Raw genomic sequence first — 45,266 nt, 5'->3', positions numbered from 1 at the left:
GACACCGGCGGCGTCGGTGGTGGTGACGATGTTCAGCACACCCTCGGGCAGGCCGGCCTCGGTGAGGATGGCGGCGAGGGCGAGGCTGGTCAGGGGCGTCTGCGGGGCGGGCTTGAGGACGATGGTGCAGCCGGCGGCGATGGCGGGGCCGATCTTGCGGGTGCCCATCGCCAGGGGGAAGTTCCACGGGGTGATCAGCAGGCAGGGGCCGACCGGCTGACGGGTGACCAGGAGACGGTTCCTGCCGTCCGGCGCGGTCATCAGGCCGCCGTCGACACGGACGGCCTCCTCGGAGAACCAGCGGAAGAACTCCGCTCCGTAGGCGACCTCGGCACGCGCCTCGGCCAGGGGCTTGCCCATCTCCAGCGTCATCAGCAGCGCGAGGTCCTCGGTGCGCGCGATGATCAGGTCGTAGGCGCGGCGCAGGATCTCGCTGCGCACCCGGGGCGCGGTGGCGGCCCAGGCCGGCTGGGCGGCGACCGCGGCCTCGACGGCGCGCTGTCCGTCGGCCGGTGAGGCGTCGGCGACCCGGCAGAGCTCTTCGCCGGTGGCCGGGTTGTCGACCGGCAGGGTCCGGCCGGACTCCGCGTCCTGCCAGCCACCACCGATGAACAGCTGCTTGGGAACATCACGGACGACAGTCATCGTGGGTATCTCCTCGTCTGCGTGGAAGTGCTGCCGACCGGTCAGCGGATGCGGTCCAGCGTCTTGTAGTAGGCGCCCGCGAAGGGCAGGAACCAGGCGGTGCCGTTGTAGAGGGGGATGCGGGGCGGGGCGATGTCACGGACGGGGCTGACCTCGGGGTGGCCGTCCATCACCTCGGCCATGACCTGACCCATGTGCGTGGCCATCTGCACGCCGTGGCCCGCGTACCCCATGGAGTAGTAGACGCCGTCCTCGGTCTGCCCCGCGTGGACGATGCGGTCCATGGCGAAGCCGACGGAGCCGCCCCACACGTACTCGATCTTCGTCCGGGAGAGTTGCGGGAAGATCTCGCACATCTCACGGAACAGGACGGCACCGCTCTTCTTGTCCGAGGTGGGGTCGGACGGTGCGAAGCGGGCGCGGCCGCCGAACAGCAGCCGGTTGTCCGGGGTGAGCCGGAAGTAGTGGCAGACCTTGTTGGAGTCGACGATGAGTCGGGCCTTGGGGATGATGTCCCGGGCGAGTGCCTCGCCGAGCGGCTCGGTGACGATGATGAAGCTGCCCACGCTGACCTGCTGGCGCCGCAGCCAGGGGAAGTTCTTGTCGGTGTAGGCGTCCGTGGCCATCATGACCTGCCCGGCACGGATGACACCGCGCTCGGTGCTGACCTCGAAACGGCCGGCTGCGGTGCGCCGCACGCCGATGGCCGCGTTGCGCTCGTGGATCTCCACACCGGTGCGCTCGCACGCCTCGGCCATGCCGCGCACGAAGCGACCGACGTGCAGGGCGGCGCTGAACGGGTCCAGCAGACCGCCGTGGTAGGCGTCGGATCCGATCTCGGAGCGCAGCTCGGACTTGCCGACCAGTGTGGTCTCGTGCCCGAAGTAGTTGGCCAGGTCGCGCTGCTGGGCCTTCTTGCTCTCGAAGTGCGCGGGGCGGGACGCGACACCCAGGCGTCCGACGCGACGGAACTGGCAGTCGATGGACTCCTCGCCCACGAGCCGCTCGACGGTGTCCACGGCCTCGCCGTAGGAGTTGTAGATCTCGCGGGCCCGCTCCAGTCCGTACCGGCGGATGGCCTGGCGCACGCCGATGGTGAAGCCCAGGTTCGCCATGCCGCCGTTGCGGGCGGAGGCCCCGGAGCCGATCTGGCCCTTCTCGACCAGGGTGACGCGAGCGCCCTTGCGCGCGGAGTGCAGAGCGGTGGACAGACCCGTCAGGCCGGCACCGACGACCACCAGGTCGGTGTCCTCCGTCAACGGCTTGCCGGAACGGTCGGGAAACGCCCCGGCGGTTTCTATCCAGTAGGGAATCGTCTTCATGTCGGGTCCTTAGCGGGGAGTTTCGAAGGGGGGCGCGGCCGGGCACCACCAGGGGCCCGGCCGACGGCGCTGTCAGCGCTGTGACGGTCGGATCGACGTCGAACTGGAGGGCGTTGAAGACCGGGACCGGCAGGGTGCGGACGTAGGGTGCGGAAGTTACGTCAGTCCCAGCCGCTTCTACAGGACCCTTTCGAGGAACGCCTGGGTTCGTTTCTCGCGGGGGTTGCCGAGGACTTCGCGTGCGTCGCCGCGTTCGACTGCGATGCCTTCGTCCATGAACAGCACCTCGTCGGCGACCTCGCGGGCGAAGCCCATCTCGTGGGTGACGAGCAGCATGGTCATTCCGTTGCCGGCGAGGTCGCGCATGACGGCGAGTACTTCGCCCACGCGTTCCGGGTCCAGGGCGCTGGTGGGTTCGTCGAACAGCATGATGGTCGGTTCCATCGCCAGCGCGCGGGCGATGGCCACGCGTTGCTGCTGGCCGCCGGAGAGCTGGGCGGGGTACTTGTGGCCGCACCCCTCGAGGCCGACCTTGGCCAGCAGTTCTCGCGCCTGCTCGCGGCTGGCCTCACGGTTCTTCTTCTTCACCAGCACCGGTCCGGACATGACATTGCTCTCGGCGGTCATGTTGGGGAACAGGTTGAACTGCTGGAAGACCATGCCGATGCGGGTGCGCTGCTGAGCCAGCCGCTTGGGGCGCACGGCGTGGTAGGCGTCGTCCTTCTCGACGTAGCCGAAGTCCTCCCCGTTGACCTTGAGGACTCCGCGGTCGATGGTCTCCAGGCCGTTGATACAGCGCAGCAGTGTCGATTTGCCGGATCCGCTCGGGCCGATGATGCAGGAGATCTCTCCGGCCGCGACGGTCAGGTCGATGTCACGCAGGACCTGGTGACGTCCGTAGCTCTTGCACAGTTTGCGTGCGACGATCGTTCCGTCGGCGTTCACAGCAGGGACTCCCTCGTGGCGGGTACGGGCTGGCCCGCCCCCGGCTCGGCCGAGGTCGCGGCCGGGGTCAGCCGTGCCCGGGTCGAGCGGGAGAAACGGCGCTCGATCATGGACTGCGGCACGCTCAGCACCAGCGTCATGATCAGGTACCAGAGGCTGGCCACGATCAGCAGCGGAATGGTCTGGTAGTTGCGGGCGTAGATCGACTGTGCGCTGTTCAGCAGGTCGGCGACGCCGAGCACGCTCACCAGCGAGGTCTCCTTGAGCATGCCGATCACCTGGTTGCCGGTGGCCGGAACGACCGACGGCATGGTCTGCGGGATGATCACGCGCCGGAGCTTGGTGAATCCCGACATGCCCAGGGACTCCGCGGCCTCGTGCTGTCCGCGAGGAACCGAGGCGAACCCGCCGCGGATGATCTCGGACATGTACGCGGCCTGGTTCAGCGTCAGCCCCACCACGGCCGCGGTCAACGGAGTCATGATCGCGTTCACGTTCACCGGCGTGGAGATGTCGGTGAACGGGATACCGATCGAGATGTGCGGGTACAGCGCCGCGATGTTGAACCAGAAGATCAGCTGCACGAGCACCGGGGTGCCGCGGAAGAAGGCGATGTAGAGCTGGGCCAGCCCGGAAACGGGCCGCTGATGCGACATCCGCATCACCGCCAGGACCAGCCCGAGCAGGGTGCTCAGCGCCATGCTGACCGCGGTGAGAACCAGCGTGATCAGCAGACCGTTGAGAATCGATTGCGTGGTGAAGTAGCTGAACACCACCGGCCAGCGATAGTTCTCGTTCGTCACCGCGGTCCACACCAGACCGGCGACGATCGCGATCGCGACGGCCCAGGTGACATAGTCACGCGGACGCTTCGGCGTGATCCGCTTCTTTTCTTCGGCCAGCAGTTGTGACACCGGTCGGCTCCTGGTCTTCGTACCGATCAGATCCGTGGACATGTCAGTCCTGCGGGACGGCCATGGCCGCGGTCTTGATCCCGAGGTCCTTCATACCCCAGCGGCCCAGCGCCTGGGTGTACTTGGGGTCGTCGATGATCGACTGGATGGCAGCCTTCACCGCGGGGGTCAGCGCAGAGTCCTTCTTCAGCGCGACGGCCACGGGCTTGGTGGCCACCAGGGGCTTGAGGACATCGAACGTCTTGGGCTGCTGCCGGGCCGCCCACTCGAGCGAGATGAAGTCGTACATCACCGCGTCGATCCGCTTGGAGACCAGCTGGGTCAGAGCGTCGTTCACGCTGGGCAGGGTCACCGCGTCGATGGCCGGCTTGCCCTTGCTCGTACAGTCCTGCTTGGACAGCTGGGGCAGCCACTGCAGCTCCGCGGTGCTGCCGGAGGTGACGGCGACGCGGTGCCCGCACAGCGTGTGGGTGCCCAGCTTCTGCGGGTTCCCGTAAGGGACGGACACTCCGGTCCCGGAGTTGACGTAGTCGACCATGTCGAGCACCTTCAGCCGGTCCTTCGTGGCGCCCATGGTGGAGGCGGTGAAGTCGTACCGGTCGGCCTGCAGGCCGGTGATGATGGTGTCGAACTTGACGTTGTTGATCTGCAGCTTCAGGCCGAGCTTGGCAGCGATCAGCCGGGACATGTCCGGGTTGAAGCCGATCGGGGTCTTGTTGTCCGACGCCATGAACGTGGTGGGCGGGTAGGCCAGGTCCATGGCCACCGAGAGCGTGCCCTTGTCCTTCACCGCCGCGGGCAGCAGCTTCACCGCCTTCGCATCCGGCTTCACGCCCACCGAGATGTCGTCGGTGTGCTCGGCCGACGCGCCGGCACCCCCACCCTGCGTCGTGCCCTTCGCCCCCACGTTCTGCCCGGTGCCGCTCGCCCCGCACGCGGCGAGCGCGAGGGCCAGGGCCGTCGTGACGATCGGGATGCTCAGGTGCCTGTTGACCTGCATCGCGGCGGCCACGGCGCCTGCGGTGCGGAGTACGGTTCTGCGGCCTGTCCGGTTGCTTTCCATGGCGGTGCCTCCTGAAGAACGCTGGGGATACGGGGAATCCGTGATGCGGGGACGACGTGGGGATCTCACGGGGGGGGTGGGACGTCGTCAGCCGACGGCCGGAAACGCGCGGGGCTCATGGGCGGCCACGCGAGACCGGGCGCCTGTCGGAAAGAAAGGTGCTGAGTGAGCGGGTATGCGTCGCGCGTCAGATGCCCAGCGTCTGGTTGAGCTCGTCCAGGGACTTGACGGTCACGTAGTCGTAGCCGTGCGTGACGGGGTCGTAGCCGCGGTCCAGGAGGATGAGGTTGCGGAAGCCCATGTCGTGCATCGGCATCAGGTCGTAGCGGGTGTGCGAGGAGACGTGCACGAAGTCCTCGGGGGACGCGTCGAGCTGGTCGAGCATGTCCTCGAAGGCGGCGTAGCGGGGCTTGTAGTAGCCGGCCTGCTCCGCGGTGAAGACGGCGTGGAAGTCCGCGCCGAGGCGGGGCACGCTCTCCTCCAGGAAGGAGTCGTCCGCGTTGGACAGGATGACCAGCTTGTAGTTCTCGCCCATCTTCTTCAGCGGCTCCGGAACGTCCGCGTGCGGGCCCCAGCTGCGCACGCCGTCCGCGAACCGCTTGCCGGCGTCCGGGGCGGCCTTGATGCCCCACTTGCGGCAGACCCTCTCGAAGGAGTCCTGAAGCACCTGCTCGTAGGGGTAGTACTCGCCGCGGACCTGGTCGTAGCGGTAGCCGCGGAACTCCCGGACGAACTGGTCCCACTGCTCGGCGGGAATCTGGTCGCCGACGAGTTCACGCGTGATGGGGGTGATCGGGTACTCGATCAGCGTGCCGTAGCAGTCGAAGGAGACGTACTTCGGGCGGAACTGGAACGAGGGAATGGGCATGGAAGCGCTCCACTTTCTTGGTTCGGGGAACTGGTTACGGGCCACAGCGCTTCAGGCGGCGCCGACTCCTGCCGGCGCGAGGAAGCCGACGGGATGGTCGGTGGCACCGTCGAGGGCCAGGTCTGCGGCGATCTCCCCCATGGCGGGCGACAGCTTGAAGCCGCTGCCGGAGAAGCCGGCCATGACGATGATGTCGTCCTCGCCGGGAAGGCGGCCCACGAGCGGGTTGCCGGAGTCGGTGTAGCCCTCCATGTAGACCGACAGCCGGATGGGGTCGGGGTTCAGGTCGGGCATCAGCTCGCCGATGAGCTCGCGGAAGGTGGCGAGTTCCTCCGGGCGGACCGTGCGGTCGAGTCGTTCGGGGTCGGGCACCGGCAGATAGCGGGCGAAGGAGAGGCCCAGCTTGACGGAGATGCCGTCGGGCGAGGGGAGCCCGTAGCAGTCGTGCGGTGTGCTGCGGACGAAGGCCGGGGCGCCGCCCGCGAACCAGTCGTGGCGGGTGGGGATGTGCCAGGAGCTGATCAGCCGGCGGATGTCGACGGCCCGCGGCAGGTCCGGGAGCAGGGTGTTGACCCAGGGGCCGACGGTGACCACCGCTGTGTCCACGTGGTCCGTGCCGTGGTCGGTGACGATGTGCACCCCGCCACCCGCCGCCGGGGCGATCTCCCGTACCGGTGTGTAGCGGTGCAGTCGGGCGCCCAGCTGCTCGGCGCGGGCGGCGGCGGCCTGGATCGACGCCTCGGGCCTGATGATGCAGCCCATCCGGTCGAGCACGGCGGTGTGCCCGTCCGGGAGGCGGTGCTGCGGGTAGCGTCGGGCGAGTTCCTCCCGGTCCAGCACCTCGTGGTCCAGCTGATGGGTGGTGCTGGCGGAGACGAGGAGGCGCATGGAGGGAGAGCCGGTCTCGCCCATCACCAGACATCCGCTGCGACGGCGCAGCGAGCAGCCGGTCTCGCGCTGGAGCCGGTCCCACATCCGGTCGGCGAGCCGCAGCAGCGGGACATAGCCCGGGTCACCGAGGTGCACGGCGCGGAAGATGCGGCTCTCTCCCCCGGCCGCGCCGCGGTCGTGTCCCGGCGCGTACCGGTCGTAGCCGATGACCTCGGCTCCGCGGGCGGCCAGCCGCCACATGGCCTGGCTGCCCATGCTGCCGGCGCCGATGACGGCGACGCGCTTGGGGGTGCGGCGCATGAGGTCGCTCCTTTCGCCGGGGTGGCATCGATGGCAGTGGTTGCCCCAGCACCGAGCGGACACCGTGCGGACTCTTGCGGTCCGTGTCCCACTGGGGATGGCGTTCACTTTCGACCCGGGCGAACACACAGGTCAACCCACACTGTGTTCCACCTCGCGGGCTTCTCGAGACGGTCTGTCACGGCGGACGTCCACGCCTCGGAAAGTGCTCGCCCTCCTCTTGTCACGGTGGGTGGCCGGTGCGAGGGTGACCCCCGATCCCCCGGAAGAAAGCACCGCCTATGCCGCCCAGACACCCTGTAAGCGGGCACTTCCCCACCATCGCGGAGGTTCTTCGGCTGCCCGTGCTCGCCGAGGGGATGCCGCGCGTCCTGGCCGGCGAGTCACAGCTGAACCGTGCGGTGCGCTGGGTGCACGTCACCGAGCTGCTCAATCCGGCCGACTTCCTCGAGGGCGGGGAGCTGGTGCTGACGACCGGCATGCCGCACCCGGAGGACCCCTCCAAGCTGCGGGACTACGTCGATCAGCTCGCCGACGTCGGCGCGGCCGGCCTGATCGTGGAGCTCGGTTACCGCTACCGGAAGGTGCCGGAGGAACTGGTGGGAGCCTCCCGTGCCCGCCAGATGCCGCTGATCGAGCTGGCCCGCGGTGTCCGTTTCATCGACGTCACGCAGACGGTGCACGCGCTCATCCTGGACGCCCAGGGCGCGCTGCTGCGCCGCGGCAGGGACATCCAGGACATTTTCACGGCCCTGACGCTGCGGGGCGCGAGTCCCGAGGAGCTGGTGCACACCACCGCGGAGCTCACCGGAGTCCCGGTGGTGCTGGAGGATCTCACCCACCGCGCCCTGATGTGCGAGCTGCTCGGCCGGCCGTACGAGCCGGTCGTGTCGGCCTGGGCCCGGCGCTCCCGGGCCGCGCCGACCCCGGAGAAGCTCGCGCCGAGCGGCCCTGAGGGGTGGCTGATCGCCCCGGTTCAGGATCACCACGGGCCCTGGGGGCGGCTGGTCCTGCTGGACAGCCGGCTGAACACGGAGCCCGACCCGGAGCATGTCCTGGTCCTGGAGCGCGCCGCGGTGGCGCTGACCATGGCGCGTCTGGCCGGGCCGGCCTGGTGGGAGCGCCGGGCCCACCGCTCCGTGCTGCGGGACCTGTACGAACGGCGGTTCCGCTCCCCCGCCGACGCCCGCGCCCGCGCCGAGGCGCTGGGCTTGCCGGCCTTCGGCCACCGCCTCTTCGCCGTGGTCATCCGCCACACCCGGCGCGTCGGCGAGGGGGAACAGCTCGACGAACGGATCGCGAAGGCCCTCGTCCAGACGGGCGTCCGCGCCCTGGTCGGGCAGACGGCGCCGGGCCGCATCGGCGTTCTCCTCGCACTGGCGCAGGCCAGCGCCTGGCAGCCGGTCGCCGAGCGGATCGGCCGTCTCGCCCGCGAGGAACTCGGCGAGGGGGCCGTCGTCGCCGTCGGCCCGGGAGTGACCGACCTGTCCGGGATCGCCCGGTCGTGGCAGGAAGCCGAGCAGACGGCCGAGGCCATCACGCCGGCGTCCCCGGAACGGTGGTTCTACGTCCCCGCCGATGTGGAGCTCCCGGAACTCCTCGGCGTCCTGCGCGAGGACACCCGCCTCCAGCGGTACGCGGAACGGCAGCTGACCCGTCTCATCGAGCACGACGACCGCAACGGCGGCGATCTGCTGCCCGCGCTGCGGGCCTATCTGACGGCCGCCGGGAACAAGTCGGTCGCGGCGAAGCTGGCCGGCATGTCGCGACAGGCCTACTACCAGCGCCTCCACACCATCGAACGGCTTTTGGGCTGCGACCTGGAATCCGGCCTGCAGCGCACGTCCCTGCACGTCGCGGTGCTGGTCCTGGACGCGGGCGCGGGCGCTGTGCCGGGCAGCTGACGGGCGCGTCGGCCGGCGACCGGGGGTAGCCGTCCGGACGTTCGTCGTGTGCGGCCCCGAGTCTCACCGGTCCGTGAGAACCAGCCGGCACGTCTCGCCCGGTTCCACCCCGACCGCCCGGTCGGGCAGCTCGACGTCGATCGGCGGGAGGCCGGACTGCGGTATGGCGATCTCCAACCGCCCACTCGTCAGCCGCAGCCGTATGCCCCAGTGGCCCTGGTAGCGGATGGAGAAGCCGTACGAGGACAGCTCCGGCAGCGGCACGGGGTCCAGCCACAGTGACCCCGCACGGGTCTCCAGACCGGGCAGTCCGCGCTGGACCAGGTCGAGGGTGCCGGCCATGGCGCCCAGGTGGATGCCCTCGCCGGTGGTGCCGCCCTGCAGGTCGGCGATGTCGCCGCGCAGGGCCTCCTGGCAGTACCGCCATGCCTCGGCGCGTCGGCATCGCGCCAGGACCCAGCCGTGGACCAGCCCGCTGAGGGTGGAGCCGTGGCTGGTGCGGGCCAGGTAGTGGTCGACGGTGCGCCGCCAGGTCCCCTCGTCCAGCCGGTGGCCCAGCCGGCCGAAGAGGCGCTGGAGTTCGGACGGCGAGAAGAGGTAGCCGAGCATCAGCACGTCGGCCTGCTTGGACGCCCTGTAGCGGTTGACGCTGTCGCCCTCGGCCTCCAGGATCCGGTCCAGGCGCCGGATGTCGCCGAAGCGTTCGCGGTAGTCGTCCCAGTCGAGTTCGGCGAGGTCGCCGTACCCCTCGAACTGGCTGATGACCCCGTCATGGAACGGCACGTGGAGCGTACGCGAGACCTCCTGCCAGCGGTCGGGTTCACCGTCGTCCAGGGCGATGCGTTCGACGAGTTCGCGGCAGCGCGGTGCGGGCAGGATGCGCAGCACGTCCAGGGCGCGGGCGAGGACCCAGGCCGCCGTGACGTTGGTGTACGCGTTGTCGTCCAGGCCCGGCCGCTCGGCACCCGGGTAGGCGTCGTGGTACTCGTCGGGTCCGACGACGCCCCGGATGCGGTGCCGCCCCAGGTTCTCGTCCCACGTGGCCGAGTCGGCCCAGAAGCGCGCCACTTGCAGCAGCATCTCGGCGCCCTTGGTGTGCAGGAACTCCGCGTCGCCACTGGCCTCGCAGTACTGCCACACGTTGTACGCGATCGCCGAACCGACGTGGTGCTGAAGGTGGGTGTGGTCGGGCAGCCAGCGGCCCGAGCGGGGATTGAGATGCAGCCGCTGGGTCTCCTCCCGACCGTCGCTGCCGCTCTGCCAGGGGTAGAGGGCGCCCCGGCGGCCGACGGCCCGTGCCGCGGCGCGGGCCCGGTCCAGGCGCCGGTGGCGGTAGTGGAGCAGGGCGCGGGACACCTCGGGGAAGTGCAGGTTCAGATACGGCAGGACGAACAGCTCGTCCCAGAAGACATGGCCGCGGTAGGCCTCGCCGTGGAGCCCGCGGGCCGGTACGCCCACGTCCAGGTCGGCGGTGTGGGGCGAGAGGGTCTGGAGGACGTGGAAGAGGTGCAGGTGCAGGATGGCCCCGGCTTCCCCGGGGACGTCGATCTCGGCCCGGCGCCACAGCTGGTCCCAGGCCGTGCGGTGTGATGCCAGCAGTCCGTCGACGTCCGGGGCCGCGCCCACCCGGTCCACGGCTGCCTGCAACGGGTCGCTGATCGCCGGATCGCGCGAGGTGTGCAGGGCGATGGTCTTGTCGACGGTGACGGTACGGCCGGGGGCGAGGGACAGCGTGGCACGCTGGACGGCGCGCGAGGGTTCGTGCCCGTCCGTGATCTGCCCCCGGGCCGTCAGCCGGGCGGCCATGCCGATCCGGATGGCCGAGGTGCGGGTGCGGCAACGCAGCCAGACCGTGCCGGGTACGGCCGTGCCGGTGTGCACGTCGGTCAGGTGGTGGCCGTCGAGGTCGCGGTAGCGCGGCACCCCGGCGTTGACGACCGCCCCGTCGAGCGCGGCCTCGATCTCCAGCTCGCCGGTGAAGTTCTCGGCGGTGAAGTCGGTGCGCAGCGCCGCGAGGTGCGGATCTCCCATGTGCACCAGCCGTCGCTGCCGCAGGGACAGCACCCGCCCGTCTCCGAGGGCGTACCGGGTGCTGCGCTCCAGCAGTCCGGAACCCAGGAGGAGGGCCTGGCGGTGGTCGAGGACGGTCGCCGAGTCGGGTGTGAGCCACTGCCCGCCCGCCGCACGGGCGCGCAGCGGCAGCCAGTCGGGGAGGTTGACCAGGTCCTCGTTCTCGACGCGGCGTCCCGCGACCTCGGAGGTGAGGCGGTTGTAGCAGCCCGCCGCGTAGGTGCCCGGGTAGTGCACATCGTCCGCCGTGCACTCGGGCAGCGCCCCGCGCGTGGCGAAGTAGCCGTTGCCCAGTGTGCACAGCGACTCCCGCAGCCGTTCCTCCGCGGGGCGGTACCCCTCGTAGGCCCAGGACCGGTCCGTCACGGGAGCTGCTCCCGCCCCACCTGTTGCGGCACGACGGCCACCGGGCATGCGGCGTGGTGCAGCAGCGTGTGGGCGACCATGCCGAGCTGGAGCCCGAAGTGCCCCTGGCGGCGTCGTGCTCCGACGACCACCAGGTCGGCCGCGGCCGAGCGGTGCACGAGCACCTTGCGGGCCGGGCCCTCGACCGCGGTGCGGTGCACCCGGACCCCGGGGTGGTCGGCCATGGCGGCTCCGAGCAGATCGTCGAGTTCGGTGCGGGCCCGCTCCTCGTGGTCCCGGTCGGGCGTTTCGGCGGCTTCGTGTGCGGCGCGGCGCCAGGCCCGGACCACGTCCAGGACGCCTCCGCGGGCCTCGATCTCACGGAGGGCGAAGCGCACCGCTTCCTCTCCGGTGGCCGGGCTCCCGGCGCCGAGCAGGATCCGCCGGTGGGTGCCCGCCAGGCCTGCCCGGTCGCCGCGGACCACGATGACCGGGCAGTGGGCGCGGGCCGCGACGGCCAGGCCTACGGAGCCGAGCAGCAGTCCCTTCAGCCCGCCCCGGCCCCGCGAACCGGTGATCAGGGCGGTGGCGTTGTTGCCCTCGCGCAGGAGGGCGTCCGTCGCGTCGGCGAGCAGGACGTCGGTGGACACCTTCACATCGGGGTTGCGCCGTCCGGCGCGTTCCGCGGCGGAGGCGACGATGTGGTCGGCCGGGACCCGCCCGGCGGGGCGGTCCGGGCCGATCGAGGGGGTAGGCCCCTCGTACCTCTCCCACAGGGAGCCGTGGACCAGCCGCAGGGGAAGCCCGTGGCGGGCCGCCTCGTCCACCGCCCAGTCGACCGCGGGCAGACTGCCCTCGGATCCGTCGACCCCCACGACCAGGGGAAGTTCCATCGTCATCGTTCCCACCGCCTCGTGCACGGCACGGTGCACCACCCACTCTCACCGTCCCACCCGGGGCGGCCGGACGCGAGGGGCGACAGGTCCCCCGGCCGGGGCCGTTCGGCCCGTGGTGCGCCGCAGGGGCCGGGCCCAGGCTGAAGTCAGCAGCCGACGGTCTTGAAGGGAGCCGAGCGACGACCTCCACCACCAACCTGGCCGCGGGCCTCACAGCCGGGCAAAGGAGCGGCTGATGCGGGTCGCCCGCGAGGTGTCCTTCGAGTCGGGCACCCGCCTCTTCGAGGAAGGGCTGCGCGCAGACCGGTTCTGGATCGTGCGCACCGGGACGGTCGTGCTCGATCTGCACATCCCGGGCCGGCGGGCGGCCGCGGTCGAGACCCTGGGGCACGGCGAGCTGGTCGGCTGGTCCTGGTATTTCCCGCCGTACGTGTGGCATCTGGGCGCGGAGGCGGCCAGCCCGGTGCGCGCCCACGAGTTCGACGCGGAGGCCGTACGGGCGATGTGCGCCGGCGCCCCCGAGTTCAGCCGTGCGATCGCGGACTGGGTCGGACGGGTGGTCGCCCACCGGCTGCACGCGTCGCGGATCCGGCTGCTCGACCTGTACGCCCCCTACGGCAGCGGCAGCGCGCTGTGAGCAGCCGGGGCGAGGACGCGCTCAGACCACGGTGATACAGCGCGCTGTGAGCGGCCAGGGTGTGTACGCGCTCAGAGAACGGTGATGCGGCGGCCGGTGACGGTGACGGGCTCGATGCGCAGCCACAGGTCGCGCGGGCCTCCCGCCCAGGGGGCGCTGTACGCCTGCTCTTCGAGACGGGCGACGTCGTCCGGATCCGTCACGGTCGTCGCGGGTCCCCGCACCAGCACGCTCCAGCCCTCACTGAACGCCTCGTCGATACGGTCGGCCTCGAAGGCGACCCGGTGGCCGTCCGCCTGTGCCGGGGCCGTTCCGGGCGCGGTGCGGAAGACGATGCCCCCGTCGACGACGCTGTAGTTGACCGGTACGACGACCGGCCCGGAGTCCGCGGGCACGGCGAGGCGTCCCACCCCGTGGGTGGAGAGCAGGGAGCGGCACTCCGCTTCGGGCAGCTCCGTGAAGCGGGGTGTCCGGGCGGCCCGGCCGAGGCCGGGGGGCAGCTCGGTGTCGCCACCGGTCAGATGCCACACCGTGGTCTTGAGCGCCCCCGCCAGCCGGAGGAGGGTGCCCGCGCCCGGGTCGGCGGGCGGTCGCTCCTCCAGGTACTGCAGGTAGGCCGGCGACATGCCGGCCCGTGCTGCCGTCTCCTGCCGGCTCAGGCCGATTTCGGTACGCCGCTGGGTGATCCGCCGCCCGAGGTCACCCATCGGGCGTCCTTCGACGGCATGCGACGAGGCCCGTTCGGTCATGACGCGTCACCTCTCTCCTTCGTCCGTCAGGCCGCTCGGTAGGGGACGACTTCCTCGTGCGGCTCCTCGCCCAGCACGACCTTGAGCGCCCCGGTGTCGGCGGCCCGGGCGAAGACGTCGTACGCCTCCTCCATGTGGGTCATCGGGAAGGTGTGCGTGACCAGTTGCCCGGTGGGCAGGCGGCCGGCTGACGCCATCCGGAGCAGGGTGGGGGTGGAGTACGTGTCCACCAGCCCCGTGGTGATGGTGACGTTCTTGATCCACAGGTCCTCCAGATGGAGGGTCGCGGGTCTGCCGTGCACGCCGACATTGGCGACGTGACCGCCGGGCCGCACCATGCGCGTGCAGAGTTCGAAGGCCTCCGGGGCGCCGACCGCCTCGACGACCACGTCCGCGCCCAGTCCGTCGGTGAGGTCCGCGACCAGCTGTTCGGGGGCCTCCCGGGCGTCCGCCACGGCGTCCGCGCCCAGGTGCTTCGCCGCTTCCAGCCGCGCTGCGGCGAGGTCCACCGCGACGATGCGCTCCGGAGCGAACAGCCGGGCCGTCACGACGGCGGCGAGCCCGATCGGGCCGGCGCCGACGACGGCGACGGTGTCCCCGGGCCGTACGTGCCCGTTGAGCACGCCGACCTCGTAGGAGGTGGGGAAGATGTCGGCCAGCAGCACGGCGTCCTTGCCGTCCAAGGTGCTGGACAGCGGGTGCACGGAGAGGTCCGCGTACGGCACGCGGACGTACTCGGCCTGGGTGCCGTCGATCAGATGGCCCAGGATCCAGCCACCGCCGCCCCGGCACTGGCCGTACGTGCCCTCACGGCAGGACCGGCAGCGGCCGCAGGCGGTGATGCAGGAGACCAGTACCCGGTCGCCCGGCCGCACCGTGCGGACGTCGGCGCCGACGTCGACGATCTCACCGACCGCCTCGTGCCCGAGCACGGTTCCCGGCCGGACCTCGGGCACGTCGCCTTTGAGGATATGCAGGTCCGTTCCGCAGATGGTGACGGCGTCGACGCGCACGATGGCGTCGGTCGCCTCCTGGACACCCGGGTCCGGGACGTCCTCCCAGGCGGACTGTCCGGGACCGTGGAAGACGTAGCCCTTCATGGCGGTACCCCCTGACTGGCGCGGGTGATGTATCCGGTTTGCTCCGCAGTTCCAGCTTGGCGCGGATCGGCGGGACGCGCTTGGGCCGGACGGCCTCCGCCCGCCGGCCCGTCGGGTGCCTGCGGGGGCGTGCGGACGGAACGTCGCACCGTGCGAGTCCGTCCGGCCCGGGCGGACAGGGGCCGATCGGCCCTACCGCGGGCCCCGCCCGGCAGGCTTTGCTCGGACGCGGTTCCGCACCCGGCACAGGACTCCCAGCCCCGCGGCACGGCAGGGCCGGCTGCGTCTGGTCGCCGGCGGCACTCTGCTTCCGCGCGTGCTGTGGCACTCCGGTCTGGCCGTGCAGGACGTTGATGAGGTTGTCTGTCTGGAGGAAGACCGGGTTGACGATCTGGCCGATGATCGCGGGGACGAGGGCGAGGTCGCGCAGCCGGGCCAGGGGGATCCGGCCGCAAGCAGCGCGGTGCGCCTCTGCTTCGGTTCCGCGGCCTTGGCGGCTGTGTCCGCGAAGACGGTTTCAGGCATTGAGGTCCACTGCTTCCGTCGCGGCCACGAGGTCGTGGTCGTGCCAGCCGCGGGCTATCCCTGTCGTGACCCGACCCTGGAACATCACCAGGATCCGGTCACACATGAGCAGGTCGTCGAGTTCGTCGGAGGCGATGAGCACTCCGGTGCCGGTCCGGGCGGTCTCCTCGACCTTGCCGAGGAGGAATTCCTTGGAGCGGAGGAGGAATTCCTTGGAGCGCACGTCCACGCCCGCGGTCGGGTTGATCAGGACCAGCAGCCGCGGGTCGTCGGCCAGGGCGCGGGCCATGACGACCTTCTGCTGGTTGCCTCCGGACAGGGAGGAGACGGGCAGATCGGGGCCCGGCGTCTTGATCGCCAGCTTCTCGGTCATGTTGTCGGCGAGCCGGTCGCGTCGGTCACGCTGAGGAGGCCGTTCCTGCCGAGCCGGTGGGGCACGGACAGGGTGGCGTTGTGGGCGATCGACATGTCGGGGACGAAGCCCCTGGTGGTGCCGGTCCTGGGGGACGAACCCGGCGCCGGCGGCGAGCGCGGCGTCGGACCGCGCGTAGTCGACGCCCAGCGGCTTGCCGCTCGACGAGGCGGTGGTGCCGGAGCCGCTGCTGCAGGCGCTGAGCAGCGTCAGTGCGCAGACGACGGAGGCGGGGGGCCTAGTGCGGTTCCGAGTCTCATGGGTACTCCCTCGCTCTGGTCCCGGAGCGGGGTTGTTACGCCGATGCGACGGCTGTGTGGTCGGCGGAGAGATGGGCTGTTTATAGAGCGGGGGAAGTGAGGTTGTCCAGTGGGTGCGGCAAAAGTGCTGGAGATGACCGCTGGATGATCTCGCCGGGGGCGCCGTCGGGCTTCCTGGGCGGTGGATCTCCATCCCATCGATGATGCGCACTCGTGATCCGCTGACGGCTTGCCTGTGGACTGCCCGTGTGGTGGCGCACCCTGTGTCGGGGTCCCTAGACATTCCATGTTTGCCGCCACTGCAATGCGTTGATAGCGCCTATATATGGACAAAGGCTTGTGCCGATACGGGTTTTCATCCCTGCACACCCGTTGACATCAGTGCGTCACATGGTCGAACTTCATGCGTAACCTCCGACGCTCCAGAACCGTCGGCGTCCCGCGTCTCCCCCGTCCCCCTTGCCTCTACCTCAGGGATGTCCTCATGTCGCGTTCGCTCAACAGACGCCAGCTCCTGTCCGCCGCCACCTGTGTGGCGGCGGCAGCCATAGCCGGGGGTGGCCTGGGCGCCGGCGTCGCCCAGGCGGCACCGGGCACCTACACGCCCGACTGGAACTCGGTCGATCAGCACCCGCCGGCTCCGGAGTGGTTCCAGGACGCGAAGTTCGGGATCTACTTCCACTGGGGCGTCTTCAGCGTTCCCGCCTTCGGCAACGAGTGGTATCCGCGGACCATGTATCACCCGGGCGACAGCGTCAACCAGCACCACATCGCGACCTACGGCCAGCCCTCGGCATGGCCGTACCACAACTTCATCAACGGGGCGAAGGACCTGGCGGGCAACTTCGTGCAGTTCGCGCCCAAGCTGAAGTCGGCCGGCGGGAACTTCGACCCCAACGAGTGGGCGCAGCTGTTCGTCGACGCGGGCGCGAGGTTCGCCGGCCCGGTCGCCGAGCACCACGACGGCTATTCCATGTGGAACAGCCAGGTCAACGAGTGGAACTCGGTCGCCAAGGGCCCGAAGCTCAACCTGCTGCAACTGTTCACCACGGCGATCCGGGCCAAGGGCCTCAAGCTGCTGGTCGCCATGCACCACGCGTACCACTACAACGGCTTCTACGAGTTCGCCCCCGCCCAGACCGACCCCAGCCTCAAGAAGCTCTACGGCCAGCTCGGTGCGGCCGCGGAGAACCAGCTCTGGTACGACAAGCTCAAGGAAGTCATCGACCTCGCGCAACCGGACATCCTGTGGCAGGACTTCAAACTGGACGCGGTCGACGAGACGCAGCGCCTGAACTTCCTGTCGTACTACTACAACCAGGCCAATGCCTGGGGCCGTGAGGTCGTCGCCACCTACAAGGACGGCTTCAACGGCAAGGGCGAGGTCTTCGACTACGAGCGCGGCGGGCCGGGCGACCTCACCAGCCCGTACTGGCTGACCGACGACAGCATCTCCAGCTCCAGCTGGTGCTACACGCAGGGCATCGGCTACTACAGCAGCCAGCAGATGCTGCACTCGTTCCTCGACCGGGTCAGCAAGAACGGCAACGTACTGCTGAACATCGCGCCGATGGCCGACGGCACCATCCCCCAGGCGCAGAAGGACATCCTTCTCGGCATGGGCGACTACCTGAAGCGCTTCGGCGAGTCGGTGTACTCGACCCGCGCCTGGACCGTGTACGGCGAAGGCCCGACGAAGATGGGCGGCGGCGCCTTCACCACTCCGACGGCCGGCACCGCGCAGGACATCCGCTTCACCCGCAACAAGGCGGGCAACGTCCTGTACGCCACCGTCCTGGGCTGGCCCGGCAGCTCAGTGACGATCAAGACGCTCGGCTCGGACCGCATCAACCTCTCCTCGCTGACCTCGGTGAAGCTGCTCGGCTCCACCGCCGGCACCTACATCGACCTGCCCGCACCCACGCAGACTTCCTCCGGCCTGACGGTCGCCCTGCCGTCCTCGGCGCCGTACAGCGCGGGCGCCTACGTCCTGAAGCTGGCCTTCTCCGGCACCATCCCCGGCATGCTGCCGCTCGTCGGCGCCGCCGCCTTCACGGACGTCAACTACACGGGCGGCTCGGCTCCGTTGCCCGTCGGCGACTACACCGCGGCGGACCTGAGCGCGGCCGGACTGGGCACCCGCACCATCTCCAGCCTGCGTCCCGCCTCCGGTTACCAGGTGATCGGCTACTCCGGCGACAACTTCACCGGCACCGCCTGGACCTTCACCGCCGACAACCCGGACCTCAGGGTCACCGGCAACAACGACCAGATCACCTCGCTCAGGGTCCAGTTCAACCCGTCGAGGTACTTCCGGATCACCAACGTCACCGACGGTCTCGCCCTGGACAGCGGCGGCAACGTCGCCTCCGGATCCAACCTCAAGCAGTGGAGCTGGGACTCCAGCAACAACCTCCAGTGGCAGGCGGTCGACGTGGGCGGCGGCTACTACAAGCTGGTCAACCGCACCAACGGCATGGTCGCCGACGGCTGGGGCAACACCGCCGACGGCTCCCCGGCCCAGCAGGCGCCCTGGAACGGCGGCCCCAACCAGCAGTGGAAGATCACCCCCCGGGGCGGCAGCAGCTACACGATCGCCAACCGCACCACCGGCCTGGTCCTCGACGGCGGCGGCAACGTCACCTCGGGCTCGGTCACCAAGCAGTGGACCTACGGCACCAGCACCAACCTGCAGTGGACCTTCACGGCGCTGTGACTCCCGCAGCGCCATGACCCACGGCCGCGGCGGGCGCGCTCTCGGGCCTGCCCGCCGCCTTCACCGCCTCACACCCGAACATCAGAGCCACCCGGCCGGGAGTACACCCATGTCGTCAGGGAGAAGACTGTCCCGTCGTACCCTGCTGAGCGCCGCGGGCGCCGCTGTGGTCGCGACAAGATCAGGAACGTCAACAGCGGCAAGCTGATGGAGGTGGCCCGACCTCTCCCGGGCGGACGGCGGGAACGTCTCCATCCGGGGGGACGCCAACGCCCCGCAACAGCACTGGGCGATCACGCCATTCTGCCTCACCAACCGGCTGAGCGGACTGTCCCTCAACGTAGACGGGGGCTCGACCGCCGACGGCGCCAACATCAACCAGTCCACCTACCGCCGCGCGCCCGAGGAGCAGTGGCAGATCATCGCCGTGTGACGGTCCCGACGACGGGCGACGTCATCACCGACGCCCGTCGTCGGCCGGCTTTGGCCATGAAGCCCGGGACGGTCTCGCCGTCCTGGTCGACGCCGAGGCCGAAGGTTCCCATGGACCCGTCGATGTCGCATGCAGGCGGTGCAGTAGCGGTGCGGACGGACGAGTTGTCCGCGGTGGCCCTGCACCGACCACAGGGGCCAGTGACTGGTCCGGGGCATCCAGCCGAGGCGCTTCTGCGCGCGCACCCTCTTGGCGCACGCTTGGCAGTTCTTCGGGATCTGCCCGTGGGCGGCGATCATCCGCTCGTACGCGGCCCGGGTGTCGGGCATCCAGAAGTCGGCGAGGTCGCCCCCGAGCCCGGAGCCCCAGTTGGGCTTGCCCTTGTGTGTGAGGGGCAGCATGCCCGGCGTACCGGAGGCCTCCAGGGCGAGCGGCGGCAGCGCCGCGGTGTCGGCGTCGGAAGGCCACATCCCACCGGTCAGGCCGGCCACGACGCGCGCGGCAGCCGAGGCCGCGTCCGGGCGGGTCAGGTACGGGAAGCGGCTTGACGGGATCGCATGGTCCGTCGCCGCACCCCGGAACGCCGCCTTCCATCCGGGCACCGACGGCTCGTACGACGGTCCCGCGACATCTACCCCCTACTGCGCCATCCCCGGCGTGGTCGACCCGGACATGGACCGCGGTGAGCGGCCCTTCGCCTGGTTCACCGGCGCATTCCCGTAGGCCGCACTCCCGGCGGTGGCCGGATCTGCCAGGCGTGCTCCTTCCCCGACGAGCGGCCCGACTACTGCTCGTCCTGCCAGCAGCCGGCTGTCCACCTGCCGGGACGCCGCTGTCCACGCTGCACGCCAAGGTGACCAGCCTGCTCTCACCCAACGGAACCGCCCTCGATGCGTCCCTGCAGCCGCTCGCTGCGGTCCTCACCGACGCTCTAACCCCTGCCCCGTCCTGGCCTGGCTGCGCCGAAGCCCCGCCGCGCGCCTTCTGGGCCAAACTGGTATCGGCGCCCGACGAGCTCAACCACGCGGCTGAAGCGTTTGCCGGACCGTGTCCTCGCGTTCGACGAGTTCGGGCCGCTCGGCGTCCGGCCTACCGCCGGGTCGTGCTGGGCCGAGCAGGGTCGGCCCGAGCGGCATCCCGCGACCTACCACCGCACCCACCGGGTGCGCTACTTCCACGGCTGCTACTCGATCGGCGGCGACACTCTCTGGGGCGTCAACCGCCGCAGGAAGGGCGCCGCGAACACCCTGTCCGCGCTGAAGTCGAGTCGGGCCGCCCGCCCGGACGGCGCCTCGATCTACGTGATCCTGGACAACCTGTCCGCCCACAAGGGCGCCGACATCCGTCGTTGGGTGAAGAAGAACAAGGTCAACATGGGCTTCACCCGATGTACGCGTCCTGGGCGAACCCGATCGAGGCTCACTTTGGACCGCTGCGGCAGTTCATCGTCGTCAACTCCAACCACCGCAACCACACCGCCCAGACGCGGGCCTTGCACGCCTACCTGAGGTGGCGCAACGCCAACGCCCCCCATCCCGACGTCCTCGCCGCTCAACGTCGTGAACGTGCCCGGATCCGCAGCGAGAAGGGCATCCGGTGGGGCGGACGACCGGTTGCCACTGCGGCCTGACCCACAACGCGGCTTGCCACGCCGCCCCAATCAGGACTCGTCGTTCGACAGACCATCCGGGATGATCTCCGCGCCGCTACACGGTCACGCCAGGCTGGTTTTGTTCACGAGTTTCGACAGCAGTCGTTCAGCACTCGGGGAGGCACTCAAGTAGCACGGTGTTCGATGTTCACGAAAACCGGCAGCACTTCCGCTCCAGTGGCAGGTCACAGGCCCTGCCGGCTTTACCGGGCCCGGATGCGCGACTACTCCCGCCAGTCGGCTGTGGCTGCGGCGCGCTCCTGCCACTGCCTCACACCCGGGCCGTTCGGCTCCCACCGGTCGCAGAACCGCCGCAGTGCCTCGCACCGGGTCACCATGGCGGCCCTGCGGATCGGCCAGGACGGCACCAACCCGCCATAGGCCCGGAAGAAGTGACCGAGCGCACGGCGGTGCTCGGGATGGTGCGTGCGCACGATCCACTCGCACCACGCCAGATCCTCGACCGGATCCCCGAGGTGGGCGAACTCCCAGTCGACCACTGCGGTGACCTCGAAGGTCTCGGGATCTAGCAGCACGTTGTTGGGGCCGAAGTCGCCGTGCACAAGCACCTTGTCCGTCCTGCGCGCGTCTTCCGGCAGCACGCTCGGCGCGATTCCGTGGATACGGCGCAGCAACTCCCCACAACTCGTCAAGACAGCTTCTGGTTGACCGGCGTCCAGGAGTTCCTGGCCGGGCGCACCGGCCACGAAGCCAAGAGTGAGCGTGGTCGCGGTCGTTTCCTGCACCGGCGGCACGGGCAACCGGCCCTGCAACCGGGTCAGCCATGCGTACTCACGGCGGAGCCTGAGGCCAGCATCAGGGCCCTCGTAGGTCTTCTCCACGACACTACTGTCGCCGACAGTGTGGTTGGTGTAGCCGTGCTTCAGCGGGCGCATCTGCTGATCATCAGACATGGGCGGCTCTCCCTGCTACCCCACCCACGTTTCGCCCGCGCGCAGTCCGCCGGCATCGGTCGGTGCTGTCGAAACCCGTGCACATTTCGATTCGCAGCCCGGACTTGTCCGCCTCCCATACCAGTGAACAACTGCTGTCCGTTCTTGTGGACATAGCCACCAGGCCGAACCATGGCAGGCACTCCGGCAACCCTTCCATCTTCACGGGGACCAGTTGGTGTTGTTGCCACTGTTCAGCAGTGAGGCGGAGCCTGCGCAGCACGGCGAAGACGCCCTCACCAGCGCGTGTACCGAAACCCACCACTCCCGGGCCCGGCCGCCCGCCCGGCTCCAAGAACCGCCGGTCGGCGCCATGCCACGACGTGGGACGCGTCCTGGCCACAGGCGAGGCTCGTCCTCGCCCCGCCCGCCACAAGAAGGGCGCCAAGCCCCGCCGAACGCAATAGACGAGCAGCCCAACGCATCGTGCTGCCACGATGCACCCCATGGATCTTGAGAACCCCGACAAACTGGTGATACGCCACGCGGATGCCTCGGACTGGCCCGCATTGGCCAGCATCGACTCCATCGCGGCATCGGGCGACGATGCGCGGCGCGCGAGTATCCGACGCTGGTGTGAACAAGGCTCCGTCCTCCTGGCCGAGGACGCATCCGGGCTGCTGGGCTACAGCGTGCTGGAATACACCTTCTTCGAACAGGGCTTCATCACCATGCTGATGGTGGCGCCCACCGCCCGCCGACAAGGCGTGGCCGCACGTCTCCTCAAGGACACCGAGGCCGCATGCACCAGCCCGAAGCTGTTCACCTCGACCAACGTCTCCAACCACCCCATGCACCTGCTACTGCAGCGCTTCGGCTGGAGCCCGGTCGGCCTCCTCCACGGCCTGGACGAAGGCGATCCCGAACTCTTCTACCTCTGCCCAGGTGCCCAACCACCCGGCCTGGTCGAGGCCGAAGGTTAAGCGACAAGCTAAGTGGTCTGCGTCGTAAATCCTTCGGGGGTTGATCGTGCTGCCGCTGCGGCGGAGGGTTCTTGCTGGTGATCGGCGGTGTGCCGGTCGAGCCTGGCCAGCAGATCGTCCAGGTCGCAGTTGGTGAACTTCCACTGGAACGGCTGTGCCGCGGCGTTGTAGCGGTCTTCGAAGGCTCGGAGTCGGTTCTCGACCTCGTTGAGGTCGGTGAAGTCGTTGGGTGATGCGACCTTGCTCTGCACGACTGAGAAGAAGATCTCCACTTGGTTTACCCAGGAGGCGTGCACCGGGGTGTGTACCAGCACCGCGTTGGGAAACGCCGCGGCCAGCCGGTCCGCTGCTGCCTTGCCGCGGTGGGAGGAGCCGTTGTCCACGACCCAGAACACCCGCTTCGCGCTGGCGTAGGGCTCCTGGGCCATGACCTGGGCGACCAAGTTCATGAACGGGTCGATGCCGGTGCGGGGTTCGCACCGGCCGAACACCTTGGCTCGGTGGACGCCGTAGGCGGCCAGGTAGGCCAGTGCGCCACCCCGGTGGTAGGTGTGGTTTACGGGCATGGCGCGGGCCTGCCCGGGGGCGAGGATGGGGTAGCAGCGGCAGCAGGCCTGGATGGAGGTCTTCTCGTCCGCGCTGGTGACGTACTCGTCGTCGCCGAGGGGTCGGCCCTGCCAGGTGCGGGCGTACAGGTCCAGCACTCGCTCGGCCTTGGGCCGGAACTCGGGGTCGGTGATGCAGATCCAGGACTGGTACTGCCAGGGCTTGAGTGCGTCGCCCCTGAGCCAGCGGCGCACGGTGGAGGCGGAGACGGGGCCGGTGATGCCGCGTGCGGCGAGTTCGGTGGCGAGTTCTGGGCACGACCAGCGCGCCAGAGGCACCCCGGTCTCGGCGGGCAGGCGGCAGGCCAGCACTTTGGCCTCGGCCACCTGCAGTGCTGTGTACGACGGTGGCCGGCCCGACCGCTCGCGGTCGCTCCGACGTGGAGGCGAAACTGGCCGACGGCGAACGGGTCAAGCTGATGCGGCTGCGCTATACCGGCGCCGTCGGCAGATGGGCTTTCGCCCGCTACTACGCCAGCAGCGACCGCTACGGCCGCAACGAGGGCCTGCCCGAAGACCTGGTCGAAGAACTGCTACGAGCCGTCGGTGCGCAGAGGCAAGGGTGAGGTACTGATGGCCGAGGCGGATCTCCGCGCCGCGGTCGCCGCTGGCGACGTCCGAGAAGACATCGTGAATGGTGAGCCGAGTTTGGCGAAGGCCCAGCCGGTCTCGTCATCCAACCGTATGAGACAGCGCCTCGTCGGGACGGCTGTCAGTTTCTCGTTCTTGCTGCTCTCCCCTGCCGCAAGGTGTTCACCTTGCCCGTTCGAATCGAGCGGTGCTCTGCCGCACCGGTGCGCTGGGTGCGGTACCTGTGGGTGACGCTCGGTTAGGTGGGCCGAGTGTCGCCGTCCACCCGTTCGAGACCCTCCAGACAGGCTGTGGCCTCGGGAAACGACCGGTTCGCCACGCTCTTGCACAACAGTTGGTTGCCTACGCTGAGTTGCAGGGGCATCCGCTCCTGTGAAAGACACTCGAGGCTGAGGAGCACTGACTTGAGCGACCTCCTCCTGCTCGCGGGCGGATCGGTGACGATGACCCACCACGTCACCGGCACCTACTTCATGTGCAACGACTGGCACGACGGTGTCGGCAACCACACCCAGACCTGGGCACAAGACCCATTCGCCAAGGACAACAACTCGCACCGGTGGTTCCTGCGGCAGAACGCCGATGGCACCGTGCGCATCGAGTCGTACGCCAACCACCGCTGCCTCACCGCAGGGGCCAACCCGCCCGACATCGTGACACTTCGAGAACGCACCGACAGCCTCAACCAGCACTGGCGCCTGGTCTCCCACGCAGAGCGCGGCAACGACTTCTACATGGTCTCGGTCGTGCACCCACGCTACGCCCTGGCCATCGCCGACCACCTTCAGGGCAACGACCGGCTGGTAGGCCTGACCCGCATGTGGGGCGGGCCGAACCTCTCCCAGCTGTGGCGGATCTACCCCTCCTCAGAGGACCAGGGATGACTCCGAACGAGCACGCTCGCCACCCCACAGCGGGGAGTGCTGCCTGAAGCGTGCCGGGCCATCAGCGGGTGGCCGCCAAGCGTCAGCCGCGACGGCGATGCAACGGCGGTCACCCGCGGCTGGCGGCGCCGGCATCGCTCTGCAGTCCTGTCAGGGCCCGCAATCCGCTTCTGCTCGACGTCTCATGGCCGCCACGCTCACCGCCGGCGCCCTCGTCTCGGAGGTCGCCCTGCCGGCGTCCGCCGCCGACCACGCCCGCCCCGAGCGGCCCAAGGTGAAGATCTCGGACGTCCAGTACGACTCCCCCGGCCGGAACGGCCGCTCCGACCGCTCCCTGAACCGCGAGTGGGTGGAAATCACCAACACCGGCCGCCGCAGCGTCAACCTCGACGGCTGGACCCTCCAGGACGAAGACGGCCGCACCTACACCTTCGACGACTACCGCCTCGAGGGTCGCGCCACCGTGCGCATCTACACCGGCCACGGCCGCGACACCGACAGCGACCTGTACCAGGACCGCAGCCACTACATGTGGGAAACAACCGCTCCGACACCGCCACCCTCCGCAACGACCACGGACGCTTCATCGACAACGAGTCCTGGGACCACCACCGCCACGGAAGCGGCCACCACCACGGCGGTCGCCACCACCGCTGACCAGCATTGCCGTCCACCGTCTCGCGTGGCACGCTCCCTCCGGGGACGCCGGACGGCGAGGATGGCGAGTCATGACGATCGTGTTCCGGGTGCCCGCCGGTGGTGCGGAGCGGGTGGGGTTCGCCTACTCGCCGGCGATGGAAGCCGTACTGAGCCTTCATGTGCTGGTGGAGCCCAAGCACCACCCCGTCCAACACGGCTGGGTACGCGCGATGCGCAAGCTGTCGCCGGCGCTGAAGCGGGAGATCGAGGCGTTCTCATACGCGGTGCGCTCGTACTTTCCCGAGTTCCTCTTTCCGCGGCCGACCGGTGGGCTGGCGGACTTCGCCAGCGAGTTGGCCGGCCTGCGTACGGCGGACCCGGAGCTGGTCCGGCTGGAGTTCGCTATCCCGCTGCTGTCGCCGTGGCCGGGCGGCGGCGAGGGCAGGGATCCTCACGCGCTGCGGGAACCGGAGGTACGCGCCCTGCTGCGGGAGCGTGTCGCACGCGAAAGCGATGAAGCGATGGCCGCGATGCTCCTGGACGACCCCCTCGCGCTCCTCGAAAGGTTCCTGAGCATGCTGGAACGCTACTGGCGGGAGGCGTTCGAGGAGGAATGGGCGCGGATCGAACCGGAACTGGCCGCCGGGGTGAGCGAGGCCGGGCACCAGATCGAACAGCGCGGACTGTACGGCATGCTCCGCGGCCTGTGGCCGGAGGTGCGCAGCGACCGACAGGCCGAACGCTTCTGGCTGGAGCGCCCGCACGACCACGAGGTCGCCATCGGCCCGGACGACACCCTGCTGCTCGCCCCCAGCGCCTATGTGTGGCCGCACGTACGGGTCAACTGCGACGGCCCCTGGCCCCTCGGGCTCGTCTTTCCCGTCTCGTCGATCGCCCGGGAAGCCCGCCCCAGGATTCCTCCCGCGCAGCTCGTCGGCATGCTCCGCGCGCTCGCCGACGACACCCGCCTGCGCGCCCTCCGGCTGATCGCCGAACGGCCGCGCAGCACCCAGGAGTTGGCCCCGCTCGTCGGCGTCAGCGAGGCCGCGCTGTCCAAGCACCTGCGCGTCCTGGCGGACGCGGGCCTGCTCGAGCGCCGCCGTGAGGGCTACTACGTCCTGTACCGGCTCCTGCCCGGGCAGGTGGCGAATCTCGCTCCCAGCCTGGAGAGCTTTCTGCACGCCACTGACCCCATTGATTAGCCATCTGCCTAATAAGTGGATCAGGTGTGCGAGGGGATCCGACAGTGGCGGCATGTCACTGCTCAGGGACCGCGATTTCCTGCTTCTCTTCGTCGGCCAGGCCGTCTCACGTTTCGGCGACGGCCTGTACTCCGCCGCGACCGCCTGGCTGGCCTGGTCGCTGACGAAGGACCCGTCGGCCGTCGCCGTGGTCAGCGTGTCCGCGTTCGCGCCCGCGTTCCTGGCCACGTTCGTGTCCGCCTCGTACGCCGACCGTTACGACCGCCGCAAGCTGATGATCGCCACCGATCTGGCCCGGGTCGCCGTGGTGGCGGTGGCCGCGGTGTTGCTGTCCCTCGGCCTGCTGAACCTGCCCCTGCTCGTGGTGACAACGGCGCTGCTGGCCCTGATCGGCGCCCCGTTCGCCCCGGCCCGCAACGCCATTGTCACGCAGATCGTCCCGGCCGACCGTTTGCAACAGGCCAACGGGCTGCTGCAAGTCGCCTTCCGGGCCGCCTTCTTCGTCGGCCCGCTCATGCTCGCGCCGCTGCTGGCCTACGGCTCCATGCGGGCGGCGCTGGTGGTCAACGGCCTGACCTTCCTCGGTTCGGCGGCCGCCGTGGCCGCCATCCGCGTGACCCGCCCCGTCCTGGCCGCCGACCAGGCGGGCCTGTGGGCCGATCTCGCCGCCGGGCTCAGGGCCGTTCGGGCCGCTCCCGACGTGCTGGTGGTCATCGTGACCTTCGTGCTCGCCCTCGCTCTGACCAGTGGCTTCCTGACGGTGGGGCTGGTCGCCGTCGTGGGGCAAGGTGGCCGCTACGGCCTGCTGCTGGGCGTCGCCGGGGTCGCGGAAGTGGCGGGGGCGCTCCTGTTGGCCGGCCTGCGGATGCGCAGGCTCGCCCTGGCGGCGGTGCTGGCCTGGGCCCTGCTCGGAATCTTCCGTGCGCCGCTCGGAATCGTCACCTCCACTGCCGGGGCCACAGTGCTCCTGATCGCCACCGGGCTGGCCTCGGCCCTCACCGACATCCCGCTGATCGCACTGGTGCAGCAACGCATACCGAGCCACCATCTGGCGAAGGCGTTGGGCCTGTGGGAGGCCGGTGTGGCAGGAGCCCTGGCCGTTTCCCCCTTCGTGGCCTCGACCGCCATCGCACTCACCGGAGTCAAGGACGCCTTCCTCCTCTCGGGCGCGGCCCTCGTCGTTCTGGCCATGACTGCCGCGCTCACCCTGGCCCGCGCAGACAGAGCACAGCGGCCCGGGCAGTTGCGCATCGGCGTCCCGTCTGGTTCCGAGGCCGAACAACCGGCAGTCGCGCCGGAGTCCGCCCGGTGACTGACCCCCTGCTGTCGTCCAGCCGGCCCCGATTCCGGACGGCCCGCCGTGAGCGAGACTCGCCGCACCAGTCGTGAGCCGTTCGCGCCGCTCGCGCTGAACCAGACTTCCGCGCCGCCGCCTCTTCCTGTGCATGCGAAGGCAGTGCCGCCGTGCGACTTCGCGACATCCCGCACGATGGCCAGGCCTAGGCCGAGGCCAGAGCCCGCCCGACCTCCTGGCAGACCCACACACCCCCTGCCGTCAGCAGTTTTCGGATCACGGTGCTGGGGACAGGGACCGGCCTGGGTCTGACGATCGCGGCCGGCCAGACACACCTCCTGGGCGCCCGCCTGACCGTCACCGCCCGGCCAAGCGGCTGGCGACACCGTGCTGGTCGCCGCCTACGGTCAGCGCACCAGCATGGCCATGGACACCCTCGCGTCCTACCTCCAGGCCCGGCAGCAGCGCAGCCCGGCGGCCGGCCCGAGGGATGGGGACCGGCACGAAGTCGCCGGGATGCTCGGCGGGGCCGCTTCCCCCCGAGGACGACCAGGACGCGCAACGGTGGTTCTCGTGGGGCCAGGGGGATGCGGAAGGAGAGCGGCTGGCTGAGGCCGATGAGCAGCGGCTGTTCACCGTGGCCTGCCTGCACGGGCTGCGCACTCGCCTGTGTGATGACGTCGACTCCCTGGACGACCATCTCCCGCCGCACATCGCGAAGCTGGCGCGCAAGGTCGCCGAAGTGCTGGAGGAAACCGCGGCTGGTGCTTTGACCGGGAAGGTTCACCGAGTTGGCGACTGGAACGGTGGACGAGCGGTGAGTCTGTGCGGTGAGCAGACTGACCGTCCAGGAGGGGCAGGAGTGCCGCAAATCGTGCGCCGGGGAGGCACGTCACGGTGGCCGAGGCCGACCGGAGCGACCTCGCAGCCCACCTGTGCATCGTCCGGCCGCTCCGCCCCGACCACCGCACCGGCACCCACCCAAAGGCGGTCTCGGACCGGGCGGTGTGGCGGTGCACGCCCAGGGCCCCCTGCGAGCGAACCGGTGTGCTGACGGCCGCCCGGCGGATCCGTACGGGCCTCAGGACATGGTGCCTCGGCACACCGTTCCCGTGGCTGGGGTGCGGCCCGTGCGGAGGTACTGGTTGACGGCCTCCGTGACGCAGCGGTTCTGCGGGTATGTGCCGTGGCCCTCCTCCTCGGCCGTCAGGAGCACGCCGACACCGTCGCCCAGGGCGCGGGCCATGTTGCGGGCGCCGGGATACGGGGTGGTCGGGTCGCCGGTGCCGCCGACCACCAGGACGGGGGCCGCGCCGTGGGCGTTCACCTGAGGCGTGACGCGCTCGCCGTCGAACGGCCAGTCGTAACAGAAGTAGACGCCGGTGGACCAGGCCGCGCCGAAGACGGGCGAGGCGGCCTTGACGCGGGTCTCGTCCCGGTCGAGGCGTTCCAAGTCGGGGCGCAGGCTGGAGTCCGCGCAGGTGATCGCGGTCTGGGCGACGCGGCTGCTGTCGGGCGGGGTCGCCGCGCGGTCGGCGGAACCCATGTCGGCCGCGCCGTTGCTCAGCGGAGCGCCGTCGTTGTGGTCGATCAGCGCGGTGAGGGCCTTGGCGAGCGGCGACCAGCCGTCCGTGCCGAGGACGAGATGGTCGCTGACGCTGTGCGCGAGGTCGTCGGCGTCCAGGTTCCTTCCGCCGCCGGCCGGGGCGGGCTTTTTCTCCAGGCGGTGGGCCAGGCGCGCCATGCGTCGCGCGGCCTCCTCGGGCCCGTCGCCGGTCGGGCAGTGGCGGATACGGGCCGCGCAGTGCGCAGCGAACCGGTCGAACGCCGCCTGGACCGCCTTGACCTGCGACACCTGCTCCTCGCTGAGGTCCTCGGTCGGATCGACGGGCGCTTCGAGGACGAGCCGCCCGACGTGCGACGGGTACAGGTGGGCGTAGACCGCGCCGAGCGCCGTTCCGTACGAGACCCCGAAGTAGTGCAGCCGCTCGTCGCCGAGGAGGTAGCGCATCAGGTCGAGGTCGCGCGCGGTGTGCGAGGTGCCGATGTACGGGAGGAGCGCCCCGGAGTGCTCGGCGCAGGCGTCGGCCCCGTCGTAGCCGGTGTCGTCCGCGGTCTTTCCGCAGCGCACGGGGATGGTCGCGCCAACGCCACGCGGGTCGAAGGAGACCAGGTCGTAGCGGTCGAGGAGCGGCTCGTACTGGTTGAGCCGTTCGGGCAATCCGCTCACGCCGGACACGCCGGGGCCACCGAAGTTGAGGACGAGCGAGCCGATGCGCCGGGCGTTCGGGCCGGTGGCCTTGCGGCGGATCAGTGCAACGTCGATCGTCCTGCCATCTGGTTCTCGGTAGTCGAGGGGGGTCTTCATGACGGCGCAGTCGTAGCCAGTGCGCGCGGTGGGCGGCGAGGTGCAGCGGGACCAGTTCAGGTGCTGGCCGGTGGTGAGCGCGGTGGGCAGACCGGCGGGCGGGTTGTTCGCGGTGAACTCCGTACGCGGCTCCGCACTCCGGCCGGGAGCGTCGTGCTGGAGCCAGGCGCCGATGGCCCCGATCGCGACGAGGACGACCCCGGCGATGATCAGCGCGCCGACCGAGAGGCCCGGTCTGCGGCTTCGTATCAGATGTGCGTCACTCATCGAAATCCCCGCGCTCCCGCCCCTGGACGCCCGCCCCGTGCTCGCATGTCGTGATCGTCCGATCGTCGAATGAGTGCAGAGTACAAGCCGTCCACGACAGCAGCTCAGCTCGTAACGTCACGGATGCCCAACCTGGTGAACCTATACGGCCACAGCGCACGCCACTACGTAACACCGGACGCGCCCCCCGTCGTTGAGCAGCACGACTCCAAATGCCGGGCCCCGGGGCGTCTTCTCTCTCCCCCCCGGGGCCCGTGGTGTGGCGGGATCAGGTCAGGCCGGAGGCGCGATCCGCTCGTCGAGGACCAGGGTGCGGCCGGGCTTGCTGACTGATCCTGGTTCCAGGTTTCGAGCCAGCTGCTGATGGGGGCGTGGAGCGGGCCGCAGGCGGAGCGGTTCGGGTCGAGGTCCATGAGGGTCTTGTAGGGGTTTCGGCTGTAGGCCCCATCCCAGAGCCTTTCGAGGATGGCGACCAGGTTGTCGCCGGAGACTTCGACAGTCTGCATCCCGTTTTCGTGCTTGGTGATGCGCCCAGGAGTGAGGTTGGGATTCTTGATGAAGGCCACCGTCTTCTTCCTGGGGCCCGGCACGTCCGAGCCCTCCTGGGCAACGCTGGTGAGCCACTCCGGCGACCACGTACCGAAGGCCCGTCGGGCGAGGAACGTCCAGGTGTCTTCGTGGCAGGTCAGGGATACGTACGAGATGGTCGCGGCCGTTCGCAGCACGCCCAGGTGGGCTCGGTAGATGTAGCGGTACGTTTCATCCGCGCGAGCCTTCTCCTCCGCGCTGTGCGCTCTTCCTTCTCCGCCTGCTTCTCCAGCTCCGCTGCTTCCCTCGCCTTGGACTCCTCCCGGTCTTCCTCTCTCCAGCGCTTTTCCTGCTCCCACCGATCAGCCGCGATGGCCCTCTTCTGTTCCTGGTTCGCCTTCCACTGCTCCGCCAGAACCTTGAACACCCGCCGCCCTCCCAAGCGTTGTGACACTCGATGATCCCGTCTGGCGTCCTCTTGGAGGCGCTGGTTGAGGAAAGTCCCCAGGTGGGTTCCGGCCACATCATCAACAGATAGCCGATCTCCGCACGTCGCCATCGACGAGCGCGCTTATCCACCGCGTTCTCGACAGGGCCCTGGAGCACCTCTCGCTCCGGCAGACGGGCCTTCCTCTGCCTTGGCATTGGCATTGGGTCGGTGTGTTGCCCGCGTCAGGTGGCGCATGGCGGCTTGGTCCGGATAGAGGTGAGGTCACGCACGTGGCGGATGAGCAGTGTTCTGGGGAAGGGGATGACGCCGAGGTCGGGGTGGTGACGTTCGACGATGTAGTCGGCGACGCAACTGGCGAAGTCCTCGGTGAGGATGGGCGCGGCGGTTCGGTCGCCCAGCAATTCATCCGGAGTGAAGCGGTGTAGGGCTGGCTGGCGGCTCCAGTGCTCAGCGTCGTGGAACTCGCCGCATTGAAGCGCCGCGTCGAGCTAGGCTCCTGCGGCCGCCCGTATGGCACCCCCTGCACCCACGAACGCGCCTGCATCCGCTGCCCGATGCTGAGCATCAACCCGAAAATGCTGCCCCGGCTGGCCGAACTGGAGGAAGACCTCCTCGCCCGCCGCAAACGCGCTGTCGCCGAGGACCGGCGGGGTGAGATCGACGGACTCGACCTCACCCTCACCTTCCTGCAGCGCGGTCTGCGGGAAGGCCTGTCGATCACATCCACGCCCCCGTCAGAGGACATCAGCAAGGCGGTCTACCTGGTTCGGGTCGAGGCCGTAGCAGTAGAGCATGACCTCGTCGGCGCCGAGGTCGGCTAAGCCGGTGATCGCATCGCGGATCTCGGTCGGCGTGGTGAGCATTCCGGCTACCATCCGGTCGGCCATTCCGGTGAAGGTGTAGTACGCGTGCATGTTGGCCTGGGCGTCGTGGACCACGCCTTCAGAGCCGAGCGCGACGTTGACCTGCGCGACAATGCGCGGTTCGCCGTCGCGTTCGTACTCCTTCCAGAACCTTCGGGCAGTGTCGAACAGGCCGCCTGCCCAGGAGAGCGCCGCGGCGGCGATGAAGCCGTCACCCCAGCGCGCGACGCGTTCGATTGCGGCGGGCTTGAAGCCGCCAAAAAGCACCTCGGGGCCACCGAGCCGGGCGGGCGCAGGACCGATCGGGCCGATGTCGTCGCCATACGGCTCGCCGGACCACAGGCGGCGCATTACCGCCATCTGCTCGTCGAGGCGTCGGCCTCGGGTGCGTTGGTCGATGCCCGTGACCTGGTGGTCGTCGTCCCGGCCGCCGATGCCCAGGCCGAGGACCAGGCGACCACCGGTCATCCGATCCAAGGTGGCGGCCTGCTTGGCGAGGAGGGCGGTGTCGCGCAGCGGGGCGAGCAGCACCTCGGTCTGGACGCGGATGCGGGAGGTGGCGCCCGCGAGGATGGCGAGCGCGACCAGCGGCTCGGGGTTGTTGTAGACGAGCCGGTCGAGCAGGCCGAGCGTGCTGAAGGGCCCTGCGTCGGCGCGCTGGGCCCAGGTGAGCAGGGTGGCAGGGTCGCCAATGGGCAGGCCGATACCGACGTTCATGAAGGAGACCTCCGAAGGGAAGGGTCGACAAAGACTGCTGCCGCCCCTCCGGCACCTCAGCGAGGTGGGACGCTCCCGCTCTGCGGCGTGCTTCTGGGGAACGTCTCGTCGAAGTGATTTCACCCTAGGGCGAGCCGGTTTGGTGGGACAAGCCAATTTTTGCGCGGGAGTACCGAGGGCGTAGTACTCGCGCTTGCGGATCGATCCGGCGAATATCGGTAAGTTCGGATATTCAAGGCTGCGGAATAGCGCTGGTCTCAGGGCCACGGAGGACGTCTGGGCGCTCTCGAAGCGGTGGCCGTCCGCGTGTGGGCGACTGCTACCTCGGTTGCGGGTGCCGAGTCGAAGTGGGCCAAGATGATCCAATGAGCCAAGAAACAGACGGTGTAGCCGAAGCGGTCCCAGATCAGTTGAAGCGGGGAAGCTTCCGGTTGGCGGCCTACGCCGTGTGCACCGAGGACGGGCGGGTGCTGCTCGCCCATCACGCGTCGAACAACTGGACTCTTCCGGGCGGTAGGGTCGAGCACGCGGAGGATCCGTTCGACACGGTGATCCGGGAAGTTGCTGAGGAGACCGGCTGCTCCGCGGTGGTCGAGCGCCTGTTGGGCGTGGACTCCAGGGTGATCCCCGCAGCCGTCGCGCGTGCGGGAATCGAGCACCAGAATGTCGGCATCTTCTACCAGGTGCGTATCACTGGCGGTCAGCTCCGGCCTGAGCCGAACGGCGAAACCGTTGAGTCGGTCTGGACCCCGATCCCCGACGTTGCTCGCCTCCGCCGATCATCGCTGGTCGATATCGGCCTCGCCCTGGTGCGGACGGTTCCGGCAACCGGCCACGTCGCTCCTGTCCCAGTTGGCGGCCTGATCCAGCACTGAAGCGCCCCCGACGTCTTTATGGCCCGCTCGGCTGTCGTCTGACCCGAGGGGCGTCCGCACTCGGTGCAGGGTTCCAGCTTGCGCGACCACGTCCGGCAGCGAGGTGAGTCGGTCCCAGCGACGAGGCAAGCCCGGGCCGCGGCGAGCGCGTTCGCTGGTCGTTTTCCGCCGGGTGGGGCAGCCGTTGAAACATCACGCTGGTGGAACCCGAGCTGGTGGTTGAAGTCGGCGTCGACGTCGCCCGCGACGCCTCGGGCCGGTGGCGCCACCCCGCTCGCCTGCACCGCGCCCGCCCTGACCTCTCGCCCTCCGAGGTCCCCCGCTGAACATCGCCGCCACACTGACGGCGGCACCGCGCGGAGGCCCCCGGCCGACGCGCAATACCGGTGAGCGCGCCCCGATCCCCGGCCGCGTCCGCGCCGCCCATCCCGCCCTCCCACGTGGTCGGCGTCGATCCAGCGCCGGAAGCTCGTGCGCTGGTGCCCGGTCCGCGTCTCCGCGGCCACCGGCAGGGCCTGGACGCCTTCGGCCAGCGGCACAGTGACTGCGGCCGGCTCCGCGTCAGCGGCAGCGGAAAGCGCGCCGCCAGCGGTCAGGGGCAGGAACAGCAGGAACGCAGCGGCAACCAAGCGGGGCTTCACTGGCCCCGCCACTGACCGGCCGGCCTCAGGTGTACATGGCCGGCGCGATCCGCTATGACACCACCGACGGCGAGCACCTGCTGGAGGCGTTGACCCGCTGGCCCTTCGGGCCAGAGGGCAGGCGTCAGGGGGACGTAGCGTATCCCGCTGCCGGCTGGCCGAACATCTGGGCGATGTGCCAAACGGCGTGGCGTCCCGTGGAGGAACACGTCCAGGCGTCCGTGTCCGTCGGACCCGACGACGGGCTCACCGCCGATGTCCTGCGCGATCTGCTCCCAGGCGCTCCAGTCGGTGCCGTTGACGATGGTCTGCTCGTTGACCCACAGGTGGCCGCCGCCCCAGTGGAAGGTGGCCGGCCGGGCGTCGGCGGCCCGGGCGACGGCCGGGTTCCCGGTCAGGGTGCCGCCGAGGCTGCTCAGTGTGGCCCAGCCGTTGTAGTCGTCGGTCTGCGGCAGGTGCCACAGGGCGTTGTCGGTGCCCCGGAAGAACACCTCCAGGCGCCCGTCGGCGTTGGTGCCGACGACGGGATCGCCGCCGACGTTCTGCACGATGTTCCGGGGGCTTTCCCAAACGTTGTCGTTGGCGTCCCGCTGTCGGACGACCCACAGGTGACCGTCGGTACCGCGGAAGAACACCTGCAGACGGCCGCGGGCGTCGGTCGCCACTGCCGGGTCGCCCGACAGGGTGCCGCCCAGGGCGGCAGGACCGGTCCAGTTGCCGTAGCCGGACTTGGTGGTCTCCCACACATGCCACAGGGCGTTGTCGGTGCCCCGGAAGAAGGCCGCCGGGCGGCCGTCGGCGTGCAGCCCGGGGACCGGGCTACCTCCGATGTTGTCGGCCAGCACCTTCCCTGCTCCGTAGCCGCCGTTGATGACCGTCTGCCAGGGATGTGCGAGGTTGCCCTGACCGTTTTTGAAGAACACCCCGATGCGCCGCGGCCGTGTGCAGGGCGGAGGGATCGCCGGACGACGTGCTGGCGCCCAGGTTTTCCCACTCGGACCAGCCGCCCCATGTCTGCTGATGACAGTGCGACAGCGCGTTGTCCGCGCGGCCCCTGATGAACACCTCCAGCCGGCCGTCCGAAGAGGGCGCCACCGCCGGATTACCCGTCAGCTGCCCGCCGAGCGAGGTCACCGAGTCCCAGGACATACCCGGCGCCGAAGGAACCGTCATGTTCTTCCCCTCCTGCTTTCGCCCCCGGAACTCTGACCCGGGGAGCCACACCTTGGGTTGTTCAACTGCCTTTCGTGACCGCAGGGCAGGCGTGCCCCGTAGTTCTATGACGGAGCGTCAACAGCCGCCGGGAGCCGGCGTCGGCCAACGCACCCCTGTAAGGACCCGTCACCGCCCCAGCGAGCCCCTGGTGAGGGGTCGGCAGGTATCACCGGCCCGCGGGACGATTCGAGGCAATCGTCGGAGCGCTCGCCGGCTCCCCGGCCTCGCCCGGGCGCGGCGGTCCGGCAGGTACGACAACCGAGGGGCCGCTTGGTCATCAGCCGCACCGCGGCCCTTCAGGCGGTAGGCGGTGCGGTCGCCGGCCTGCGAGCCGCAGGGCGGCCCGCCATGCACCGACAGGCTGGTTCAGCGCCGGCCGGGTGCGACGGTGACGTTGCGTGCTCGGTCATTGGTGTCGAGCTGGACGGCCTGGTAGCCGCCCTCGCCGCCGATGGCCGGTCGCCGTGCTGCAGCGGTGGAGGGCCTTGGAGGATTATCGGGTTCTGAAGCGGCGGAAGAGGTTTCGGGCCACGTACACGCCCGGCCCGCCGAAGCCGACGATGTCGACGCGTCCGTCACCGGTGATGTCGGCGACGAAGCGGGGGTGGTGGCCGACCCGCCAGGCGCCTGCGTCGTCGTTGTAGCCGAAGCCGCGGCACACCAGCTGCGCCTGCTCGAACCGGCCGTCGCCGCAGTTGTGCGACACCCAAACCCCTTCGTCGCCGAAGCCGACGATGTCTGGGTTGCCGTCGCCGGTGACGTCGGCGAGGAACCGGAGGTGCTTCTTGCTCGTCCACCCCTGGGCCAGCCCGAAGTCGTTCAGGACGAGCTGGGAGGGCTCGAACGTGCCGTCGCCGCGCCCACGTGCGACGACGACGCCCTGCGGGCCGAACCCGACGACGTCCACAGCTTGGCCGTCGGCGGTCCGGACCAGGGACCGGGGGTGCTCCTCGACCGAGCTCCACCCCTGGTCGACCCCGAAGTCGTCGAGGATCCACAGGGGGTCGGCGAGCTTTCCTTCCTCGTCCTGGAGTGAGATCCAGACGCCGTCGTCGTGGAAGCCCACGATGTCCGTGCGGCCGTCACCGGTGGTGTCGGCGAGGAAGCGGGGATGCTTGTCGGCAACCCACCCGCCCGCCTTCTCGTCGTGGCCGAATGCCCGGAGAGCCGGTTCCGCGGCGAGGGGTGCGAACTTTCCTTCCTCGTCCTGGAGTGAGATCCAGACGCCGTCGTCGTGGAAGCCCACGATGTCCGTGCGGCCGTCACCGGTGGTGTCGGTGACGAAGCGGGGATGCTTGTCGGCAACCTACCCGCCCGCCTTCTCGTCGTGGCCGAATGCCCGGAGAGCCGGTTCCGCGGCGAGGGGTGCGAACTTTCCTTCCTCGTCCTGGAGTGAGATCCAGACGCCGTCGTCGTGGAAGCCCACGATGTCCGTGCGGCCGTCACCGGTGGTGTCGGTGACGAAGCGGGGATGCTTGTCGGCAACCCACCCGCCGGCCGGCTGCCCGTGGCCGAACGCCTTGATGACCGGCTCACCGCTCGCGGGCGCGAATTTCTTGTTCTCGTCCTGCAGGAACACGCGGACACCGTCGGCAGCAAGGACGACGACGTCGGGCCTGCCGTCACCCGTCGTGTCCGCGAGGGTCCACAGGTCCTTGGGGCTCGGGGAGGGTACGGGTGGGTGCAGGACGCGCTCGTCGTCCTTGAAGGTGCCGTCGCCTTCGCTGGCGGCCGTCACAGCTCCCTTCGCGGGTTTGAGCCCGACGATGTCCGCTTGCCCTGCTCCGGTGGTGTCGGCGAGGAACCGGTCACCGAGCCCGGCCCACCGGCCCGCTTGGCCGCCGGTGGAACAACTGGCTCCGAGGCTCTGCCATGCGCCGGCGTCCTGGTCGCTTCCGAACCGCTTGACGACCAGCAGCATGTCGCTGAAGGAGGGTGTCGCCGCGGGGGCCGGCCGCAGCGCGGCCGAGCGGGACAGTCGCCAGGACTGGCGGCTGTTCCAGTGGCTCAGTCGTGCCCAGTGCAGGACGGGGTCGCTGGTGCGCTCGGGGGCGGCCGGGATGAACCGCCAGTGCTGGCTTGTCGCGCTGTCGTCGTACGCGCGCAGGACGACCCGGATGTCGTCCGCTGTGGGGTCGGCGAGGTCGAGGACGACCCCGTCGGTGGCGCCCTCGATGAAGTAGAGGCCGGCTTCGCCCTCCACGGGGACGACGTGCCACTGCTGGTCCTTTTTGCCGGCGGTGGCGTCCCACTGGCGGACGCCGCGGTCCGCGGCGGCGGGATTGTCGAGGACCTTGCCGCTGACCGCGTTGCGGATCACATAGGCCTGCTCGTCTCGTGCCGGCCCGCCTTGCGTGGCCTGTACGGGGGTGAGCTGCCACTGCTCCGGGCTCGGGCCACCGTCAGGGAAGTCACGCACGACCAGTGCCCCGTCCGTTCCCGGCGTGGACCTGGCGCCGAGGATCTTCGCCGTGGCCGCGTTGACGATCTGAAGTTTCAGTTCTTGCGTGGGCACGGGCATCGCGGTGCCTCTTCCAGGTGGTAGGGGCGTGGGCTCGGGACAGATGTGGTGGGGCGGCGGCCGCGGCTCATGTGAAGACGTGGTGGTAGGGGACGTTCCACTCGTTGGGCAGCCGCGGGTAGAACGTGTTGATGACCGTCCCGGTGAAGTCCCCGCCCCAGTTGTAGGTCACACGCACCTCGCTGTCGGCCGCCACCGCGTGGTCCTTGAACCCGAGGATGGCGTCGGGGTGGGTGATCGGCACGAAGGTGATCCCGCCCCACGGCGTCAGCGTGACGACCCACAGCTGGGTGTCCTCGGGCGCGCCGTTCTTCCCGCGCCACAGGTCACCGACCTTGTCGGGCAGGCCCACCTGGACGGTGTCGGCCGTGCCCTCGGGGGCTTTCTGGTGGACGGTGATGCGCCGGCGCTGAGGCTTGGGCGCGCCGTCGTCGCCGCGCCCCGCGTCGCCCTGGCCGGCGCCGGTGGGCTTGGGTGTCACCTGGCCCGCGGCGCTCTCGATGAAGTACAGCGGTCGCTGTCCGAAGAAGCCGGCCGGGGTGATGTACCACAGGTGACCCTGCGCCTCCTTGGTGGCCGAGTCGAGCGCGGTGGACAGCTTGACTCCCTTGTCGTGGACGCTGTCCTTCAGCTCGACGGGCCGCAGGAAGCCGCCGTTGAAGGCGTGGACGACCATGACCGGCCGGTTCTCGACCAGCGCGGCCACGATCGCGTTGTCGTAGCTGTTCACCGCCACCGGGCCGCCGACCACGAGGTTCGACATCGTCGTGCGTTCTTGGGTGTACATCGCGGGACCTCACCTGTTCTTGAAGTGGAGAACATTGAGCCAGCCACAGTGCAGCGCTTTGCCGCGCAGCATTAGCGACGGCTTTACCGCCCTGGATCGAAATAACCCGGCCTTTATGAACGGCCGAATCAAACACCACCACCGCCACATAAATCACGGCTGCAACAATCGCTTGCAAGACTTTTTGGCGGCACCGATTGAGCGGCTGGCAGCGCTTCAACCTACCGAGATTCTCGGCGACTTGAGAATGGTCGGTGAATGCCTTTCACTCGATTGAGTGTGATACGTGAAGGATTTCTTCCCGGAAAATGAGGCCGCTGATAGCTTCGAATTTCGGAAAGCGCGCAGATGCCTGTTCGGTTCCATCGAGCGCGTTTCGGAGAGAATCAGCCGAGGACGGGGAATGCCTTCCACTGCTTACAACCTGGAACGGTTCAAGCGCCATCCGCTGACGAAGAAGAACCTGCGGGAACTCGGCATCGACCTGCCATCCCTCCTGAACCACCCCAACCTGGTCTACACCGACAACAGCGGCGTGCAGCACAAGCCCGTCGGCATCTCCATCAACAAGTCGAGCTCCGGCACGTTCGCCGGCTCCGCGTTCGATCTGGGCTGGCTCGCCTACATGAATCTCGGAGAACCGCTGATCGAGGAGCGGGGCGACATCACTCCGCCCCCGCCGGACACGTTCTCCTCACGCGCCTACGTCAACCGCAGCGACACGCACGAGATGACCTTCACCGACTCGGTCGAATTCACCGTGTCGAACGGCGTGACCTGGTCGCTCCACGGGGACGCCAAGCTCACCTTCGGCGGCAGCATCGGCGCACAGCTGCAATTGCAGCTGCAGAACCAGCTCAAGATGGACCTCCAAGCCCAGTTCGGGACGCAGCTGCGGAACGACATGGCGAACAAGAACGCCAACACCGTGACCAACAAGAACAGCAAGGACAGCGTCGGGGTCGACAACGCCAACGCCACCGAAACGGCCGCGACGAACTCGACGGGGAATTCCGCGTCCAACTCCGTGACGAACTCGGTGGCGTTCACGACCCAGGGCAGCGCCACCGGCAGCGCTTCGCTCAACGCACAGCTGGCACTGGGCCTCGCGGCCACCGTCGGCGGCTCCCTGACGACCAGCTGGACCTCGAAATCGCAAATCTCCGGCAAGGTCCCGAAGGACTCCCGTGTGGAGACCATCGCCACACAGCGGCGTGCCCACAAGCACTTCGAGTACGAGATCCCGGTGACCTTCGCCGGGTTCCTCGCGGTGAGATACGCCGTTCCGGTTCCGGTCCTGTCTCCCCCGCAGCCCGGGGCCTTCCCCGGCCTCGCCCAGGTGGTCGCCCGCGACATCGCCGGCATCAACCTGGCCGGCGGCGGATACCGCATGAAGGGGCGGATGGAGGTCGTGTCCTCCCTGGACGTCCACCACACGATGTTCGAAGCCGAGCCTCTGACCTTCAGCCCACGAGCCCTGCACAAGGGGCCTTGACCGGGCGACAGCACCGCCACGACGACGACCAGGGGTGATGACCATGGTATTCGACAATATTTTCGGTTTCGCGCAGAGCGGCGCGGGGCTCTTCTCGGTGACAGCCGGCGCAGCCGAGTCGCAACCGGGTGCGGACGTCGACTTCGAGGACGCCCAGGAGGACACATACGACGACAGGAACACGAGCCTGTTCGTCCATTCGATCCACGGGGCATCCTCCCGGGCGAAAGTCGTACAGGAGCAGTCACCCGAAGCGCGGGTCATCCTGGGCATCCTCGGCTCCTTCATCCAGACCACCCAGGACTCGGCCCGTACACAGGCCCAGCACGCCCACGCCGACTCGGTCTCCGGCACAGCGTCCGCCGGCATGTCAAAGGCGAGTGAGACGGTGAAGAGGGAAGACGGCCTGCAAAAGAACCAGGACCTCCAGGACAAGCTGAACAAGGAGGCATACGCCAAGGCCCCCAAGGCTCCGGAGCCACCCAATGCCGCAGAGCCCCCCAAGGCGCCCCAGGCGGCCGCCGAGCCTCCGCAGAAACTGGGGAAGACCAAGACGACCGAGACGACCGAGACGACCACCGAGGAACCGTCCGGTTCCCAGTAGCGCTCAAGCCACGAGGAGGCAGGGGCATGACCGCCCCTGCCTCCTCGTGCGTCATACCGGAAGCAACTGCCACTGACGGTCCTGGGGAGCGCCCGCCGCCTCGTACTGCTTGATCACCGTACGGGCGTTGGTGTCGACTCCCAGGAGCAGACCACTGTTGCGGTTCGCGATCTCGTACACCCGCGGAGTGCCGGTCACCGGGCCCACAGGGATCAGTCGCCAGTGCTGGTGGTGCGCGTCAGCGCCCTCGTAGGCGCGCTGCGCCACCACCGCCCCTTTGGTCTCCTGCGCTCCGACGACCTCCAGGACCTTGCCGCTGCGCACGTTTTCGATCCGGTACAGGACCTCGCCGTCGTCCTGGCCCGCCGCGATGAGCCGCCACCGCTGGTGATCCCTCGGGGCGGTGAGGATCTGGTGGACTTCGGCCCCGTCGTTGGTGGACTCACGCACGACCGCCATCCGCAACCTGCTGCGGACGTGGGCCCAGGAGACCACCGTGCCCGAATCGGGCAACCCGGCCAGCTTCGCCGATGTGACCTTTCGGACCCGGTTGTTGGTGTAGTCGGCGATGTAGAGGGTGTCGACGCAGTCCACAGCGAGCCCGTGCGGGGAGCTCAGCTTGGCCGAAGCGGCCGGCTCGCCGTCACCATCGAAGGTCGCGGCGCCCGTGCCGGCGACCGTGCTGATCGTTCCGTCGGCCGCGACCTTTCGGACCCGGTGGTTGTTGGTGTCGGCGATGTAGAGAGTGTCGGTGCTGTCCACCACCACTGCCATGGGCGAGGACAGCGGTGCCGAGGCAGCCTGGACGCCGTCACCGCCGAAGGTCGCGGCACCTGTGCCGGCGACCGTTCTGATCTTGCCATCGGCCTTCGTGACCTTCCGGACCCGCTGGTTGCCCGACTCGGCGATGTAGAGGTTGCCTGCACTGTCCACCGCCACCGCGCTGGGGTACTTCAACTGAGCCGCGGTGGCGAGGGTGCCGTCAGGGGACAGGCCCGCGACCGTCCCGGCGACCGTGGCGATCTTCCCGTCGGCCGTGACCTTCCTGATCCGGTGGTTGCCGTAGTCGGCGATGTATACGTTGCCCGCGTCATCCACCGCCACATCGAACGGAGCGTTCAGATGGGCGGTGGTGGCGGAGACGCCCTCACCGCCGTAGGACGCGGTGCCGGTGCCGGCGAACGTATGGATCTTCCCATCGGCCATTGTGATCTTCCGGATCCGGTTGTTGCCGGAATCGGCGATGTAGAGATCACCCGCGCCGTCCACGGCAATCCCACGCGGATAGATCAGCGGGGCTGAGAGGGCGGAGACACCCTCTGCCCCGCGCCCCGGGCTCCCCGTCCCCGCGACCGTGCTGATCTTCCCGTCAGTCGTGACCTTCCGGACCCTGTGACCGCCGAATTCGGCGACGTAGAGGGTCCCGTCGCGACCCACCGTCATCCCGTACGGACCGTTCACCAGAGCCGAAACGGCAAGCTCCTTGTCCCCTTTGGGCGCCCCCGCAGTACCGGTTCCCGCGACCGTGCTGATCAGGGCAGTGAACTCTTCGCCGTCTACAGCTCCCGTGCTACCAGTGCTCATCTGCATCCCCTCACCGTTCACCCGACCGCCGACCTGATGATGACGTCGACAGCGGACAAACAGAACGAAAAGCAGGACGCCGAATCACACCATTGTCTGGAAACGGAGCGTTTGCCCACCCGCAGCATTGGAGCGCCTCCTGCACAATGCGAACCACTCGTCGACACACGACCGAAAGGTCAGCCACCCTCACGAGGGAACAGCGAGCGCGGCGTTGACGAAGCAGACGACGTTGTCGCTGTCGCGTCGCGGCATGCGGCGGTGACACCGCACCGCATCGTCGAAAGGCGATCACCCTGCACAGGGCGTGACGACAGGCCCAACCCGAACGCCTCTCCCACCTGCTGCGCATCGCGGAGGCGTGCGCGCTCAAAGCCGAGCGCGTCAGCCAGATCGTCCGGGGCACTACATCCGTCACCGCCCTCACGACGGTCGAGGGAATCGCCGCCGGACTGTGCATTCCCGGTGCCCTACTGGGGCTGGCTGCGTAACCCAGGTGCCGTCACTCGGATCGGCGGCGGATGGTTGCCAGAAGGCGCCGCATGCCAATCACGTGCCCGCCCGTCCCGATGACGAGCCGCCGGTAGAGGCCGCCGATCAGCCCCGGGAAAGCAGCTCGGCTCTCGGCGCGTAGCCGTGCTCTCCCCGGACCGACGTGTTCGAGGCGGAAGATCAGGGCGTAGGACGAAAAACGATGGCGTCCCTGGAGGACTAGCTCCCGTCCCGGGATCGCGGCGACCACCCGAAATCCGGGTAGCGTCGAGCCTTCGGCAAGGGGCCGTGGCCCGGACGCTGTGCGGTCGGCAGCCCCGACCAATCCGGCGTAGCCGGCCACAGCGGGACGCGAGAAGGATCGGTCCAGTGTTTCGACCAGGCTGCGCCAGACGTCGTCAGCCCCCGCCGCAATGGCCGTGGTGTGCTCATCGAGGTATGGCAACGCAGTGATCTGCATCGCAGCCTCCGAAAGGTCTGGGTGCGGGAAATCTGGCCGAGGCGTTCGCCCAGCCGTCACGGTGACGTTCCCGCGAACGCCACACGCCTGCCTTTCGCGCGGCACTCTGACGTTCATCGCGCGACGGCGAGGAGGAGAGACGCCGCCGCCAGAGCCAGGTAGCCGCCGGGAAATGCGATGTTGTAGTACACGCGAGCACGGATGTGTGCGGCCGTGGCACCGATGAAGAACAGGACGAGCCCTGTCGCGGCGGCAACGCCGATGACCGGGACACCCATGAGTCCGAGTAGGAGACCGGCGGCTCCAGCGGCTTTGAGCGCAGCGAGCCACGGGAGCCAGTTCTCGGGGAGACCCACTTCCACTGAGTTGGCGAGGACGAACTTGGCTCGTAAGAAGTCTGCGATGGCGATTCCGGCGTTGGCCAGGATCGCGATGGCCGTGATGATCGCGTACCCGGTGAGCATGTGCCTCGCCTTTCAGTCGAGCGCCCGTGAGGTTGGCGAGCTCTGCGCGCTCACCTCGACAAGCCTTCCCGAGCCCTTGAGCGGCGTCCAATACCCATCTCTATAACCTGGAAGCATGGATGTGGACACTCGGCTGCTGCGCTACTTCATCGCTGTAGCGGAGGAGGGAACCCTCAGCCGAGCCGCAGAACGACTGTTCGTGTCCCAGCCGGCGCTCACCAAACAGATCAAGCAACTGGAGACCCAGCTCGGAGTGCGACTGTTCACGCGGTCCCGCACCGGCATGACCCTCACAGAACCGGGCTGGACCCTGGCAGAGCGGGTGCCCGCGCTGCTGGCCGACTGGGACCAGGTGCTGCGGGAGACCAAGAGCGCCGCCAGCCGGGCAGCCCTCTTGCTGCGGGTCGGCTTCATTGCCAGTGCCGCCAACGAGGCGACCCCGCGCATCATCGCGGAGTTCTCCCGACGTCGGCCAGGCTGGCGGGTGGATATGCGGCAGGCCACCTGGTCGAATCCGAGCGCCGGGCTCGCCGACGGAGACGTCGACGTCGCCCTGCTGCGGCTGCCCTTCCCTGGCCAAGACACTCTGCGGACGGCGGTACTCTTCACCGAGCCCCGCTGGGTCGCCCTCCCCGAGGGACACGCTCTCGCAGCGCGGGACGTGATCCCGTTCCGCGACCTGTGGGATGAGCCGTTCGTGGCCGCTCCGCCTGAAACAGGCTGGTGGCGAGACCAATGGCTTGCCACCGATGAACGCGGTGGCCACCCGGTCCGCATCGGCGCCGTCACAGACCAACCGGACGACTGGCTCAGCGCCATAGCCAACGGCTACGGCATCGCCCTCGCCCCGGCATCTGCCGCTCGCTTCTACGCCCGGCCCGGCATCACCTACCGCCCCGTCAGCGGCGTCAGCCCCAGTCAGGTGGGCGTCGCCTGGGCCGTCGCCGGCGACAGCAACCCCGTCGTGCAGGACTTCGTCCACTGCTGCCTGGATAGACCGTTGCCAGAGATGACCACCACCTGATCACCCGGGCGACACTGATTGCAGCAGCCGCGGTGCGCTGTCCCATCGGCCCTCATCCAGATCTTTCGATCTACGGCACTCGGCAGCCGTGTTTCTCGGCCTGCCTCTGCTGAAGGAGAAGACGTCTCCCCACGGCAAGGAGGTCTCGCTCGATTCAGCGACGGCGCACACCT

At 69.2% G+C, this 45,266-nt stretch carries 37 protein-coding genes and 7 pseudogenes; 18 read left to right on the top strand and 26 right to left on the bottom strand.

From position 1 onward, the window contains the following. The 7 genes from FDO69_RS26285 to solA all read right to left on the bottom strand — a co-directional run. Nucleotides 1-645, bottom strand: a 645-nt coding sequence (locus FDO69_RS26285; protein WP_138430179.1) for an aldehyde dehydrogenase family protein, incomplete at its 3' end; no start/stop codon positions are given. A 41-nt stretch (nucleotides 646-686) separates the two neighbouring features. Then, on the bottom strand, nucleotides 687-1,967 hold the full coding sequence (locus FDO69_RS26280) for an NAD(P)/FAD-dependent oxidoreductase (protein ID WP_104782308.1): 1,281 nt from the start codon (nucleotides 1,965-1,967) through the stop codon (nucleotides 687-689). A gap of 177 nt (nucleotides 1,968-2,144) precedes the next feature. Continuing rightward, nucleotides 2,145-2,912, bottom strand: coding sequence for an amino acid ABC transporter ATP-binding protein (locus FDO69_RS26275; protein ID WP_104782307.1), 768 nt, complete (start codon nucleotides 2,910-2,912; stop codon nucleotides 2,145-2,147). Next, nucleotides 2,909-3,868, bottom strand: a complete 960-nt coding sequence (locus tag FDO69_RS26270) for an amino acid ABC transporter permease (protein ID WP_199838313.1) — start codon at nucleotides 3,866-3,868, stop codon at nucleotides 2,909-2,911. Before FDO69_RS26270 ends, FDO69_RS26275 begins: the two co-directional genes overlap by 4 nt. A gap of 1 nt (nucleotide 3,869) precedes the next feature. Beyond that, nucleotides 3,870-4,889 carry an ABC transporter substrate-binding protein gene (locus FDO69_RS26265; protein WP_104782306.1) on the bottom strand — a complete coding sequence of 340 codons (1,020 nt, stop codon included), beginning with the start codon at nucleotides 4,887-4,889 and terminating at the stop codon, nucleotides 3,870-3,872. A 187-nt stretch (nucleotides 4,890-5,076) separates the two neighbouring features. Continuing rightward, nucleotides 5,077-5,757 carry a haloacid dehalogenase type II gene (locus FDO69_RS26260; protein ID WP_104782305.1) on the bottom strand — a complete coding sequence of 227 codons (681 nt, stop codon included), beginning with the start codon at nucleotides 5,755-5,757 and terminating at the stop codon, nucleotides 5,077-5,079. Nucleotides 5,758-5,808: 51 nt separating this feature from the next. After that, on the bottom strand, nucleotides 5,809-6,948 hold the full coding sequence (solA, locus tag FDO69_RS26255) for an N-methyl-L-tryptophan oxidase (protein ID WP_104782304.1): 1,140 nt from the start codon (nucleotides 6,946-6,948) through the stop codon (nucleotides 5,809-5,811). Between the two features lie 281 nt (nucleotides 6,949-7,229). Between solA and FDO69_RS26250 the strand changes: the two genes are divergently transcribed. Continuing rightward, entirely contained in the window at nucleotides 7,230-8,852 is a 1,623-nt protein-coding gene (locus FDO69_RS26250) for a PucR family transcriptional regulator (RefSeq protein ID WP_104782303.1), read from the top strand. A 63-nt stretch (nucleotides 8,853-8,915) separates the two neighbouring features. On the opposite strand, the gene FDO69_RS26245 is transcribed toward FDO69_RS26250, so the two are convergent. Beyond that, nucleotides 8,916-11,288 carry a glycoside hydrolase family 65 protein gene (locus tag FDO69_RS26245; protein ID WP_234388103.1) on the bottom strand — a complete coding sequence of 791 codons (2,373 nt, stop codon included), beginning with the start codon at nucleotides 11,286-11,288 and terminating at the stop codon, nucleotides 8,916-8,918. Beyond that, nucleotides 11,285-12,160, bottom strand: a complete 876-nt coding sequence (locus FDO69_RS26240; RefSeq protein WP_104782339.1) for a universal stress protein — start codon at nucleotides 12,158-12,160, stop codon at nucleotides 11,285-11,287. The genes FDO69_RS26245 and FDO69_RS26240 overlap by 4 nt, the downstream gene beginning before the upstream one ends. Before the next feature lie 200 nt (nucleotides 12,161-12,360). On the opposite strand from FDO69_RS26240, the pseudogene FDO69_RS26235 reads away from it, so the two are divergent. Beyond that, nucleotides 12,361-12,800: pseudogene (locus FDO69_RS26235) on the top strand (cyclic nucleotide-binding domain-containing protein). A 71-nt stretch (nucleotides 12,801-12,871) separates the two neighbouring features. Here FDO69_RS26235 and FDO69_RS26230 read toward each other — a convergent pair. The 4 genes and pseudogenes from FDO69_RS26230 to FDO69_RS26215 all read right to left on the bottom strand — a co-directional run bounded on the left by FDO69_RS26230 (nucleotide 12,872) and on the right by FDO69_RS26215 (nucleotide 16,039). Further along, nucleotides 12,872-13,549: a helix-turn-helix domain-containing protein gene (locus tag FDO69_RS26230; protein ID WP_104782300.1), complete on the bottom strand. Its 678-nt coding sequence runs from the start codon at nucleotides 13,547-13,549 to the stop codon at nucleotides 12,872-12,874. A gap of 26 nt (nucleotides 13,550-13,575) precedes the next feature. Then, complete coding sequence (locus FDO69_RS26225; protein ID WP_104782299.1) at nucleotides 13,576-14,649, bottom strand: zinc-dependent alcohol dehydrogenase family protein; 1,074 nt, start codon at nucleotides 14,647-14,649, stop codon at nucleotides 13,576-13,578. Between the two features lie 343 nt (nucleotides 14,650-14,992). Beyond that, nucleotides 14,993-15,174 (bottom strand): annotated as a pseudogene (locus FDO69_RS42265) (ABC transporter permease); the annotation flags it as partial. Then, nucleotides 15,167-16,039, bottom strand: a complete 873-nt coding sequence (locus FDO69_RS26215; RefSeq protein ID WP_159030650.1) for an ATP-binding cassette domain-containing protein — start codon at nucleotides 16,037-16,039, stop codon at nucleotides 15,167-15,169. The pseudogene FDO69_RS42265 and the gene FDO69_RS26215, both read right to left, overlap by 8 nt. A 291-nt stretch (nucleotides 16,040-16,330) precedes the next feature. Between FDO69_RS26215 and FDO69_RS26210 the strand changes: the two genes are divergently transcribed. Both FDO69_RS26210 and FDO69_RS26205 read left to right on the top strand, forming a co-directional pair. Beyond that, complete coding sequence (locus FDO69_RS26210; RefSeq protein ID WP_104782297.1) at nucleotides 16,331-18,562, top strand: alpha-L-fucosidase; 2,232 nt, start codon at nucleotides 16,331-16,333, stop codon at nucleotides 18,560-18,562. Between the two features lie 168 nt (nucleotides 18,563-18,730). Continuing rightward, nucleotides 18,731-18,995, top strand: a pseudogene (locus FDO69_RS26205) (RICIN domain-containing protein); the annotation flags it as partial. On the opposite strand, the gene FDO69_RS42735 reads toward FDO69_RS26205, so the two are convergent. Beyond that, the gene (locus tag FDO69_RS42735) at nucleotides 18,982-19,107 is read right to left on the bottom strand and encodes a hypothetical protein (protein ID WP_267896253.1); all 126 of its coding nucleotides are present in this window, start codon (nucleotides 19,105-19,107) and stop codon (nucleotides 18,982-18,984) included. The pseudogene FDO69_RS26205 and the gene FDO69_RS42735 overlap by 14 nt on opposite strands. 287 nt (nucleotides 19,108-19,394) lie before the next feature. On the opposite strand from FDO69_RS42735, the gene FDO69_RS26200 reads away from it, so the two are divergent. Then, nucleotides 19,395-19,718 carry a hypothetical protein gene (locus FDO69_RS26200; protein WP_138430177.1) on the top strand — a complete coding sequence of 108 codons (324 nt, stop codon included), beginning with the start codon at nucleotides 19,395-19,397 and terminating at the stop codon, nucleotides 19,716-19,718. A gap of 305 nt (nucleotides 19,719-20,023) precedes the next feature. Further along, nucleotides 20,024-20,625 (top strand): annotated as a pseudogene (locus tag FDO69_RS26195) (transposase); the annotation flags it as partial. Between the two features lie 245 nt (nucleotides 20,626-20,870). On the opposite strand, the gene FDO69_RS26190 reads toward FDO69_RS26195, so the two are convergent. Beyond that, a complete protein-coding gene (locus tag FDO69_RS26190) occupies nucleotides 20,871-21,560 on the bottom strand; it encodes a phosphotransferase family protein (RefSeq protein WP_234388102.1) in 690 nt (229 codons plus the stop codon). A 485-nt stretch (nucleotides 21,561-22,045) separates the two neighbouring features. Here FDO69_RS26190 and FDO69_RS26175 point away from each other — a divergent pair, with 485 nt between their 5' ends. After that, the gene (locus FDO69_RS26175; protein WP_104782295.1) at nucleotides 22,046-22,522 is read left to right on the top strand and encodes a GNAT family N-acetyltransferase; all 477 of its coding nucleotides are present in this window, start codon (nucleotides 22,046-22,048) and stop codon (nucleotides 22,520-22,522) included. A gap of 8 nt (nucleotides 22,523-22,530) precedes the next feature. Here the strand turns inward: FDO69_RS26175 and FDO69_RS26170 are convergent. Then, nucleotides 22,531-23,487 (bottom strand): annotated as a pseudogene (locus tag FDO69_RS26170) (IS630 family transposase); the annotation flags it as partial. A 20-nt stretch (nucleotides 23,488-23,507) separates the two neighbouring features. Here FDO69_RS26170 and FDO69_RS26165 point away from each other — a divergent pair. The 5 genes and pseudogenes from FDO69_RS26165 (at nucleotide 23,508) to FDO69_RS26145 (ending at nucleotide 27,755) form a co-directional block, all read left to right on the top strand. Continuing rightward, complete coding sequence (locus tag FDO69_RS26165; protein WP_104782294.1) at nucleotides 23,508-23,693, top strand: hypothetical protein; 186 nt, start codon at nucleotides 23,508-23,510, stop codon at nucleotides 23,691-23,693. 429 nt (nucleotides 23,694-24,122) lie between these two features. Continuing rightward, the gene (locus FDO69_RS26160; RefSeq protein WP_104782293.1) at nucleotides 24,123-24,602 is read left to right on the top strand and encodes an RICIN domain-containing protein; all 480 of its coding nucleotides are present in this window, start codon (nucleotides 24,123-24,125) and stop codon (nucleotides 24,600-24,602) included. Between the two features lie 184 nt (nucleotides 24,603-24,786). Next, nucleotides 24,787-25,259, top strand: a pseudogene (locus tag FDO69_RS26155) (lamin tail domain-containing protein). A 71-nt stretch (nucleotides 25,260-25,330) separates the two neighbouring features. Next, nucleotides 25,331-26,443: an ArsR/SmtB family transcription factor gene (locus FDO69_RS26150; protein ID WP_104782292.1), complete on the top strand. Its 1,113-nt coding sequence runs from the start codon at nucleotides 25,331-25,333 to the stop codon at nucleotides 26,441-26,443. Between the two features lie 52 nt (nucleotides 26,444-26,495). Continuing rightward, the gene (locus tag FDO69_RS26145) at nucleotides 26,496-27,755 is read left to right on the top strand and encodes an MFS transporter (RefSeq protein WP_104782291.1); all 1,260 of its coding nucleotides are present in this window, start codon (nucleotides 26,496-26,498) and stop codon (nucleotides 27,753-27,755) included. 1,063 nt (nucleotides 27,756-28,818) lie between these two features. Here the strand turns inward: FDO69_RS26145 and FDO69_RS26140 are convergent. Continuing rightward, nucleotides 28,819-30,372, bottom strand: a complete 1,554-nt coding sequence (locus FDO69_RS26140; RefSeq protein ID WP_104782289.1) for an alpha/beta hydrolase — start codon at nucleotides 30,370-30,372, stop codon at nucleotides 28,819-28,821. A 1,200-nt stretch (nucleotides 30,373-31,572) separates the two neighbouring features. Continuing rightward, nucleotides 31,573-31,752: a hypothetical protein gene (locus tag FDO69_RS26135; protein WP_104782287.1), complete on the bottom strand. Its 180-nt coding sequence runs from the start codon at nucleotides 31,750-31,752 to the stop codon at nucleotides 31,573-31,575. Nucleotides 31,753-31,806: 54 nt separating this feature from the next. On the opposite strand from FDO69_RS26135, the gene FDO69_RS42255 reads away from it, so the two are divergent. Then, a complete protein-coding gene (locus FDO69_RS42255; protein ID WP_234388100.1) occupies nucleotides 31,807-32,172 on the top strand; it encodes a hypothetical protein in 366 nt (121 codons plus the stop codon). Here the strand turns inward: FDO69_RS42255 and FDO69_RS26125 are convergent. After that, nucleotides 32,086-32,931, bottom strand: coding sequence for an LLM class flavin-dependent oxidoreductase (locus FDO69_RS26125; RefSeq protein WP_104782286.1), 846 nt, complete (start codon nucleotides 32,929-32,931; stop codon nucleotides 32,086-32,088). The two genes, FDO69_RS42255 and FDO69_RS26125, sit on opposite strands and share 87 nt — an antisense overlap. A gap of 365 nt (nucleotides 32,932-33,296) precedes the next feature. Between FDO69_RS26125 and FDO69_RS26120 the strand changes: the two genes are divergently transcribed. Continuing rightward, the gene (locus tag FDO69_RS26120) at nucleotides 33,297-33,806 is read left to right on the top strand and encodes an NUDIX hydrolase (RefSeq protein WP_104782285.1); all 510 of its coding nucleotides are present in this window, start codon (nucleotides 33,297-33,299) and stop codon (nucleotides 33,804-33,806) included. Nucleotides 33,807-34,443: 637 nt separating this feature from the next. On the opposite strand, the gene FDO69_RS26110 is transcribed toward FDO69_RS26120, so the two are convergent. From FDO69_RS26110 to FDO69_RS26100, 4 genes and pseudogenes are all read right to left on the bottom strand, one after another. Then, nucleotides 34,444-35,370, bottom strand: coding sequence for a DUF8189 domain-containing protein (locus tag FDO69_RS26110; RefSeq protein ID WP_104782284.1), 927 nt, complete (start codon nucleotides 35,368-35,370; stop codon nucleotides 34,444-34,446). Next, on the bottom strand, nucleotides 35,267-35,596 hold the full coding sequence (locus FDO69_RS43250) for a DUF8189 domain-containing protein (protein ID WP_478131895.1): 330 nt from the start codon (nucleotides 35,594-35,596) through the stop codon (nucleotides 35,267-35,269). Before FDO69_RS43250 ends, FDO69_RS26110 begins: the two co-directional genes overlap by 104 nt. 559 nt (nucleotides 35,597-36,155) lie before the next feature. Next, nucleotides 36,156-38,183, bottom strand: a pseudogene (locus FDO69_RS26105) (FG-GAP-like repeat-containing protein). 67 nt (nucleotides 38,184-38,250) lie between these two features. After that, on the bottom strand, nucleotides 38,251-38,970 hold the full coding sequence (locus FDO69_RS26100; protein ID WP_104782283.1) for a hypothetical protein: 720 nt from the start codon (nucleotides 38,968-38,970) through the stop codon (nucleotides 38,251-38,253). A 58-nt stretch (nucleotides 38,971-39,028) separates the two neighbouring features. On the opposite strand from FDO69_RS26100, the gene FDO69_RS26095 reads away from it, so the two are divergent. The 3 genes from FDO69_RS26095 to FDO69_RS26085 all read left to right on the top strand — a co-directional run bounded on the left by FDO69_RS26095 (nucleotide 39,029) and on the right by FDO69_RS26085 (nucleotide 41,069). Then, nucleotides 39,029-39,247 carry a hypothetical protein gene (locus FDO69_RS26095; RefSeq protein ID WP_138430176.1) on the top strand — a complete coding sequence of 73 codons (219 nt, stop codon included), beginning with the start codon at nucleotides 39,029-39,031 and terminating at the stop codon, nucleotides 39,245-39,247. Nucleotides 39,248-39,373: 126 nt separating this feature from the next. Beyond that, entirely contained in the window at nucleotides 39,374-40,465 is a 1,092-nt protein-coding gene (locus FDO69_RS26090) for a hypothetical protein (protein ID WP_104782282.1), read from the top strand. Between the two features lie 43 nt (nucleotides 40,466-40,508). Continuing rightward, on the top strand, nucleotides 40,509-41,069 hold the full coding sequence (locus FDO69_RS26085; protein ID WP_104782336.1) for a hypothetical protein: 561 nt from the start codon (nucleotides 40,509-40,511) through the stop codon (nucleotides 41,067-41,069). A 51-nt stretch (nucleotides 41,070-41,120) separates the two neighbouring features. Here the strand turns inward: FDO69_RS26085 and FDO69_RS26080 are convergent, their stop codons facing one another. The 3 genes from FDO69_RS26080 to FDO69_RS26070 all read right to left on the bottom strand — a co-directional run bounded on the left by FDO69_RS26080 (nucleotide 41,121) and on the right by FDO69_RS26070 (nucleotide 44,069). Beyond that, the gene (locus FDO69_RS26080; protein WP_324827373.1) at nucleotides 41,121-42,512 is read right to left on the bottom strand and encodes an NHL domain-containing protein; all 1,392 of its coding nucleotides are present in this window, start codon (nucleotides 42,510-42,512) and stop codon (nucleotides 41,121-41,123) included. A 643-nt stretch (nucleotides 42,513-43,155) separates the two neighbouring features. After that, on the bottom strand, nucleotides 43,156-43,605 hold the full coding sequence (locus FDO69_RS26075; protein ID WP_104782281.1) for a hypothetical protein: 450 nt from the start codon (nucleotides 43,603-43,605) through the stop codon (nucleotides 43,156-43,158). A 113-nt stretch (nucleotides 43,606-43,718) separates the two neighbouring features. Continuing rightward, nucleotides 43,719-44,069: a DoxX family protein gene (locus tag FDO69_RS26070; protein WP_104782280.1), complete on the bottom strand. Its 351-nt coding sequence runs from the start codon at nucleotides 44,067-44,069 to the stop codon at nucleotides 43,719-43,721. Nucleotides 44,070-44,184: 115 nt separating this feature from the next. On the opposite strand from FDO69_RS26070, the gene FDO69_RS26065 reads away from it, so the two are divergent. Then, entirely contained in the window at nucleotides 44,185-45,093 is a 909-nt protein-coding gene (locus FDO69_RS26065) for a LysR family transcriptional regulator (protein ID WP_104782279.1), read from the top strand. Nucleotides 45,094-45,266 lie beyond the last annotated feature (173 nt).

This window comes from Streptomyces tibetensis, assembly GCF_007655005.1.
GTDB classification, from domain to species: domain Bacteria; phylum Actinomycetota; class Actinomycetes; order Streptomycetales; family Streptomycetaceae; genus Streptomyces; species Streptomyces tibetensis.
Note: the sequence above shows the minus strand (reverse complement) of the source record. Positions and strands in the feature narration are given on the sequence as shown.

Coding starts and splice junctions, on each gene's coding strand:
- FDO69_RS26280 (WP_104782308.1), bottom strand. CDS start 1,967: ATGAAGACGATTCCCTACTGGATAGAAACCGCCGGGGCGTTTCCCGAC.
- FDO69_RS26270 (WP_199838313.1), bottom strand. CDS start 3,868: ATGTCCACGGATCTGATCGGTACGAAGACCAGGAGCCGACCGGTGTCA.
- FDO69_RS26265 (WP_104782306.1), bottom strand. CDS start 4,889: ATGGAAAGCAACCGGACAGGCCGCAGAACCGTACTCCGCACCGCAGGC.
- FDO69_RS26260 (WP_104782305.1), bottom strand. CDS start 5,757: ATGCCCATTCCCTCGTTCCAGTTCCGCCCGAAGTACGTCTCCTTCGAC.
- solA (WP_104782304.1), bottom strand. CDS start 6,948: ATGCGCCGCACCCCCAAGCGCGTCGCCGTCATCGGCGCCGGCAGCATG.
- FDO69_RS26250 (WP_104782303.1), top strand. CDS start 7,230: ATGCCGCCCAGACACCCTGTAAGCGGGCACTTCCCCACCATCGCGGAG.
- FDO69_RS26240 (WP_104782339.1), bottom strand. CDS start 12,160: ATGGAACTTCCCCTGGTCGTGGGGGTCGACGGATCCGAGGGCAGTCTG.
- FDO69_RS26230 (WP_104782300.1), bottom strand. CDS start 13,549: ATGACCGAACGGGCCTCGTCGCATGCCGTCGAAGGACGCCCGATGGGT.
- FDO69_RS26225 (WP_104782299.1), bottom strand. CDS start 14,649: ATGAAGGGCTACGTCTTCCACGGTCCCGGACAGTCCGCCTGGGAGGAC.
- FDO69_RS26215 (WP_159030650.1), bottom strand. CDS start 16,039: ATGGAGATCCACCGCCCAGGAAGCCCGACGGCGCCCCCGGCGAGATCA.
- FDO69_RS26210 (WP_104782297.1), top strand. CDS start 16,331: ATGTCGCGTTCGCTCAACAGACGCCAGCTCCTGTCCGCCGCCACCTGT.
- FDO69_RS42735 (WP_267896253.1), bottom strand. CDS start 19,107: ATGGGAACCTTCGGCCTCGGCGTCGACCAGGACGGCGAGACCGTCCCG.
- FDO69_RS26200 (WP_138430177.1), top strand. CDS start 19,395: ATGCCCGGCGTACCGGAGGCCTCCAGGGCGAGCGGCGGCAGCGCCGCG.
- FDO69_RS26190 (WP_234388102.1), bottom strand. CDS start 21,560: ATGTCTGATGATCAGCAGATGCGCCCGCTGAAGCACGGCTACACCAAC.
- FDO69_RS26175 (WP_104782295.1), top strand. CDS start 22,046: ATGGATCTTGAGAACCCCGACAAACTGGTGATACGCCACGCGGATGCC.
- FDO69_RS26150 (WP_104782292.1), top strand. CDS start 25,331: ATGACGATCGTGTTCCGGGTGCCCGCCGGTGGTGCGGAGCGGGTGGGG.
- FDO69_RS26145 (WP_104782291.1), top strand. CDS start 26,496: ATGTCACTGCTCAGGGACCGCGATTTCCTGCTTCTCTTCGTCGGCCAG.
- FDO69_RS26140 (WP_104782289.1), bottom strand. CDS start 30,372: ATGAGTGACGCACATCTGATACGAAGCCGCAGACCGGGCCTCTCGGTC.
- FDO69_RS26125 (WP_104782286.1), bottom strand. CDS start 32,931: ATGAACGTCGGTATCGGCCTGCCCATTGGCGACCCTGCCACCCTGCTC.
- FDO69_RS26120 (WP_104782285.1), top strand. CDS start 33,297: ATGAGCCAAGAAACAGACGGTGTAGCCGAAGCGGTCCCAGATCAGTTG.
- FDO69_RS43250 (WP_478131895.1), bottom strand. CDS start 35,596: ATGTCCTGGGACTCGGTGACCTCGCTCGGCGGGCAGCTGACGGGTAAT.
- FDO69_RS26100 (WP_104782283.1), bottom strand. CDS start 38,970: ATGTACACCCAAGAACGCACGACGATGTCGAACCTCGTGGTCGGCGGC.
- FDO69_RS26090 (WP_104782282.1), top strand. CDS start 39,374: ATGCCTTCCACTGCTTACAACCTGGAACGGTTCAAGCGCCATCCGCTG.
- FDO69_RS26085 (WP_104782336.1), top strand. CDS start 40,509: ATGGTATTCGACAATATTTTCGGTTTCGCGCAGAGCGGCGCGGGGCTC.
- FDO69_RS26080 (WP_324827373.1), bottom strand. CDS start 42,512: ATGACGGTGGGTCGCGACGGGACCCTCTACGTCGCCGAATTCGGCGGT.
- FDO69_RS26075 (WP_104782281.1), bottom strand. CDS start 43,605: ATGCAGATCACTGCGTTGCCATACCTCGATGAGCACACCACGGCCATT.
- FDO69_RS26070 (WP_104782280.1), bottom strand. CDS start 44,069: ATGCTCACCGGGTACGCGATCATCACGGCCATCGCGATCCTGGCCAAC.
- FDO69_RS26065 (WP_104782279.1), top strand. CDS start 44,185: ATGGATGTGGACACTCGGCTGCTGCGCTACTTCATCGCTGTAGCGGAG.